Below are 56559 nucleotides of genomic sequence, written 5' to 3'. Positions count from 1 at the left end.
TAGAGGCCCTCGCCCTGGGCGACCGTTCCGCCGCGCACGACCTGGGTGCCGCCGGGCGCGGCGGCGGCCGAGGTCAGGTGGTCGAGGAGCTTGCGGGTGGTCCCGTCCGTCAGGTTGCGGGCGGTCAGCGCGTACAGGCTGTTGGTGTCCCCGCTGGTGAGGCCGCCGGGCATGCCGTAGGTCACCCAGTCGCCGACCAGGCCGATCTCCATCGTCGGCGCGTACTCGCTGCCGAGCGGAATGCGCTGCTCGGTGCCGTTCGCACGGTTGACAACGACGATCGTCGCCTGGAAGCCGGTGGTGTGCTCGACCCGGGCGAAATGGGTCGCGGACACGGCCGCGTCCCCGCTGATGATGTTCCTGGGGATCTCGTACGTCTCGGTCACCGCACCGGTGGCGAGGTCGACGAGCCCCCGGAACCTCCTGGCTTCCGTCACCGACCCCTGCGTGTAGGTCAGCAGTCCGTGCTCGGGGGTGCCCGCCCCGACGGACACGCTCGTGACATCCGCGGGGAGCCCGGTCACCGGCCGCTCCCCGCCGGCCTTGGTGTGCATACGGAGGTCGAGGCCCCCGGTCTCGTTGGAGGCGCTGGTGAAGAGGGCGTTGCCGGCCGCTCCCACGTACCGGAAGAGGGACTCCCGCGTGCCGAGGAAGACGCTCAGCCTGTTCTGCCCGGTGGCCATGTCCACGAGACGGGCCTCGGAGCCCACCAGCATGCCCACGAGGTCCCCGATGCCGGTGGGGTTCATCCGGACGCTCCACAGCAGGTCCGTCGGAGCGGATCCGTCCGCCGGTATCCAGCGCCGCTCGATGGTGCCGCCCTCGCCGGGGGTGGCGTTGTACGTCAGGTAGCCCGACGCGGTGGCCCCGGTGAGCCGGTCGCCCATCGGGAACGGGATGACGCCCTGCGCGGTCGTCGTCGCCGTCGCCGTGCCCTCGGCGGCCGGGGCGGCGATCGCCGGGGCAGTCAGGGCGGTCGCGCCGAGGGTCACGGCGAGAACGGTGGTGGCGGCCGCGACGAGCCGCCGGCCGGCCGGGCGTGTGTGGATCACGGTGTGTTCCTCCCCGAGGAGACATGCAGAACAGGCGCACTGCGCTGCGCCATGCGTCACACCTGACACACGACCGGCCGCATTGGTTGTACGCGGATCCAGCGGCGCTTCGTCAGCCCGCCAGCCGCACGTTCGACCCCTTCACCGTGATCTCCACGCCCTCCTTGCCGGCCTTCACCTGGTCGAGCTTGATGCCGCCCGGCAGGCCGTCGATGCGCTGTTCGAAGTCGGTGATGGAGCGCACCTCGTTCTCGGCGGCCTGGATGCCGCCGAAGCTGGGCAGCGTGTCGGCGTGGACGCGGACGGTGTCGCCGTCGACGGTGACCGTGCTCAGGACGTAGACCGTCTGCGGCAGGACCGACATCTTCACGCCGACCTTGATCTTGCCGTTGCCGCCGTCCTCGAGGCTCACGACATTGGCGGTGACGCCGAAGCCGATGTCGGTGGGCTCGGACTTCGCGGCCTTCAGGAGCTCGGGGTAGGTGATGTGCGCGGTGCCGGTGGCGGAGCTGGCGGTGGCGGAGCTGTAGTCGCCGGAGAACTCGACGCCCTTCATGTTCGCCTTGAGGTCGTCGATACGGATCTTCCCACCGTCGCCGGTGTCCGCGTCGTAGTCCTTGATGCCGACCTCGACGTCGTCCAGCGAGCCGCTCACGACCTGCGTCAGGAACGGGAAGCCCTTGATCGACACGTCCGGGGTCGCCGCGAGGTTCTCGGTGGTCCTCAGCTTGTCGGCGGCCTCGCCCTCGGCGAAGTTCACGGCGAGCCGGTCCGCCAGCACGAAGAGGCCGCCGAGGATCACGGCGACGATCAGCAGTATTCGAAGCGCACGCATTGCGGTGGTTTCCCCCATGCGGTAGGTCGGCCACCCACGGTAACCCTCTGCGGAAGGGGCCCCGTGGGTTTGTCGATCAGCTGTGACAGAGCCTTTGACCAACGCAAAGGGCTACGCGAACGCCCGCCCCAGCACGTACACCGCCGGAGCCGCCGCCGCGAGCGGCAGTGCCACGCCCGCCGTGAAGTGCACGAACCGGGACGGGTAGTCGTAGCTGGCCACCCGGTGCCCGATCAGCGCGCACACCGCCGCGCCCGCGCCGAGCGCCGCGCCCTTCGCGCCCAGGTCGGTCATTCCGCCCACCGCGACACCCGCACCGGCGGCCGCCAGCAGCGCCACCACCACACTGACCGGCCCCGGCAGCGGCAGCGCCCGCGCGACGACCGCCACACCCACCGCCGCCGCGCCGACCGACACGGCGTCCGCCTCGGCGCCGAGGTAACCGGTCGCCACGATCGCCAGCGCCGCCGAGGCGACCGTCGCCATCAGGCCGTACATCCGCTCGTCCGGGTCCGCGTGCGAGCGCAGCTGCAGCACCAGGCAGAGCAGCACCCACACCCCGAGGGTGCCGAGGATCGCGGCCGGCGCGTGCTCACGCCCGGCCACCAGCAGCGCCGCGTCCGAGACGAGCGCGCCGAGGAACGCCAGCGCGATGCCCTGCCGGGCCGGCCACATCCCGTTCAGCCGGAACCATCCGGCCGCGGTGACGGCCTGCAGCACGACGAGGGGCACGAGCAGCGCGTACGACCCGACGGCCGCCGCGCCGGCCAGCAGCAGCCCCAGCAGCAGGGTGAGCCCGGCGGGCTGGATGCCGGGTTCGATGATCGGGGAGCGCCCTTCGAGGCGGGCGCGCTGCGCGTCGGTGACACGGGCGTTCCCGGCGAGGGTGGCGGGACCGTAGGCGGGCCCGCCTCCCTCCTCAGGGCTCTGCTGCGGCACATACGCGGTCTCCGCGGCGTCCGCCACGGTCACCGGCGCCTGCACGCCGGTCTCCCAGGTCTGCCCCTGCCACTGCTGCGTGTACTGCTGGGACTCGTCGTACGACTGCTGGTACGGCGCGTACGACTGCTGGTACTGCTGCTCTTGGTACTGGGGGTGCTGGGGGGGCTGGTGATACTGCTGCTGCCCGTACGGGTCGTACGGGTACTGCTGCTGATCGGACATCGGTGGGGTCACCCTCCTGCGAACGGCGGGAGCACCTCGACCGTGCCGCCCTCGGCCAGCCGTACCGTGTCATGGTCGCGCATCCCCACAGGGTCGCCGTCCACCAGGAACGAGCAGCGCAGCAGCACGCGCGTGAGTTCCCCGGGGTGCCGCTCGCGCACCGCCGCGAGGGCGTCGGCGAGGGTGACCGCGTCGTACGGCTCCTCGGCGACCCCGGCGGCGGCCTTCGCGGCGGCCCAGTAGCGCACCGTGACCTTGGCCATCTCGTCCCTCTGGATCAGTCATGTCGGTCGGGCTGTAACAGCCTCAGGCTACTGGGCCACGAAGACCTACCCTTGACCTATGTACGCACGGCGGCGTCACATCTACTTCGCCATGATGGGGACGTGCCTGGTCCTCTTCGTCCTGGCCTGGGGCGTCGTACGCATCTGGTCCGTCCCGGTGGCCGTCGGAATGTGCCTGGTCGCGATGGTCATCCCGCCGATCGCCGCGATGATCGCCAATCGGCGCGGCCCGGAGGACCGCTGGTGGGACGACCCCTCCGGTGACCCGCAGTCCGACGAGTGGTGGGACGAGCTGGACGGCAAGAAGCGCCCGCGCCAGCGGTGAGCGGCCTCAGTAGACCAGCGCCTGCGTCTCGTCGCCGAGTGCCTCCTGGACGAAGACCTGCGCACCGGCGATCCGTACGCCCTCGATGACGTCCTTCTCCGTGATCTCCCGGCGGGCCGCGCACTGTGTGCACAGGGTGATGCGCCCGCCCGCCAGGATCGACTCGATCAGGTCGGGCAGCGGGGCCGCGTGGGGCAGCTCGAACTCGGCGGCCCGCCCCGGCAGGGCGAACCACGAGGACTCCCCCGTCAGCCACAGCGACACCTCGACGCCGCTGGCGACGGCGACCGCCGCCACCGTGAACGCCTGGGAGCACCGCTCGGGCGCGTCGGCCCCCGCCGTCACCTTGATCACGAGCCTCTTCTCCATGGGCGGAAGCGTAGCCGCCGCCCTCAGCCCCACACGCGGAAGACGGCCGCGGCGACCGTCGGCAGCATCTCCTCGCCTGGTCACTGCTGGTTGATCGAACTCGTGCACCACCCTGAGGGGACGCGGATCTGCGCGCGCTGGTGCTGCCCGTGCCCGAGGGGGCGACGGAGGACAAGGCGCTGCGGGGCACGGACGGCTGGCTGGCCCGGCAGGACTTCCTGAAGGTGTTCGCGGAGAAGGACGACCAGGACACGGTCGGGCAGCTGCTCACCGACGCCGGCCTGCGGCACATCGCCGCCCGTGGCTGGACCACGGCGGACGGCACCCGCACCGGCATCTACCTGCTGCAGTTCGACACGGGAGTGGTCGCCGAGCACGTCAACGGGAAGCTCACCGAATACGCCTCACCCGTGCACGCGTTGCGCGGCGCCGACGAGACGACGTACGACGACGGGTTCCCGACCACCGCCGACGTCTACAGCGTCACGCGTCGCGCGTACGACGAGGTCAAGCCGTACGGCGCCGAGCACGTCCGGCAGGCGTATCTCCTGGTGGGTGACGTGGTCGCGCTGATCGTGCAGTCCCGCGAGGGTGCCGCCGAGGCCGTTCCCTTCCAGCAGACCGTCGTCCTGCAGAGCCAGCTGCTCAGCTGAGCGTCGGGCGGAGCGGCGAGGGTGTACCTCACAAGGAGGACCCGGTCCCGGCCGCGTAAGCTGGGGCCCGGTCCTGTACGTACGTACCCCACTCCGCTCATCCGAGGAGCACCCCGTGGAGATCTTCTTCGAAGTCCTGCTGGTCCTGGTCGCCGTCGGCGTTCTCGCCTTCGCCGGTCTGACCGTGAAGAAGCTGTACCAGGGCCAGCGCTGACCCGTGGCTGACCATAGCTAGGAATCCTCTGATGATCGAGATCCCGTCCGACCTCCACAAGGACCTGGTCCCTCTCGCCTTCCTGCTCGGCACCTGGGCCGGCGCGGGTGTGCACGACTTCCCCGGTGACGAGAAGTGCAACTTCGGCCAGGAGGTCACCTTCACGCACGACGGCCGGGACTTCCTGGAGTACCACTCCGCCAGCTGGGTGCTGGACAAGGACGGCAACAAGATCCGCCCGCTGGAGTCGGAGCACGGCTTCTGGCGGATCGACGCCGAGCGCAAGGTCGAGGTGACGATGACCCGCGACGACGGCGTCATCGAGATCTGGTACGGCGAGATGGCCCAGCAGAAGCCGCAGATCGACCTGGTCACCGACGCGGTGGCGCGGACGGCCGCCTCCCGGCCGTACAGCGGTGGCAAGCGGCTCTACGGCTACGTCAAGAGCGACCTGATGTGGGTCGGTGAGAAGCAGACGCCCGAGGTCGGGCTGCGGCCGTACATGTCGGCCCAACTGAAGAAGGTCGTCACCCCTGAGGACGTCGAGCGCTGGGCGAAGGCCCTGCCGGACGACATGCCGGATGACGGGATCGCCTTCTTCAAGTAGTCCTAGACTTTCCGGTGTGGTGAGCACCGACTGGAAGAGCGATCTGCGGCAGCGCGGTTACCGGCTGACGCCGCAGCGGCAACTCGTGCTCGAAGCCGTGGACACCCTGGAGCACGCGACCCCCGACGACATCCTCGGTGAAGTGAGGAAGACGGCGTCGGGGGTCAACATTTCCACGGTGTACCGGACGCTGGAGCTGCTGGAGGAGCTGGGGCTGGTCTCGCACGCCCACCTGGGGCACGGGGCGCCGACCTATCACCTCGCCGACCGGCACCACCACATCCACCTCGTCTGCCGCGACTGCGAGAACGTGATCGAGGCGGATCTGAAGGTCGCCGCCGAGTTCACCGCCAAGCTGCGGGAGGAGTTCGGCTTCGAGACCGACATGAAGCACTTCGCCATCTTCGGTCGGTGCAGGAGCTGTTCCCTGAAGGGTTCAACTACCGAGTCGTAGGCTAGGCAGTATGAAAAGCCCCCTGTTGTCCCTGCCCGGCGCCGTCCCCGCCGAGGGTGTGGACGAAGGTGTCGCCGCCCACTACGGCGACCTGTTCCGTGAGCAGCGTGCCCTCGCCGACGGCACCGGCTTCGTAGACCTCTCGCACCGCGGTGTCGTCACCGTCTCCGGCGAGGACCGGCTGAGCTGGCTGCATCTGCTGCTCACCCAGCATGTCAGCGAGCTGCCGGTCGGCCAGGCAACCGAGGCGCTGATCCTCTCCGCGAACGGTCATATCGAGCACGCGCTGTATCTGGTCGACGACGGTTCGACGGTCTGGGCGCATGTCGAGCCCGGGACGCGGGACGCGCTGATCGCGTACCTGGAGTCGATGAAGTTCTTCTACCGGGTCGAGGTCGCCGACCGGACGGACGACATCGCGGTCGTGCATCTGCCGGCGGGGTCGATAGCGCCGGTCCCGTCGGGTGTGGTCGTACGTGAGACGCCGTACGGCCGTGATCTCTTCCTTCCCCGGCCCGAGCTGGAGTCCTTCGCCGAGCAGGTCGGCTCACCGGCCGGGATCCTCGCGTACGAGGCCCTGCGGGTCGAGCACCACCGGCCCCGCCTCGGCTTCGAGACCGACCACCGCACCATCCCGCACGAGCTGGGCTGGATCGGCAGCGCGGTCCACCTCCAGAAGGGCTGCTACCGGGGCCAGGAGACCGTCGCCCGCGTCCAGAACCTCGGCAAGCCACCGCGCCGGCTGGTCTTCCTCCACCTCGACGGCAGCGAGGTCCATCTGCCGGTCCCGGGTACGGAGATCCGCCTCGCGGAGGAGAGCCCCGACGGCCGCAAGATCGGCTTCGTCACCACGTCCGCACGCCACCACGAGCTGGGCCCGGTCGCACTGGCACTGGTCAAGCGGAACGTCCCCCTCGACGCCCGCCTCATCGCCGGCGAGACAGCCGCCGCCCAGGAAGTCGTCGTAGAGCCGTAGCCCACGAGGAGGCCGGGACACGGACCGGCCGGCCTCGCGAGCCGTGTCGGCTCACGGGCCATGTCGGCTCGCGAGGCGGGCGATCGCCCGGACCGGGTGGACCGGTGGACCGGGTGGACCGGGCGGTCTCACCGCTGGGCGATCGCAGGGCCCGGAGACACGGAGCCGGGCGGTCCCACCTCCAACGCCCACTCACCGTGAGAACACGGCGCCGAGGCGGAGCACCGGCGCCGTGGTGCGGGAGAACCGGGGCCCGAGAGCCGCGCGGGAGAGCCTGGGGCGCCGCCCGATCGACCGCCCCCTGCCCACCCGAGCTCGGCGACCGCCCGTTCCCCCGAGTCACAGACGACCGTTCGCCGGGGGCGGCTTCGTCGGGTGGGGGAAATTGACGGGGCAACTTTTGTTCTTTCTTCAAAAGGCGCTCGCCAACTGGCTGCTCGTCATACTCCAATGTCGACTTGCCGCTTCGCGCCGCGTGACCATCATGGATATGAGGGGACAAAACTGCCGTTCGCGAGTTCTCCGACTCCGGGAAGGCAGGCGTCGGGAATGACTGGCGTCGGATTCACAGAAAGCTTCAAGTAGTACAGGCGCTGCAGGAGTTCGGTAATTCACTCCCCGTCGGAGACACGGAAACCGCCATCGGAAACGGGGACGCGAGTGTTCTCCAAGTGAGCGTCGCCCCAATGCGCCGGGGGCCGGCCAGGCCCCGGCGCCCCTCCCGTGTCGTCCTGCCGACGAAGGGACGCATTCCGTCATGGCCACCAGAACCACGAAGAACACCGCCGCGAAGAACACCGCCGCGAAGAAGACCACCGCCAAGAACGCCTCCGCGAAGAGGACCGCCGCGAAGGCACCCGAAAAAACCGCCTCGAAACGCGCCCCGGCGAAGAAGAATCCGTCCTCCGACGACGAACTCCTCGCGTCCCTGCGGCAGTACATCCGCAGCAAGGGCCCCCACCTCCTCGACGACCCGAACATCACCTCGGTCGGCGTCGGCCGCAAGGTCACCGGCGATCAGCCGGGCGGGGAGATCGCGTTGCAGTTCACCGTGGCGACCAAGGCGGAGCCGGACGTGCTCGAATCCCTCGGCACGACCCTGATCCCGGACACGATCACCGTGGACGGCGTCGAGGTGCCCACCGATGTCATCGAGCGCACGTACGAGCCGAGCTTCCACACCGTGCCCGAGGTCCAGAGCCCGCTGCGCAAGAGCAGGCTGGATCCCATCCGGCCCGGGGCCAGCGTCGGCGCGGTGACGGTCTCGGCGGGCACCATCGGCTGCATCGTGTTCGACAAGGCCGACGGCACACCGTACGTGCTCAGCAACTGGCATGTGCTGCAAGGCTCGTTCGGTGAGCTGGGCGTCGAGGTCGTGCAGCCCGGCACGCGGGACGACAACCGCGTCGACCGCAACCGCCTGGGCACGCTCCTGCGCTCGCACCTGGGCGTGGCCGGCGACTGCGCGGTGGCGACGATCGAGGACCGCGAGTTCCTCCCGGAGATACTCGAACTGGACGTCGCCCCCAGGACCCTGGGAGAGCCCGAGCTCGACGACAGGGTGATCAAGAGCGGGCGGTCCACCGGGGTCACCCATGGCATCGTCCGCCGCGTCGACACCGTCGCGAAGATCAACTACGGCGGGACGACGGGCACCAGGACCATCGGCTGCTTCGAGATCGGCCCCGACCCCGATCATCCGCCGACGGACGGCGAGGTCAGCAGCGGCGGCGACTCCGGGGCGGTGTGGCTGTTCAAGGAGGGCGGCCGCGTCGGCACGGTGATGGCCGGACTGCACTTCGCCGGCGAGGGCACCGGCGACCCGGACGAGCACGCTCTCGCCTGCCTGTCGACCTCGGTGTTCGAGAAACTCGACATCACCCTCACCCAGCCGGCGCCGGAGGAACTGGAGATCATCACCGGCTACGACGCCGACTTCCTCGGCGAACGCGTCGACGTCCCGGACCTGGACGCCGACCTCGTGGCGGACGCCGTACTCCTGGACGACTCGCCGGTCATCCCGTACACGCATTTCTCCCTCGCCCTGAGCGAGGAGCGGCACTTCCCCTTCTGGGTGGGCTGGAACGTCGACGGCGGTTCGGTGAAGAAGCTCAGCCGCAACGGCATCCCCTTCGTCAAGGACCCGCGGCTGCCCGGCTCGGCGCAGGTCGGCAATGAGCTGTACGCGGGCAACCGGCTCGACCGGGGGCACATCGCCCGCCGCGCCGACCTGCTGTGGGGCAGCCTGCCGGAGGCGCGGAAGGCGAACACCGACTCGTTCTTCTACACCAACATCACCCCGCAGATGGACGACTTCAACCAGAGCTCCCAGAACGGACTGTGGGGCAGGCTGGAGGACGCCGTCTTCGCCGACGTCGACGTCGACGACCTGCGGATCAGCGTCTTCGGCGGGCCGGTCTTCCAGGACGACGACCGCGTCTTCCGGGGCGAGCGCATACCTCGGGAGTTCTTCAAGGTCATCGTCTTCACCGAGAACGGCGAGCTGAAGGCCAGGGCGTTCCTGCTCACCCAGAACCTGGACCAGCTCGAAGCCCTGGAGCTGGACGAGTTCCGCGTCTTCCAGGTCACCGTCGGCGAGGTCGAGGACCGCACCCGGGTGCGCTTCCCCGCCTCTCTCCACAAGGCGGACACCCTGCGCGTGCCCGAGGCGGTGGCCGACCGCCTGCCCCTGGAGAACCTGGCCGACATCCAGTGGGCCTGACCGCCCGTTCAGTCGGCCCCGACCCAAGAAGGACTGGCGCATCACCATGACCCAACCGGTTTACGAGAGCGCACCCGAGTTCCTGGAGAACACGGCGGAACCCGTACGTGAGCACATGCTCGAAGCGGCTCCTCTGCCCACCTTCGTCCACGGCGCCGGCCAGCTGTCCCTGGAGGACCGCCGGCTCCTGGTCGACCAGGCCCTCGTCCTGCTGGAGCAGAACTACGTGCATCTGCCGCTGAAGACCGCGATGCACGCCGTCAACCCGGTCCAGCGACTACGGCTGCTGCGCCGACGCCTGGATCGGCAGACGGCGCAGACCATGCCGCGGGAGTGGCTCTTCCACGCCGAGATGTCGGAGATCTTCCACTCGGTGCGTGACCTGCACACCAACTACCTGCTGCCCAAGCCCTTCAACGGCAAGATCGCCTTCCTGCCGTTCCTGGTCGAGTCGTGCACGGACGACGGCCGGACCCGTTTCCTGGTCACCCGTGTCGCCCAGGGCTTCTCGGCGCCCGGGTTCGAGCCCGGTGTGGAGATCACCCACTGGAGCGGCATCCCCATCCAGGACGCCGTCGACCTCAACGCGGCCCGGTTCGCCGGCAGCAACACGGCGGCCCGGCGCAGCCGCGGTGTGCAGTCGCTGACCGTGCGGCCGCTGGTCATGCATCTCCCGCCGTTCGAGGAGTGGGTGACGGTCAGTTACATCGACCGCGCCGGGACGGCCCGTGAGCTGCGGGAGACCTGGCGGATCGTGGAGAATCTCCCGCCGCTGGTCGCCGACGAGCCGGAGACGGCCGCGTTCCAGGGCCTGGACCTCGACGGGGACGAGGCCCAGCGGGCCAGGGTGCTGCTCTTCGCGCCGCAGGTGGTCGCCCAGGAGCGGGCCGCCGAGGCGGACGAGCCGCTGCCGGATCTGGGGGCGGGCGAGGTCGCCAGCACCATGCCCGGGGTGTTCCGGGCCCGTACCGTCCGGACGGCGTCCGGAACCTTCGGTCACATCCGCATCTTCACGTTCAACGTCGACAACCCCGGCAGGTTCGTCGCCGAGTTCGTCCGGCTGATCCGCCAGCTGCCGCAGGGCGGCCTCGTCGTGGACGTCCGGGACAACGGCGGCGGGCACATCCACGCCGCCGAGTTCACCCTGCAGACGCTGACGCCGCGCCGGATCACCCCGGAGCCGGTGCAGTTCGTCAACACCCCGCTCAATCTGCGGATCTGCCAGCGGTTCCAGGGCGGTCGGGGACTGGATCTGGGCCCCTGGGTCCGGTCCATGGAGCAGGCCGTGGAGACCGGCTCGGTGTTCTCCGCCGCCTTCCCGATCACGCCGGAGAGCGGCGCCAACGCCATCGGGCAGCAGTACTTCGGGCCGGTCGTCCTGATCACCAACGCCCGCTGCTACTCGGCCACGGACATCTTCGCGGCGGGCTTCCAGGACCACGGCATCGGCCCCGTGCTCGGCACCGACGAGAACACCGGCGCCGGCGGCGCCAACGTCTGGACGCACACCCTCCTGTCCGACCTCATGGCGGGCGACCGGACCACGCCCTACGCGCCCCTGCCGAAGGGCGCCGGGATGCGGGTGTCGATCCGCCGCACCCTGCGGGTCGGCCCGAACTCCGGCACGCCGGTGGAGGACCTCGGAGTCGTCCCCGACGAGCTGCACAAGATGACCCGCCGCGACCTGCTGGAGGACAACACCGACCTCCTCGACCACGCGGGCCGGCTCCTGCAGGCCATGGCTCCGCACGCCGTGACCATCACGGAGGCCGCCCCCGCCGACGGCGCCCTCCATCTGAAGCTCACGGCCGAGAACGTGGACCGCGTCGACGTCTACCTCGACCAGCGCCCGCGCGCCTCCGTCGACCTCACCGGCGGCAAGGCCGACGTCCTGGTCCCCGGCGCGGCCGCCGCCCACACCGCCCGCCTGGAGGGCTACGAGATCGGCCGCCTGGTCGCCAGCACGAGCAGGGACCTGCCCTAGCCCCCTCTCTCAGCCGGGCCCGGCCGGCCCTGCCGGCCGGGCCCAGTCGCCGATCCTCGCCAGCAGTTCGTCCGTCGCCGCGTGCTCCGCGTGGCCCATGCCGGGCTCCAGCCACAGCTCGGCGTGGCCGCCGGAGGCGGTGGCGAGCATGCGGGGGTGGTCGAGGGGGAAGTAGCCGTCGCGGTCGCCGTGGACGATGAGCAGGGGGGTCGGGGCGATACGGGGGACCGCCTCCACGGGGGAGAGCGGGACCGGATCCCACTCGCGGTGGTGGATGCGGGTGCGGAAGCCGTAGCGGCCGACCAGGCGGCCCTCGGGGCGGGTCACCAGCCAGTGCAGGCGCCGCATCGGGGCCGTGCCCCGGTAGTACCAGCGGGCGGGGGCGCTGACCGACACCACCGCGTCCGTGCTGCCGGGGTGCAGGGCCGCGTGGCGCAGGACCACCGAGCCGCCCATGGAGAAGCCGACGGTCACCACGCGCGCGTGGCCGAGCTCTCCCCGGGCCCACTCCACCGCCGCCGCCAGGTCGAGGACCTCGCGGTCGCCGACGGTGGAGCGGCCGCCGGAGGCTCCGTGGCCCCGGAAGGAGAAGGTGACGACGGCGCCGTGAAGGCGGAGGGCCGCCACCACCCTTCGCACATGTGGTCGGTCCACATCGCCGGTGAAGCCGTGCGCGACGACGAACACGGGGTCAAGGGAGGGTGACCGGGAGGCGTCGTATACAACGGCCGGCGGATCGTATACGGAATCGATCGACACGCCGTCGGCCGTGTGCAGAAACGTCCGCAATGGTGCGTGTCTGCTCGTCTCGGCATTCGGACGTACGGTGGAACGTGCCACATGACCTGCCGGACCGTTGCTCATGTCGGCTATTCTGCTGGGCAGAGGACTCGGGCAGCGTAGCCCCCGGGTCCTTTTGTGCTTTCGGAAGCGTTGTATACGAAGCGGGAAACCTGAGGTGAACGCAGGTGACCGCGGGTGTACGGGGCCCCGGGATCGCAGAGCAGTTCCGTACCGCACACGTCCTCGCAGGGACCGAGGAGGAACCAGACGTATGAGTTCTCTGCTGCTCCTGACCAACGCCCTCCAGCCGTCGACGGAGGTGCTCCCCGCCCTCGGCCTGCTCCTGCACAACGTGCGGGTCGCCCCGGCCGAGGGGCCCGCGCTCGTCGACACCCCGGGTGCCGACGTCATCCTCATCGACGGACGCCGCGACCTGCCCCAGGTCCGCAGCCTCTGCCAGCTGCTGCGCTCCACCGGGCCCGGCTGCCCGCTCGTCCTCGTCGTCACCGAGGGCGGCCTCGCCGCCGTCACCGCCGACTGGGGCATCGACGACGTACTCCTCGACACCGCCGGACCCGCCGAGGTCGAGGCACGGCTGCGGCTGGCCATGGGCCGGCAGCAGATCGTCAACGACGACTCCCCGATGGAGATCCGCAACGGCGACCTGTCGGTCGACGAGGCCACGTACTCCGCCAAGCTCAAGGGCCGGGTCCTCGACCTGACCTTCAAGGAGTTCGAGCTGCTGAAGTACCTCGCCCAGCACCCGGGCCGCGTCTTCACGCGCGCCCAGCTGCTGCAGGAGGTCTGGGGCTATGACTACTTCGGCGGCACCCGCACGGTCGACGTCCATGTACGACGGCTGCGCGCCAAGCTCGGACCGGAGCACGAGTCGCTGATCGGAACCGTCCGGAACGTCGGTTATCGATTCGTTACCCCGGAGAAGGTCGAGCGCGCCGCCGAGGAGGCGAAGGCCAAGGCGGACCGGACAAAGACGGACGAGAAGGACACGGGTGCCGTCGTAGGCGCCGAGGAAGTCCCCGCGGACGCGTAGCGGGCGGCGGGCAGGGCGCCGCCACCCGCGCGGACGCCCCCGGCGAAGCACCTTCACGCCCTGCCCAGAGCCGGTCTCTCCGCGTAGACTCCGCGCGTGGCCAAGGTGACTCGGGACGATGTGGCACGGCTGGCGGGAACCTCCACCGCCGTCGTCAGCTACGTCATCAACAACGGACCCCGGCCGGTCGCCCCGGCCACGCGCGAGCGTGTCCTCGCCGCCATCAAGGAACTGGGGTACCGGCCGGACCGGGTCGCCCAGGCGATGGCCTCCCGGCGGACGGACCTCATAGGTCTGATCGTGCCGGACGCGCGCCAGCCGTTCTTCGCGGAGATGGCGCACGCCGTCGAACAGGCCGCGTCCGAGCGCGGGAAAATGGTCCTCGTCGGCAACTCCGACTACATCGGCGAACGCGAGGTCCACTATCTGCGCGCCTTCCTGGGGATGCGGGTCTCCGGGCTCATCCTCGTCTCGCACCAGCTGAACGACCTCGCGGCGGCCGAGATCGACGCGTGGGACGCGCGCGTGGTGCTGCTGCACGAGCGGCCCGAGGCCATGGACGACGTGGCCGTCGTCCTCGACGACCTCAACGGCGCGCAGCTCGCCGTACGCCATCTGCTGGAGCACGGGTACGAGTACGTCGCCTGTATGGGCGGCATGGCGGAGACGCCGGCCGTCGGCGACCCCGTCTCCGACCACGTCGAGGGCTGGAAGCGGGCCATGGAGGAGGCGGGGCTCTCCACCGAGGGGCGGCTGTTCGAGGCGCCGTACAACAGGTACGACGCCTACGAGGTCGCGCTGGAGATCCTCTCCGGGCCCCGGCGCCCGCCCGCGGTCTTCTGCTCCACCGACGACCAGGCGATCGGGCTGCTGCGGGCCGCGCGGGAGCTGCGCATCGATGTGCCCGGGGAGCTCGCCGTCGCCGGGTTCGACGACATCAAGGAGGCGGCGCTGGCGGATCCGCCGCTGACGACCATCGCGTCGGACCGGTCGGCGATGGCCCGGGCCGCGGTGGATCTGGTGCTGGACGACGGGGTGCGGGTGGCGGGGTCCCGGCGGGAGCGGTTGAAGGTGTTCCCGTCGCGGTTGGTGGCGCGGCGGTCGTGCGGGTGTACGTGAGAGATCTCTGAGAGAGGGCCCTCAGAACCCAGAAGCGGCCTTATATCGGGCGAACGAGCTTCTGCCGGGCTTCTCAGGCAGCGCTCAGGAAGCTCTCATGGTCGGGCACGAAGCTCACTTCCATGACCGAGAGCTTCCGCCGCGACGGCGAGTACCAGAGCGCGTACCAGGACCCTCACCAGGGCGCCCAGCAGCAGTGGCCGGCGCCTCCGGCGCATGAACCGGCACCGGTGAAGCAGAAGCGGGCCCGAGGGCCGGTCGCCCTGCTCGCCGCCGTGGCGATCGTGGCCGCGGCGATCGGCGGCGGCACCGCCTACGGCATCCAGGAGCTCACCGGCGGCAACGACACCGTGGCCGCCTCGACCACCACCAGCGTGGTGCCGTCGAGCAAGAAGGGCGACATAGCGGCGATCGCCTCCGCCGTCAGCCCCAGCATCGTCGAGATCAACGCGACGCTCCCGGGCGGCTCCTCGACCGGCTCCGGCGTGATCATCACCGGTGACGGCGAGATCATCACCAACAACCACGTCATCGCCGGCGCGTCCTCGGTCAAGGTGAGGACGAGCGACGGCAAGGAGTACACCGCCGACGTCGTCGGCACCGACCCGAAGAAGGACCTGGCGCTGATCAAGCTGGAGAACGCCTCCGGCCTGACAGCCGCGAGCCTCGGCGACTCCGACGCCCTCCAGGTCGGTGACACCGTCGTCGCGATCGGCTCCCCCGAGGGCCTCACCGGCACCGTGACCAGCGGCATCGTCTCCGCCCTCGACCGGGACGTCACCGTCTCCACCGACGAGGGGCAGCAGCAACAGCAGCCGGGCGGCGGATGGCCCTTCGAGTTCGGCGGCCGGCAGTTCAACGGGGACACCGGGTCGTCCACGACGACGTACAAGGCGATCCAGACGGACGCCTCGCTGAACCCGGGCAACTCCGGCGGCGCGCTCATCGACATGAACGGCAACATCATCGGCATCAACTCGGCCATGTACTCGGCCGCCGGCTCCGGCTCGTCCGACGCGGGCAGCGTCGGCCTCGGCTTCGCCATCCCGGTCAACACCGTCAAGTCCGACCTCGCCTCGCTGCGCGCGGGCGGCTCCGACAACTGACCCGGAGGTCATCGTGATCAAGCAGATCCCGCACACGGCGAGCGGTTTCGGCGCGGCCGACCTGGGTCTGGCCCTCGACGTGGCGTACGCGCTGCATCCGCCGGTGGCGGGGACGCGGGCGCCGGAGGTGGCGGCCACCGGCGCCGCCGCCCGCACTGCGGCCCGGGCCCGTCGCCGCAAGGCGAACGTGCGACGCTGAGAGCGACGCCGTACGTCCCCCGTCCCCCACCGCATCAGAGGAAACCGACGCCCATGAGCCCCGCCGAAGGCGACCGTGACCCCCAGCGCATCCTGATCGTCGACGACGAGCCGGCGGTGCGCGAAGCACTCCAGCGCAGCCTCGCCTTCGAGGGCTACGACACGCGGGTCGCCGTCGACGGCGCCGACGCGCTGGAGAAGGCCACCGCCTACCGGCCCGACCTGGTCGTCCTCGACATCCAGATGCCGCGGATGGACGGACTGACCGCCGCCCGGCGCATCCGGGGCGCCGGTGACACGACCCCCATCCTGATGCTGACGGCCCGCGACACGGTCGGTGACCGGGTGACGGGGCTGGACGCCGGGGCCGACGACTACCTGGTCAAGCCGTTCGAACTGGACGAGCTGTTCGCCCGGGTCCGCGCGCTGCTGCGGCGCAGCTCCTACGCGGCCGCGGCCGGTGCCGGAGCCGAGGCGGACGACGAGGCGCTCACCTTCGCCGACCTGCGGATGGACCTCGCCACCCGCGAGGTGACGCGGGGTGGGCGGGCCGTCGAGCTGACCCGCACCGAGTTCAGCCTCCTGGAGATGTTCATGGCGCACCCGCGCCAGGTCCTCACCCGGGAGCAGATCCTGAAGGCCGTCTGGGGCTTCGACTTCGAGCCGTCCTCGAACTCGCTGGATGTGTATGTGATGTACCTGCGCCGCAAGACCGAGGCCGGGGGCGAGCCTCGCCTCGTGCACACCGTGCGCGGCGTGGGCTATGTACTGCGACAGGGCGGGGCCGAGTGAACAAGCTCGTACGCCGTTTCCGCTCCCTGCCCATCCGGGCGCGGCTGTCGCTGCTGGTGGCGGCGGCGGTGGCGTTCGCGGTGGCGGCGGTGTCGGTGACGTGCTGGTTCATTGTGCAGGGGAAGCTGTACGAGCAGCTCGACAACGACCTTGAGAAGTCCGCCAAGCGTCCGGTGGCCGTCGGACAGGCGGAGGCCCTGCTCGCCACGTGCCCGCAGGAGCCGTCCGAGTCGGTCTTCGGCGCACTCAAGGGCAGGGACCGGTTCTACTCGCAGCTCGTCAAGGCGGACGGCACGGCCTGCGTCTCCTCCGACTCCGCCGGCACGGTGAGGACCACGTCGGCCGACCGTACGGTCATCCGGGACGCGGCGAACGGCGGCGACGGCATCTTCCGCAACGGCACCGACTCCGACGGCAACGACGTCCGGGTGCTCACCGTGCCCCTCGTCGTCAGCCAGGGCCTGGGCAGCGGACCGGCGCTCTACGCCGACACGGCTCTCCTCATCGCCGTGCCCCTCAAAGGCACCCAGGACACCCTCAACGAACTCGCCCTCATCCTTCTCCTCGTCTCCGGGGTCGGAGTGGTGGGCGCGGGGGCTGCGGGACTCGCGGTGGCCCGGGCCGGACTCCGCCCCGTCGACAAGCTGACCGAGGCCGTCGAGCATGTCGCCCGGACCGAGGACCTCGGCATCCGCATCCCCGTGGAGGACGAGTCCGACGACGAGGTGGCCCGGCTCTCCCGGTCCTTCAACTCCATGACGTCCGCGCTGGCCAGCTCCCGGGAGTTGCAGCAGCAGCTGATCGCGGACGCGGGCCACGAACTGCGCACCCCTCTCACCTCCCTCCGCACCAACATCGAACTCCTCACCCGGAGTGAGGAGACCGGCCGGCCCCTCCCCGCCGCCGACCGCAAGGCTCTGCTCGCGTCGGTGAAGGCGCAGATGACCGAGCTGGCCTCCCTGATAGGCGACTTGCAGGAGCTGTCGAGGTCGGAGGGGCAGCGGGGCGAGCGGGTCCAGGTCGTCTCGCTGGAGGACACGGTGGAAGCCGCCCTGCGCCGGGCGCGGCTGCGCGGCCCCGAGCTGACGATCAGCGCTTCCCTGGAGCCCTGGTACACACGGGCCGAACCCGCCGCGCTGGAGCGGGCGGTGGTGAACATCCTCGACAACGCGGTGAAGTTCAGCCCGGAGGGCGGCACGATCGAGGTCACCCTGACGGGCGGCGTCCTGACCGTCCGGGACCACGGCCCCGGCATCCCCGAGGACGAACTCCCCCACGTCTTCGACCGCTTCTGGCGCTCCCCGAGCGCACGGGCCCTGCCGGGCTCCGGTCTCGGCCTGTCCATCGTCGCCCGTACGGTCCAGCAGTCCGGCGGCGAGGTCACCCTGGCCCGCGCGGAGGGCGGGGGCACGGTGGCGACGGTACGACTGCCGGGGGCGGCTGTGCCTCCGCCGGAGGGATCGCCTAGCCCTTGACTCGTGCCACGAACGCCGCCCAGGACACGGCCGAGAACACCAGCGGGCGGGCCGTTGGGGTCTTGCTGTCGCGGACGGGGACTATGCCGGGGTGGCCGTCGGCGACCTCGACGCAATCGTTGTCTCCCCCTTCGCTGTAGCTCGACTTGCGCCACACGGCGGCGGTGAGATCGTGGCTGCGCGTCATGATCTGTGCTCCTCCAGTACGTCCCTGATGAGCGCGAGCGAGTCCGACGGGGACAGCGCCAGATCGCGGAGCCGATCGTAGGACAACCGCTGCCGAAGAACTTCGTCCGGATCCTCGATCAAGCGACTGCAACCGTTGCCCTCTTTGTAGGCAACAGCACTTCCGTCCCTCTGCCAGAGCAGCGTCAACGACCCGTTCATATGGTGGTGCGCTCCGGCCGAGAACGGCAGTACTTGGAGCGCCATGTTGGGCCACAGCGCGGCGGCCTCAAGATGGAGTAGCTGATCGCGCCACGCCTCGGCCCAGGCAGCGGGGCGTCGGAGCGCGAACTCGTCCACCACGATCCGAACCTCGGGCTCCGGCTTCTGCCTCAGCAGGTACTGCCGCCCGAGCCGTGCCGCCACCTGCTCCTCGACGGCCTCGTCGCCGTCGGCCGTTGTCTGAGCGCCAGACAACACCCCCCGAGCGAAGTCCTCGGTCTGCAGAAGCCCGGGAATGCCCATCGAGAACTTCCACATGATCCGCGCCGTCGCCTCCAGCGCCATGAACTCCTTGTACCGGTCCTTGAACGCGTCCAGTCGAGCCGCCTTCCAGTGGCTGACCAACAGGTCACCAGTGCCGTAGTACGCGTCCAGGTCCTCCATGACCGTCACCTTGGACAGCCGTTCCCCCGACTCAAGTCGGCTCAGGTAGCTCTTCTCGTACCCGGTCCCCTCGGCCAACTGCGACAGCGACTTCCCGGCCTTCTCCCGCAGGACCCTCAGTGTCTGCCCGAGCATCGCCCGCCCGGAAACCGGCGCTGCGTCAACCTCTTCGCTCACGTCACCCCTCCCCGTTGCCTGCGCGCCAGACAACTCCGAACCTCTTCCACACCGTACGCCGAACCTGTGACGATCGAGCCACGAACGGTAATCACCGCTCGTCAAAGACCCTGCCACGACAAACCCCCGCAGCCGATGCAGCTCGGCCCGGGGGCGTGGCCGACGCGCGACAACGAAGGAGCGCCGACATGCGCGAACGTACCGCCGGATGCATCGAATGGCTACTGCTGCTGCTCGTGTGGGCCCTGCTGCCCGCCCGAGGACGCCACCGCGCGCTCCCGACCCCGGAGCGACTGCCCGACGCCGTACGGCCGTTGGACTCACGCCCCGACTTTCCACAGGCTGTGGATCCGATCCACTACGACACTCCCCTCGTCCGCCCGTACCTGCGCACCCTGGACCTCCACCGAGCCGAGGTGTCCGCGTGAACGCCGGTGAAGAGCGCGGGCTGCGGCTTCTGCCCTGGACCGGCCCCGAGGGCAAGCCCTGTTACCTCAGCACCGACAACGACAACAGCCGGCTCTCGCGGCTCGCCGACGACGTGGAGGAGGCGCAACTGGAGTCGGGGGAGCGGGTGCTGGCCGGGGCCAGGGCCGTGCTCGCCGACCCCCGGGCCGGGGAATGGGCGGTGCGGTTCGCGCTCGGCAGGGCGGTGGAATGCCTGGGGGACGCCCTGCGCGTGGCGGCCAGCCGGGGCGCACGAATCCCGATCCCGGCGGTCACCGACGACAGATAGGCCCCCCGGCTAGGAGTCGAGAAGGGTGCCCGGCAGGGCGAAGCGGGTTGTGGCGCCCGTGGTGAGGTTCACGCGGGTCACTGTTTTCTCGGTGTAGAGGAGCGCGGGGAGGTCGGCTCGGTGGAGTTCCTTGCCCGTGGTGGCGTTCAGTTCGAGGAGGGTCGTGGTGGTGCCGGAGGCCGCCGCCAGGACGATCGTGCCCTGCGGAGTGGTCGCGGCCGCATCGACCCGGGCGCCGTTCATGATCAACGGTGACGTGTCCGCCGGCTCCTTCCACCTGGGCCGCCCTCAGCGCCGCGATCAAGTCCACGCCCTGGACCGACATGAGTGGCTTCTCCTGGAAGGACGACCGTTTCACCGAGTACCGGAACACCGGACCGGGCGCGGGCGCCGCGAGCAGCGAGCGCCCGCATCTGACGGACGCCCAGGCGGCGGACCAGGAGGTCGCGGGCTGGCTGCAGGGCTGGACGCCCACGGCTTCCTGACACCGGGGCCGGGTCGGTCCGGGTCAAGGGAGGCGCACGGGAACGCCAAGAGCGGACCAATGATCGATCATCGAATTCCCGCGCACTCCCAACTTTCGGCAACGGCAAACGTCCACCACGGCGTTCGGGCATACGTTCGTGCGCGTGAACGCTGACAGATCCGCCGGCCCCACGCCGGCCTCCTCCCCCACGCCCGCCCGGCGCGCCCTGCTGCGCGCCGGGCTCACCGGCGCCGCGGCCCTGGGCACCGGAGTCGCCCTCGCCGCCGCCCCCGCCTCGGCCGCCCCCGTCTCCCCCCGACCCGCCGCGGCCGGCACCGCCTACGGCCGCCGACGACCCAGCACCCCCGCCGAGGCCCTGCGGGAGCTCGCGGCGGGCAACCGGCGCTGGCGCACCTTCCGTGAGCAGCACCCCGACGAGGCGCCCGCCGTGCGCCAGAGCCTGACCTCCGGTCAGCACCCGTTCGCCGTGGTCCTCGGCTGCATCGACTCCCGTGTCCCGCCGGAGCTGGTCTTCGACCAGGGCCTCGGTGACCTGTTCACCGTGCGCTCGGCCGGCGAGGTCCTGGACGAGGCGGTCCTCGGCAGCATCGCCTACGGGCCGCTCGAACTGGACACGCCGCTGATCGTCGTCCTCGGACACCAGTCGTGCGGTGCCGTCACCGCCGCCGTCGAGGCCGACGAGACCGGCAAGCGGCTCCCGGCCCACATCCAGTACCTGGCCGACCAGATAGCCCCCAACATCGACCACACCAAGGAGGGTGCGGCCCGCGTCGACGCGACCATCGACGCCAACGTCCGCGCCGTCCGCGCGCGGCTCGCCGCGGAACCCGATCTGGCGGCCCGGGTGGCCGACGGGCGGCTGGCGATCGTCGGGGCACGGTACGAGCTGACGACCCAGGTCGTGCATCGCATCGCCTGACCGCCTGGCGTACCGGTCACGACAGGTTCCGGCCATATGATCTCCCCGCCCATGCGCGCGCGTGCGTGGGCGGGGAGGGGGATCGCAGATGAGCGAGGAGTTTGCGGGACTCGACCGGGAGTACCGGAAGAGCGGCCGGGGCATGCCGGTGGAATTCATCGCCGTGGTGTTCATGGCCATGCTCATCATGGCCACTTTCACGCACGGCGTCATCATCGACGCCACGCCCGTGGAGGCGGTCCTGTGGGCCCTGCCGGTCATGGCGATCTGGGGAGCGGTCGTCGGCCGTATGGCACTGGAGCTGTGGCGGGCGCGCACCCGGGTCACGGCCGACGGGATCACCGTACGAGGCGTGCTGCGCACCCGGCACTTCCCCTGGTCCGGCGTCTACGACCTCCGGGTCGAGCCCCGCCGACGCGTCCGGAGGTCCACCCTGGCCCGCTGGCCCGCGTACCTCTACACCGTCGACGGCCGCCGCGTCCTGCTGCCCCACCTCGACGAACTCCAGCACGGCGACCCGCTCGCCGAGGTCGCCGACCTGCGCGCCACCGCCGTCCGCCTCGGGCTCACGACCTGCGGGGAACGGCCCGAGATGGAGGCGCGGCTGCTGCGCGGGGCGCGGCGGCGAGCGGCGTGGGAGCGGGCGGCCATGGGTGGGTGGCTGGTGTTCACCGGCATGTGCGTCCGCCAGCTTTGGCTGCTCTTCAGCGACCGGCCGATCGACCCTTATCCGCTGATCCTGGCCGTGCCGCTGGTTTCCCTCGCCGTCCTCTTCCTCGCCTTCGACCGGCTCGGTGAACTCCTCGCCGCCCGGCGTTCGCCGGGGACCGCCTGAGGGTGTCGTAGGGGGTCCGTAGGGTAGGGCGCATGTCCGAAGACTCGCCGCTGATCAAGAGCCTCCGTACGGCCGTCGCCGCGGCCCCCGCCGACGTACCCCTGCGGCTGCACCTCGCGGAACTGCTGCTGGACGCCGGGCAGGGCGATGCCGCCGTCTCCGAGGTCGCCGTCGCCCTGCAGCACGCGCCGGGGGACGCGCAGGCGCGGGAGTTGATGGCGCGGGCGATGGGGGTGCCGTCGCAGGCGCCCGCGCAGTCCGCGGAGGTGTCCGAACCGCCCGCCGATCCCTCCGGGTTCGACTGGAAGGCCGCCGAGCAACAGGTCGGGGACGTCGTACCGCCCCGGTTCGTCGAGACGCCGGACGCCGGGACGCCGCTCGCCGCAGAGGGACGGGATCAGCCGGGCGGCGGCGCGGATGCCTGGGACGTGGAGGCGCCGGGCGGCGTGCGGCTGGCCGATGTGGGGGGCATGCGGGAGGTGAAGGACCGTCTGGAGGCGGCCTTCCTCGCGCCGTTGCGCAATCCGGAGCTGCGGCGGCTGTACGGCAAGAGCCTGCGCGGCGGTCTGCTGCTGTACGGGCCGCCCGGCTGCGGCAAGACGTTCATCGCGCGGGCGGTCGCCGGTGAACTCGGCGCGTCCTTCCTGTCCGTGTCGGTCAACGACGTCCTCGACATGTGGATGGGCAACTCCGAGCGGAACATGCACGAGGTCTTCGAGGCCGCCCGCCGCCAGGCGCCCTGTGTGGTCTTCCTCGACGAGCTGGACGCGCTCGGCGCCAAGCGCAGCCGTACGGCGCACAGCGGCATGCGCAACACCGTCAACCAGCTGCTCACCGAGCTGGACGGCATCGACGCCGGCGCGAACGAGGGCGTGTTCGTGCTGGCCGCCACCAACGTGCCCTGGGACGTGGACGTCGCCCTGCGCCGTCCGGGCCGCCTGGACCGTACGCTGCTCGTCCTGCCGCCCGACGCGCCCGCGCGTGAGGCGATCCTCCGCTACCACCTGCGCGACCGGCCCATCGAGAACATCGACCTGGGCAAGCTGGCCAAGGCCACCGACGGCCTCTCCGGCGCCGACCTCGCCCATGTCTGCGAGGCGGCGTCCGAACGGGCCCTGCTGGACTCGGCCCGCACCGGCGCCGTCCGCATGATCGGCATGAAGGACCTGCTGTCCGCCGCGAAGGACGTCGTACCGTCGACCGAACCCTGGTTCGCCTCCGCCCGCAATGTGGCGATGTACGCCAATGAGGGCGGGATGTACGACGACCTCGTCGCGTATCTGAAGAAGCGGCGCAAGCTGTGACGTCCGTGCACCCCGCCGTGGAGCGGGCCGACGCGCTGATCGATCTGGAGCGGTACGACGAGGTGAAGGCGCTGCTGGTGAAGCGGCTCGCCGAGGATCCGGAGGACATCCGTGCCCTGATCGGGCTCGCCCTGTGCCTTCGGAAGGGAGACGAGGACAAGGACGGGGCGCTGGAGGCGGCGGAACGGGCGATCTCCCTCGACCCGGAGCACATCGGCGCCCGTATCGAGCACGCCTGCGCTCTGCAGTTCGGCGGCCGCATCGTCGACGCCGAGGACGACCTGCGCGAGGTCATCCGCCTGGCACCCGACTACTGGTACGGCTACGCGTTGCTCGGCCACTGGCTGTGGCGCATCAGGGGCATCCGGTACGGGCGGGAGCACGGGCTCGTCGACCGGGAGGCCATGCGGGCCCACCTGCAGGAGTCGGCCGAGCTGGTCCGGGAGGCCATGCGGCTGGCACCGGAGAAGGCGTTCCCCTACGAGGCGATGCGGTCGATCGCGGACATGCAGGGCGACAAGTCCCTCACCGACGACATGGACCGCGCGATCCTCAGGCTCGACCCGAGCAACCAGCAGGCCCTGACCCGGCAGACGCAGAAGGCGGCCGACGCCCCCGGCGTCAGGGCCCGCGAGGCCGCCACCCTCTACGCCGACGCCCTCGCCGTCGCCCCGGACTCGGCGGCGATGCAGCGCGGGCTCGACGACGCCTCGTACCGGCTCCTGCGCGGCCTGCGCTGGCCTGCCCTGTTCTGCCTGCTCTTCGCGGCCGTCGGCATCGATCTCTTCCCCGTGGAGGGAGAAGCCCAGCGGGCGCTGCCCCTTCCCCTCGGCCAACGTCTGTGGGACCTCGTCCCGATGACCGCGATCTGGGTGGTGAGCGCGTTGCTCGTCTACCGGCGTCTGCGCACCGGCATCCAGCTGAACCTGCGCTCGGTGGTCCGCCGCCGCGTCTGGCCGCGCATCGTCCTGGTCCAGGCGGCGTGGACGATGCTGTGCGCGCTGCTTGTCGTCGAGGTGCCGTGGACGGATCGGACGGTGCCCCAGGTGCTGTTCTGGGTGGGCCTGCTGTCGTCCCTCGCGACGATGCGGTTCGACCGGGACCGGACGGACTGAACGGTGAAGGGCCCGGTGCCTGAGCGCACCGGGCCCTTCAACTGTGCTGCCTGCCGCTTACCGCACGATCGTGATCCGGTTCGTCACCGGCGGCGCGATCGGGTTGGCGGCCGAGGAGTTGGCCGTCAGGTACTGCTCCAGGGCGGCCAGGTCGTCGGCGCCGACCAGGTCGTTGGTGCCCTGGCCCAGCGTCGGGAAGTTGTCGCCGCCGCCCGCGAGGAAGCTGTTCGTCGCGACGCGGTAGGTGGCCGACGGGTCGATCGCCACGCCATTGAGCTGGATGGAGTCCGTGACGACACGGTCGGCGCCGGTCTTCGTCAGGTCCAGCGTGTACGTCAGACCCGAGGACGGCAACAGGACCTTCGGCGCGGCCGCGTTACCGCCGCTCACCTGCTCCTTCAGCACCTGGATCAGCTGAGCGCCGGTGAAGTCCTGGAGGTTCACGGTGTTGGCGAACGGCTGCACGGTGAAGCCCTCGGCGTACGTCACCACACCGTCGCCCTCGCTGCCGCCGGCGTAGGTGAGGCCGGCCCGCACACCGCCCGGGTTCATCAGCGCCAGGTCGGTCTCCGGGTCGAGCTGCTTGGCGTACCACAGCTGCGCGTCCGCGATCAGGTCACCCATCGGGGACTCGGTGCCCGTGTTGGGGATGTCGGCGGAGATGTGGCCGATCGGGCGGTTGCCGATCGGGGCGGCCAGCGCGTTCCACTTGCTGATCAGCTCGGTCATGTCGGGCGCCTTGGGGACGTCCCGGGTGACCACGCGGTTCGCCGACTTCACCGACGTACGGGCGATGTCACCCGTGAAGCGGTCGTACGTCAACGTGGTGTCGGTGTAGAGGCGGCCGAAGGACGCGGCCGAGGTGACCATGCGGGGGTTGCCCGCCGGGTCGTTGACGGTGCACACGTACGGCGCGTGGGTGTGGCCGGTGACCAGCGCGTCGACCGCCGGGGTGATGTTCTTGGCGATGTCGACGATCGGGCCGGAGATGCCGTCGCCGGCGCCCGGCGAGTCACAGTCGTAGTTGTACGCGGTGCCGGCCGGGAAGCCGCCCTCGTGGATGAGCGCGACGATCGACTTCACGCCCTGTGCCTGGAGCACCTTGGCGTACTTGTTGATGGTCTCCACCTCGTCCTTGAAGACGAGGCCCTTGACGCCCTCGGCGGAGACGATGCCCGGAGTGTTCTCCAGGGTCACGCCGATGAAGCCGATCTTGACGTCCTTCTTCTTCCAGACCCAGTACGGCTTGAGGATCGGCTTGCCGGTCTTCTCGTCCAGCACGTTCGCGGCCAGGTACGGGAAGTCGGCGCCGGCGAAGCCCTCGTCGGTGTAGCAGCCGTCCGTCGGGTGGCAGCCGCCGTTCTGCAGGCGGGCCAGTTCCCGGGCGCCCTCGTCGAACTCGTGGTTGCCGACGCTGGTGACGTCCAGTTCGAGCTTGTTCAGCGCCTCGATGGTGGGCTCGTCGTGGAACAGGCCCGAGATCAGCGGGGAGGCGCCGACCATGTCACCGCCGGCCGCGGTGATCGTGTACGTCTGGCCCTCGCGGGCCTGGCGCAGGTGCGTCGCGAGGTACTCGATGCCGCCCGCGTTGACGGTCTCCGTGTGGCCGTCCTCGTGGAGTTCGGTGACCCGGCCGGAGGAGCCGGACGGCGGCTCCAGGTTGCCGTGCAGGTCGTTGAACGACAGCAGTTGCACGTCCTGGTAGCGGTTGGGCTTCGTCGGGTGGTAGCTGGGCTTCTTGCTGTCGCTGGCGCCCGCCGGGAGGGCGGCGGCCAGGGCGCCGGCGGTGGCGAGGACCGCGGCCCCCGCGACGATGCGGTAAGTGCGCCGTCTGCGGCTCGAGTAGGGCTGGGAAGTGGCTGGCATGCGCCCCCCTGTGCTGTGTTGCGTCCTGTGGGCCTGGGTCGGCCCAGTGAGGCGGTTGAGGATGTACGACCCCGTCCGGCGCAGCCTAGAGTCAACGCGCGTAGCGCGACAGGGGGTTCATGGTTACATCCTGGTTTCCCTTTTCCGAAGCCCTTGCTTTCGGCGCCCGGAACCCCCGCCCCCTTACCCTCGTACACATGACCAGCGACGACCCCGCACGGCTCCCGCTCCCCGTCTCCCGATCCATCGAGACCTACTCAGCGCTCGGCCCGGCCCAGATCGAGGCGGTCCTCGACCTGCTGGCGGAGGCCGCCCACACCGACGGCCAGCAGGCGGTGTCCGAGCAGGGCCGGCTGCAGCTGCGCGGCGGCGCACGCGAGGGCGTGTCCCATTTCCTGCTGACCATCACCGACCGACTTGTCGGATACGCGCAGTTGGAGGACACCGACCCCGTCGAGGCGCCGGCCGCCGAACTCGTCGTCCACCCCGCGCACCGCGGCCACGGCCACGGCCGCGCGCTCGGCTCCGCCCTGCTCGCCGCCTCCGGCAAGCGGCTGCGGGTCTGGGCCCACGGCGGCCACGCCGCCGCCCGGCATCTGGCCCAGGTCCTCGGCCTCACCCTGTTCCGTGAACTCCGCCAGATGCGCCGCCCCCTGACCGGCCTCGAACTGCCCGAGCCGGTCCTCCCGGACGGGGTGACGGTACGCACCTTCGTCCCCGGCGCCGACGACGCGGCCTGGCTCGCCGTCAACGCCGCCGCCTTCGCCCACCATCCCGAACAGGGCTCCCTCACCCAGCGCGACCTCGACGCCCGCAAGGCCGAACCCTGGTTCGACCCCGCCGGTTTCTTCCTCGCCTTCCGCGACGACCAGCTCATCGGCTTCCACTGGACCAAGGTCCACGCGGAGGAACAGCTCGGCGAGGTCTACGTCCTGGGAGTCGCCCCCGACGCCCAGGGCAGCGGCCTCGGCAAGTCCCTCACCACCATCGGGCTGCGCCACCTCGAACGGCAGGGGCTGCCGACCGCGATGCTCTACGTCGACGCGGACAACAAGGCGGCGGTGTCGGTGTACGAGCGGCTGGGGTTCGTGACCCACGAGGCGGATCTCATGTACCGCACGGAGACGTGACCGGCCGTATCCGCGCCCGGTGTCTTCCCGGCGGCTCCGGTGTCCACGCCGTGGCCGCGCCCGGTGTGATGGCCGTCGTGAAGCGGAGTGCGGTCGTACCGCCTCGTCCCCGGCGGTCAGGCCCTTGAGCCCGGTACGGATCGCGACTCCCGAGGGGCCGGGCACCACGAACGGCGCCGCCGACCCGTTCTCGCAGGCCACTGGCTGCTGGGCCTGCCCCGCCCCGCCCTGACGGTGCCGTCTACGCGCATAGATAACGAGGACGACGACCCCTTGTTGGGCCGCTTCGCAACGCCGCCGCGACGGCGGCCTGGGGACCCACGTCGTCGTGCACGCCCCTCCACGGGGGAGGAACGTGCGCGGACCGGACCTGCGCCTGACGACCGCGGGCCGCCGCGCGCTATCCCGCACGTCATGTCTCCGTAACCATTGATTCAGACGGACTTGCGACGCTCAGCCAATGAACGCCGCCGTGCCCGAGCCTTCGCCGCCTCCCGGCGAGCCGTCCTCGAACGGGACGCCTCCGGAGAAGACCGTCGCCGCGCTCCCGCCCGCACGTTCCGACGCGCCGGTGACGCTCGTGGCGCGGAACAATGGATCCATGAGCCAGCCGAACACCCAGGCCCAGGTCCAGGTCCAGCACGCGCAGCCCTCCGTGGGCTCCATAGCCGCGCACCGCCCGCACACCGTCGCCGCCGTGGTCTCCGATCTCGAACCCGACCTCGACGCCGACCTCGACGCCTACGAGGAGTCGCAGCAGGACGGCGTCCAGCTGCCGCAGGGTCGCTTCCTCGACCGGGAGCGCAGCTGGCTCGCGTTCAACGAGCGCGTCCTCGAACTCGCCGAGGACCCGAACACCCCGCTGCTCGAACGCGCGAACTTCCTCGCGATCTTCGCCAGCAACCTCGACGAGTTCTTCATGGTCCGCGTGGCCGGTCTGAAGCGCCGTATCGCCACCGGGGTCGCCACCCGCTCCGCGTCCGGCCTGCAGCCGCGTGAGGTCCTGGAGATGATCTGGGCCCGCTCCCGAGAGCTCATGGCCCGGCACGCCGCCTGCTACCACGAGGACGTCGCCCCCGCGCTCGCCGAGGAGGGCATCCACCTGGTCCGCTGGCAGGAGCTGACCGAGAAGGAGCAGGCCCGCCTCTTCACCCTGTTCCGGCACCAGATCTTCCCGGTGCTCACCCCGCTCGCCGTCGACCCCGCGCACCCCTTCCCGTACATCTCGGGCCTCTCCCTGAACCTGGCCGTGCGCGTACGGAACCCCGTCACCGGCACGCCCCACTTCGCGCGCGTGAAGGTGCCGCCGCTGCTCTCCCGCTTCCTGGAGTGCTCCCCGGGCCGGTACGTCCCCCTGGAGGACGTCATCGCCGCCCACCTGGAGGAGCTGTTCCCGGGCATGGAGGTGCTGGAGCACCACACCTTCCGGGTCACCCGCAACGAGGACCTGGAGGTCGAGGAGGACGACGCCGAGAACCTGCTCCAGGCCCTGGAGAAGGAGCTCATGCGGCGCCGCTTCGGGCCGCCGGTGCGCCTGGAGGTCGAGGAGAACATCGACCGGGAGATCCTCGACCTGCTGGTGCGCGAGCTGAAGATCACCGAGGCCGAGGTGTACCCGCTGCCGGGCCCGCTGGACCTGACCGGCCTGTTCCGCATCCACGGTCTGGACCGGCCGGAGCTGAAGTACCAGAAGTTCGTCGCCGGCACCCACCGCGACCTCGCCGAGGTGGAGTCGGCGTCCGCGCCCGACATCTTCGCGGCCCTGCGCAAGCGCGACGTACTGCTGCACCACCCGTACGACAGCTTCTCCACGTCCGTCCAGGCGTTCCTGGAGCAGGCCGCGGGCGACCCGGACGTCCTCGCGATCAAGCAGACCCTGTACCGGACGTCCGGCGACTCCCCGATAGTCGACGCGCTCATCGACGCCGCCGAGTCCGGCAAGCAGGTCCTCGTGCTGGTCGAGATCAAGGCCCGCTTCGACGAGCACGCCAACATCAAGTGGGCGCGCAAGCTGGAGGAGGCCGGCTGCCATGTCGTCTACGGCCTGGTCGGCCTGAAGACCCACTGCAAGCTGTCACTCGTGGTCCGCCAGGAGGGCGACACGCTACGGCGCTACAGCCACGTCGGCACGGGCAACTACCACCCGAAGACGGCCCGCCTCTACGAGGACCTCGGCCTGCTCACCGCCGACCCGCAGGTCGGAGCGGACCTGTCCGACCTGTTCAACCGGCTCTCCGGCTACTCCCGCCGGGAGACCTACCGCCGGCTCCTCGTCGCCCCCAAGTCCCTGCGCGACGGCCTGGTCTCGCGGATCAACAAGGAGGTCCAGCACCACCGTGCGGGCCGCCCCGCCTTCGTCCGCATCAAGGTCAACTCGATGGTCGACGAGGCCGTCATCGACGCCTGCTACCGGGCGTCCCAGGCGGGTGTGCCGGTCGACATCTGGGTCCGCGGCATCTGCGCGATCCGCCCGGGCGTGACGGGCCTGTCGGAGAACGTCCGGGTCCGCTCGATCCTCGGCCGCTTCCTCGAACACTCCCGGATCTTCGCCTTCGGCAACGGCGGCGAGCCCGAGGTGTGGCTCGGCAGCGCCGACATGATGCACCGCAACCTCGACCGCCGGATAGAGGCCCTGGTCAGGGTCGTCGACCCGGCCCACCGCGCCGCGCTCAACCGGCTGCTGGAGACCGGCATGGCGGACACCACCGCCTCCTGGCACCTCGGCCCGGACGGCGAGTGGACCCGGCACGCGGCCGACGGGGACGGCCAACCCCTGCGCAACGTTCAGGAGATGCTCATAGACGCCCGGAGGCGCCGGCGTGGCACAGCGACACCATGACCTGACGGACTCCGCGACCGGCCGCGCACCCACCGGAGACGCCCTCGCCGGCTACCTCCGGGCGCAGGCCACGGAGTTCCTCCGCGCGCTGCGCCTGCACCGGGAGACCGGGGGCGGCGCGGCGGGCGGTACGGGTACGGAGGCCGCCGCCGACGCGACCCGCGCCCTGCGCCGCGCGGCCCGCCGCATCAGCGGTTCGCTCCACACCTTCCGCCCCCTCCTCGACTCGGACTGGTCCGAGGAGATGCGCCCCGAACTCGCCTGGGTCTCCGGCACCCTGGCCCTGGAACACGCCCACGAGTCCCGCCTGCAACGCCTCCTCCTGGCCCTCCACCGCCTGTCGGGCACAACGACACCGACGGTGCCTGCGCAGGGGGGCGCCGCGGCGGATCGCTCCGACCCGGTCGTAGCTGCGGGCAGTCGTGCCGCCGGGGCGGCACGGGTGGGCGAGGGGGGTGCCCCTGGCAGCGCCGGTCACGCCACCCACCCCCCGGCCCCCCTCGACCGCGGCAACCTCACAGTCGGCGCCGCGAAGGCCGGCGCCCTGCTCGACCGCCAGCTCACGCTCGCCCGCACCCGGGCCCACTCCACCTCCCTCCAGGCCCTCGGCTCCTCCCGCTTCCACGCCGTCGCGGACAAGATCGCCCTCCTGGCCAGCGAGGTCCCCCTCACCCCCACCGCGTCCAGCACAGCCCTGCACCCCCTGGCCGCAGCCGCCGAGGAGCGCCTCACGGACGCGATCGCCGCCCTGCCCCTCCTCACCGCCGGCCTCCCCTACAACGCCGAGGCCCTGGTCCACGGCCTGTCCCCGGAACCGGCCCCCCACCCCCAGGACGCCCCCTGGCACCAGGTCCGCCTGCTCCTGCGCCTGCACCGCTACGCGCTCGACGTCCTGCACGGCGAGGCCCACACCCCCGACGTACGGCTGCTCGCGGGCGGCCAGGCCCTCGACCGGCACCGCGACGCCGCGGAGGCGGCCGCCGCGGCGGCCCAGGCCGCCCGCACCCCCCGGATCGCCCCGGCGACGGCGTACGCCCTCGGCGTCCTGCACGCCGACCAGCGCCACGAGGTCGAGGCGGCCCGGTACGCGTTCCAGCGGGCCTGGCAGCGGCAGACGATCAACACCCCGTAGTGACCGACGAGGGAGGCGGTGACCGGTGAGCTCCCCCGAGGACACCACCGTCCAGGCGGCCGGCTGCGTCCTGTGGCGCCGCTCACCCATCGGCGATTCCCTTGAAGTGTGCATCGTCCATCGCCCGAAATACGATGATTGGTCACACCCCAAAGGCAAACTCAAGCGTGATGAGAACCCCCTGCTCGGCGCCCTGCGCGAGGTGCTGGAGGAGACCGGCTGCACCGCCTCGCCCGGCATCGAGCTGCCCACCGTCCGCTACCTGGCGAACGGCCGCCCCAAGCGGGTCCGCTACTGGGCGGCCGAGGCCGGCGGCGGCGGTTTCACGCCGAATGCGGAGGTGGACCGCATCCTGTGGCTGCCGCCCACCGCCGCGAAGGAAGCGCTGAGCCAACCGAGGGACCGCGACCTCGTCGACGCGCTGCTGGAGTCCCTGCGCCTGTCATAGTCGAGCCGCCCCACAGCCGCCCCCGACAGTCGCCCCGCAGCGGAGCCGCTCCGGGATCCCCCCGTGTCCTCGGCGTAAGCCTTCCGTGACCTAACCGCACCGACCACAGGGGTTCACCCCCCGTTCACTTACGCCAACAGGCGCCTTCACCTGTTCTGCCTAATTTCGGCCTTACCCGGTGCGGAACACGACCTACGGGACGTGTCCACGCCACGCAGACCTCGTAAGAAACGCAGATCTCGCACGCCGCCGAATTCAGGACGGCGGCTCCTGGAAGGATCTCCCTCAAGTGAAGCTTCAGCGCAAGAACCGGCGGGCTCTCGCTCTCGGCGCGATCGCCGTCTCCGGCGCCCTGGCCCTCACGGCGTGCGGCTCCGACGACACCGGCTCCAACGGCGGCGACGCCACCAACACCGCGACCGCCGCGGCCGGCAACGTCGACTGCGCCGGCGCCAAGGGCCAGCTGCAGGCGTCCGGCTCCTCCGCGCAGAAGAACGCGATCGACGCCTGGGTCAAGGCGTACACGGCCGCGTGCAAGGACGTGCAGGTCAACTACAACCCGACCGGCTCGGGCGCGGGCATCACCGCGTTCCTGCAGGGTCAGACCTCGTTCGCCGGCTCGGACTCCGCGCTGAAGCCCGAGGAGGTCGAGGAGTCCAAGAAGGTCTGCACCGGCGGTCAGGCCATCGACCTGCCGATGGTCGGCGGTCCGGTCGCCATCGGCTTCAACGTCCCGGGCGTCGACAAGCTCGTCCTGGACGCCGCCACCGTGGCCAAGATCTTCGACAGCCAGATCACCAACTGGAACGACGAGGCCATCGCGAAGCTGAACCCCGACGCGAAGCTTCCCGACCTCAAGATCCAGGCGTTCCACCGCTCGGACGAGTCCGGCACCACGGACAACTTCACCAAGTACCTGGCCGCCGCCGCCCCGAACGACTGGAAGTACGAGTCCGGCAAGGCGTGGAAGGCCAAGGGCGGCCAGGCCGCGCAGGGCTCCTCCGGCGTGGCGCAGCAGGTGAAGCAGACCGCCGGTGCGATCTCGTACTTCGAGCTCTCCTACGCCAAGGACGGCATCAAGACGGTCTCCCTGAACACCGGCGCCGCCGCTCCGGTCGACGCCACCCTGGAGAACGCCACCAAGGCCATCGCCGCCGCCAAGACCGTCGGCACCGGCTCCGACCTGGCCCTGAAGCTGGACTACGCCACCAAGGCGGAGGGTGCCTACCCGATCACCCTGGTGACGTACGAGATCGTCTGCGACAAGGGCAACAAGTCCGACACGCTGGCCACCACGAAGTCCTTCCTGAACTTCATGGCCTCGAAGGACGGCCAGGCGCTGCTGACGGGCGCGGACTACGCCCCGATGCCCGACGAGATCATCACCAAGGTCCGCGAGACCATCTCGGGCCTGAGCTAATCCAGAGTGCGGTCCGGCCCCCGACCGGGGTCGGACCGCACCGTCCGGTGCACCGCCGCCAGGAGCCCCCGTCCGGAGGCTCCGCAGACCGGAGAACCCGATGGACATATCCACACAGAACAAGACCGCGCCCCCCGCACCCCGGCCCACCGGGACCGAGCAGAAGCGCGCCGCCCGCGGCGCCACCCGCCCCGGAGACCGCATCTTCCTCGGTCTCTCCCGCGGGTCCGGCATCTTCGTCCTGGTGATCATGGCCGCCATCGCGGCCTTCCTCACCTACCGGGCCATCCTCGCCATCAACAAGGACGAGGCCAACTTCTTCACCAGCTTCGAGTGGAACCCCAGCGGCAACCCGCCGGAGTTCGGCATCGCCGTCCTGGCCTTCGGCACCGTCGTGTCGTCGATCATCGCCATGGCCATCGCGGTCCCGGTCGCGGTGGGCATCGCCCTGTTCATCACGCATTACGCCCCGCGCAAGCTGGGCGGCCCCATCGCCTACGTGATCGACCTGCTCGCCGCCGTGCCGTCCATCGTCTACGGCCTCTGGGGCGCCCTCGTGCTCGTACCGCACCTGGAGGGCCTCTACAGCTGGCTGGACGAGTACCTCGGCTGGACCGGCATCTTCGAGTGGAACGGCGGCGCCCCGCGCTCGATGCTCACCGTGGGCATCGTGCTCGCGATCATGATCCTGCCGATCATCACCAACGTGAGCCGTGAGGTCTTCCGCCAGGTCCCGCAGATGCACGAGGAGGCGGCCCTGGCGCTCGGCGCCACCCGCTGGGAGGTCATCCGCATGTCGGTCCTCCCCTTCGGCCGCTCCGGCGTGATCTCCGCCTCGATGCTCGGCCTCGGCCGCGCGCTCGGCGAGACGATGGCCGTCGCCATGGTGCTCTCCCCGAGCTTCGACATCAGCGCCAGCCTGCTGGACCCGGGCGGCGGCACGTTCGCGCAGAACATCGCCAGCAAGTTCAACGAGGCCAGCGAGATCGGCCGGGACGCGCTGATCGCCTCCGGTCTGGTGCTCTTCGTCATCACCCTGCTGGTCAACGGCGCGGCCCGCATGATCATCGCCCGCCGCAAGGAGTACTCGGGGGCCAACGCATGAGCAACGCAACCCTCTCCCCCAAGCGCCCGAGCACCCTGCGCGGCGCGCACCTGCCCAAGTGGTTCTCCTGGGCGGTCGCCGCGGGCTCGATCGCCCTGGGCCTCGGCATCAGCGCCGCGGCCGGCCTGGACAGCAACGTCCAGTGGGGCCTGATCGCCGCGCTCCTGTTCGTCCTGGGCACCTACGGCATCTCCGCCCGCGTCGAGGGCAAGCGCCAGGCCAAGGACCGGGTGGCGACCAGCCTGGTGTGGGTCGCGTTCATCCTGGCCGTCATCCCGCTCGCCTCCCTCGTCTGGGAGACCGTCAAGCGCGGCACGAAGGTCTTCGACGTCTACTTCCTGACCCACTCGATGGGCGTGGTCGCCGACACCGAGCCCGGCGGCGGCATCTACCACGCCATCCTCGGCACCCTGGAGCAGGTCGGCCTCGCCGCCCTGATCTCCGTGCCGGTCGGTGTGCTCACCGCGATCTACCTGGTCGAGTACGGCCGTGGCAAGCTCGCCAAGGCCGTCACCTTCTTCGTCGACGTCATGACGGGCATCCCGTCGATCGTCGCGGGTCTGTTCGTCCTCAGTCTCTGGATCCTGATGCTCGACATGGGGCCGTCCGGTTTCGCCGGCTCGCTGGCCCTGTGCATCCTGATGATTCCGGTCGTCGTCCGCTCCACCGAGGAGATGCTCAAGCTCGTCCCGAACGAGCTGCGGGAGGCGTCGCTGGCCCTGGGCGTGCCCAAGTGGCGCACCATCCTGAAGGTGGTCCTGCCGACGTCCCTCGGCGGTATCACCACCGGCGTGATGCTCGCGATCGCCCGTATCACCGGTGAGACGGCCCCCGTGCTGCTGCTCGTCTGGGGCACCAACTTCATCAACGCCAACCCGTTCGCCGACCCGCAGGCATCGCTGCCGATGTACATCTACCTGCAGTACGCGAACAGCGGCGGCTCCGGCGCGGCGTACGACCGCGCGTGGGCGGCGGCCCTGGCCCTCATCGCCTTCATCATGATCCTCAATCTGGTGGCCCGCGGCATCGCCCGCTGGAAGGCCCCGAAGACCGGTCGCTGACGCGGCCATACAGCGACCGAACTGATCCGGAAGAGAAGTAGTAATCATGGCCAAGCGAATCGACGTAAGCGGACTCACCGCGTACTACGGCTCCCACAAGGCGATCGAGGACATCTCGATGACCGTCGAGCCCCGCTCGGTGACGGCGTTCATCGGCCCGTCCGGCTGCGGCAAGTCGACGTTCCTGCGCACGCTCAACCGTATGCACGAGGTGACGCCGGGCGGCCGGGTCGAGGGCAAGGTGCTCCTGGACGACGAGGACCTGTACGGCGCCGGCATCGACCCGGTGTCCGTGCGCCGCGAGGTCGGCATGGTCTTCCAGCGCCCGAACCCGTTCCCCACGATGTCGATCTTCGACAACGTGGCGGCGGGCCTGCGCCTGAACGGCAACTACAAGAAGAGCGAGCTGGCGGACATCGTCGAGCGCTCCCTCAAGGGCGCGAACCTCTGGAACGAGGTCAAGGACCGCCTGAACAAGCCCGGCTCGGGCCTGTCCGGCGGCCAGCAGCAGCGCCTGTGCATCGCCCGCGCGATCGCGGTCGAGCCGAACGTCCTCCTCATGGACGAGCCCTGCTCGGCCCTGGACCCCATCTCCACCCTCGCCATCGAGGACCTGATCGGCGAGCTGAAGGAACGCTTCACGATCGTCATCGTGACGCACAACATGCAGCAGGCGGCGCGCGTCTCGGACCGCACGGCCTTCTTCAACCTGGCGGCCGTCGGCCAGCCCGGCAAGCTCATCGAGATCGACGACACGGAGCGCATCTTCTCCAACCCGTCGGTCCAGGCCACGGAGGACTACATCTCCGGCCGCTTCGGCTGAGCCCTCCCCCGATCCCCTCGCGGTGCTGCATGGCGGTGCCACCGCGAGGCCGCAAAAGGGCCCGCCCCCTGGCTCCCGGGGGGCGGGCCCACTTGTTGTTCGTGCCGCACCGGTCCGGGGGCGAAGCCCCTGGCCGGCGCCGCCTACAGAAACGCCAGCTTCACGATCCCGAAGGCCAGCGCGGCGACCGCCGCGGCGGCCGGCATCGTGATGAACCAGCCGAGCACGATGTTCTTGGCGACACCCCACCGCACCGCGTTGATCCGCTTGGTCGCCCCGACTCCCATGATCGCCGACGTGATCACATGCGTCGTGGAGATGGGCGCCTTGAACAGGAACGCCGTGGTGAACATGATCGACGCCCCGGTCGTCTCCGCCGCGAACCCCTGCGGCGGATCGAGCTCGATGATCTTCCGCCCCAGCGTCCGCATGATCCGCCACCCACCGGCATAGGTTCCCAGCGACAGCATCACCGCACAGGCGATCTTCACCCACACCGGAATGGGATCGCCGAAGTCCTCGACATCCGCGATGACCAGCGCCATCACCACGATGCCCATCGTCTTCTGCGCGTCCTGCAGACCATGCCCGAGCGCCATCCCGGCCGCCGACACCGTCTGCGCGATCCGGAATCCCCGCTTCGCCTTGTGCGGATTGGCCCGCCGGAAGATCCACATGATGGCGGTCATCACCAGATAACCCGCCAGCAGCCCCACCACCGGCGACACGAACATCGGAATGACGATCTTCTCGAACACCCCGCCCCAGTAAACGGTCGTACCGCCGGCGAGAGCGGCCCCCACCATGCCCCCGAACAACGCATGAGACGAAGACGAGGGAAGGCCGAAGTACCAGGTGATCAGATTCCAGGCGATCGCCCCGACCAGGGCGGCGAAGAGAATCCCCATCCCCGTCGACCCCTCGGGCGTCTGGATGATCCCCTCACTGACGGTCTTGGCGACCCCCGACCCCAGAAAGGCACCGCCGAGATTCATCACGGCGGCCATCAGCAGCGCGGCCCTCGGCGTCAGCGCCCGGGTCGACACCGATGTGGCGATGGCGTTCGCCGAGTCATGAAAGCCGTTCGTGTACGTGAAGAACAGCGCGACCAGAATGGTCACGACCAACGCGAAGGTGTCCATGGCAGGGTCTCAGGACTCCTTGACGGCGATGGTCTCCACCGTGTTCGCCACATGCTCGAAGGCGTCCGCCGCCTCCTCCAGCACATCCACGATCTGCTTGAGCTTGAGCACCTCGATCGCGTCGTACTTCCCGTTGAACAGATGCGCCAGCAGCTTCCGGTGAATCTGATCGGCCTGGTTCTCCAGCCGGTTGACCTCGATCCAGTACTCCGTCAGATTCGACATCGTCCGCAGGTTCGGCATCGCCTCGGCCGTCAGCTCGGCGGCCCGCGCCAGCACCTCGATCTGCTGCTCCACCCCGCGGGGCAGTTCCTCGATGCTGTAGAGGACGACCAGGTCGACGGCCTCCTCCATGAAGTCCATGATGTCGTCGAGGGAAGAGGCGAGGGAGTAGATGTCCTCGCGGTCGAACGGCGTGATGAACGAGGAGTTCAGCTGGTGGAAGATCGCATGCGTGGCGTCGTCACCCGCGTGCTCCGCTGCCCGCATCCGCTCCGCGATCTCGGCCCGGGCGGACGCGTCCGCCCCGAGCAGTTCCATCAGGAGCTTGGAGCCCGTGACGATGTTGTCCGCGGATGCGGCGAACATGTCGTAGAAGCTCGTCTCCCTGGGGGTCAGACGAAAGCGCACGTGGGGTCCTCGGGATGCATCGGTTTCGGTCAGGCTGATGCTAAGCGCATCATCCGGCCACGGCTAAGGGGCCGTCCCCCCAGTGTCGCCCATCAGGCACAGCGGTCAGCACAGGGGCGGACCAAGGGGCCTATACCCAGCAAAGTTGGTTACGATATACCCGCCAGGGGTATATGTCCGTCATTCCAGGAGGACGCTATGACGACCACCGAGGCCGGCGCGACCACGGCGCCCTCCGAGGACACGGAGCGCAGGGAAGCGGCCACCGGCCACGACCACGGTGTGCACGGCTACCACAAGCAGAAGGACGAACACCTCAAGCGCCTGCGCCGCATCGAAGGCCAGATCCGCGGCCTGCAGCGCATGGTCGACGAGGACGTCTACTGCATCGACATACTCACTCAGGTGTCCGCCTCCACCAAGGCCCTGCAGTCCTTCGCCCTGCAACTGCTGGAGGAGCACCTGCGCCACTGCGTCGCCAGCGCTGCCATCAAGGGCGGCGACGAGATCGACGCGAAGGTGGAGGAAGCGACGAAGGCGATCGGCCGCCTCCTGCGCACCTGAGCACCCGGCGGCACCCGAGGGTCACCCGGCGGAGGAGCGCTCCCGTTCCTCCGCGACCCGCAGCACCTCGTCGATGCTCTCCAGGCTGAGCCGCTCCTCGGCCGCCGAGGCCGCGATGATCAGCTCCCCGCACAGCTCGATCTCGGCGAGGGCCACGTGGTCCTGAACTGCCGTACCGCCGACCGGAGCCACGCGCATCACCTCGTCTCTGCCGTCACGGACTTGCTGGAGCGTTCCTAGAGTAGGGAGCGGCACACACCACGCGCATGGCACGGAAGGGCTAGTTCACGGGACTATTCACGCCCGGTGACCGCCGCTACTCCTCGACGATCCGCCCCGCGTAGATGTCCCCGGCCGGCGGCAGCCGTACGTCGACGGGGGCGCCGAAGTCGTACAGCAGAGTCGTCGAGGCGACGGCCACCACGCTCTTGTCCTGCCCGTTGACGAAGCTGAACCGGTACCGGACCTTGCGGATGCGCCCCTCGTCGTCGAGGTACACGTCGAACGGCACCTGCGCCGTGGCGAACCCTTTCGCCGCCGCCGCCAGCGCCTCCCGGTTTCCCTCGGTGGCGCCGCGCGCGGCGGCCTCCAGATCGGCGGTCCCGCGATAGTGCCGTACGGGCGTCCCCGCGAACTCGGTGCGCCCCACGTACGTCGCCGTCCGTGTCCCGCGCAGCACCTCGGCGGCGGCCAGCGGATCGGTCGCCCCGCCGGTGACCAGATTGCCGTCGGACAGCGTCGACGTCTCCACCCGCACCCACTTGTCGTCCGGCACCCCCGCACCCCTGTTCTTCATGAACAGCGCGCCGGGTGCGAGGAGTTCGGTGATCGGCCGGTGCTCGCTCTTTCCCGCCGGGTCCTGCGGCAGCACCACCTTCAACCGGCCCAGCTGGCTGCGGTAGTCGTAGACGCCCTCACCGCGGATGGTCACCCGGGTGCCGCCGGTCGCCATCTCCATCGACGTACGCGCCTTCGAACTGCCCGCCAGCCGCAGGGTGTCGGCGGCCCCGTGCAGGGTCCGCACGGGATCGACGGACCGCGCGTCGTCGGCGGCGGCACCGCTGCTCCCGCAGCCGGCCGCGCCCGCGCACGCACCGGCCACCAGCCCCGCGACGACCGCCGCACCCTTGAGTCTGTGCTGCCGCTCCGCCATCGCCACCTACCCCCAGCCGGTATGTCCGTTCACGGGCCCGCCGTCGTTCGGTTAACGACGGGTAAGTGCCCTCGTCACGCACGGCCGACGGCATGCGCCCGGGCATACATCCGCCGCACCGTGCGTGGGTAACGTTGTTCGGGTGACGCAGCACGACGGCCATAGCGCTCCCCGCACGGACGGAGAGCACCTGACCAGCACCGTCGAACAGGGCCGCTTCTGCTTCGCCCGCTGCACCTGCGGCTGGCGCGGCCCGGCCCGCAGGGCGAGAAGCCTGGCCCGGACGGACGCGGAGACCCACCCGGCCCCCGACCGGAACCCGTGACCCCGCGTTCCCGTCTGGCTCCATGACAACCGGCAGAAGGCGCGGGACGGACCACGCGGGACGGACTACTCCATGGAACGACGTACGTTCATCACAGGCGGCGCGGCCGCACTCGCCACGGCCACGACCGCGGGCTGCCAGGGCAGGACCAACGGCACCACCCCCCTGACCCCGACCGCCGCCACACCCACGACGCCCCGCCCCCGCACACCCGCCCCCGCCGACTGGTCCGCCCTGGCCCGCGGCCTGGACGGCCCCCTGATCCGCCCCGGCGACGCCTCCTGGCCGGCAGCCCGCCAGCTGTACAACACCCGCTTCGACTCCCTGAAGCCGGCCGCGGTGGCGTACGTGGCACACACCGACGACATCCGTACGGCCCTGGCGTACGCCCGCGCCCACGGCACCAAGGTCGCGATCCGCAACGGCGGCCACTCGTACGCCGGTTGGTCCTCCGGCGACGGCCGGCTGATTCTCGACGTGTCCAAGCTGAGCCGGATCCGCGTCAGCGGCGAGCAGGCGGTCATCGGCGCCGGCGCCAAGCTGATCGACGTCTACCGCGCGCTCATCGCGAAGGGCGTGACGATCCCGGCGGGCTCCTGCCCGAGCGTCGGCGTCTCCGGCCTGGTCCTCGGCGGCGGCCACGGCGTGGTGTCCCGGGCGTACGGCCTGACCTGCGACAGCCTCACCCAGGCGACGATCGTCACCGCGGACGGCCGGCAACTGACCGCGAACGCCACCGAGCACAAGGACCTCTTCTGGGCACTGCGCGGCGCCGGCAACGGCAACTTCGGCGTCGTCACCGAGCTGCACTTCCGCACCCATCCGGCACCCCAGGCGGTCACCGGCAACCTCACCTGGCCCTGGTCGAGGGCGGCGGCGGTGATACGGGCCTGGCAGGAGTGGGGCCCCGCCCAGCCGGACGAGATCTGGTCCGCCCTGCACCTGTCGAACGTCCCCGGCAGCACCCCCACCGTCTCCGTCTCGGCCTTCTGCATCGGCACCTACGGCCGGCTCCAGAACGCGGTGGACCGCCTCGCCGACCGCGTGGGCGCCCCCGCCTCGCACGTCTCCCTGCGCCGCCGCTCGTACGAGGAGGCCATGGAGATCTACGCCGGCTGCTCCTCCTTCGCCACGGACGCCCAGTGCCACCTCCCCGGCTCCACCCCGGGCCGCTCCCCCCAGGGCGCCCTGCAACGGGAGACCTACGCGGCCCGCTCGGACTTCTTCGACCGCTCACTGTCGACCGCCGGCGTCCAGACCCTCCTCACCCAGATCAAGAACGTCCGCGGCGGCCCCGGCAGCATCGCCCTGACCGCCCTCGGCGGCGCCGTCAACCGCGTCTCCCCCACCGCCACGGCCTTCGTCCACCGCCGCTCCCGCATGCTGGCCCAGTACATCGCCGCCTGGCGCGCGGGAACCCCGGGCACGACGGCCCAGTCCTGGCTGACATCGGCCCACACGGCGATGAGACCCCACGCCTCGGGAGCGGCGTACCAGAACTACACGGACCCGACGCTACGGAACTGGAAGCAGGCGTATTACGGAGAGGCGGCGACCCGCCTGACGAAGCTGAAGACCCAGTACGACCCCGGGCACTTCTTCACGTACCCGCAAGCTCTCTGACCTGGCGGAACCGGGAACTCAAGCCGCCAGATCCCGCTCCGCCGCATCCGCCCGCACCCCCGGGACAACCGCGACCCGAGCGGCCCGGCTCCGCACCACCCACCCCATCCTCCGCGACCGCTCAACGGCCCGCAGCACCGGCGTGAGCAGCGCGGCGGCCGCCGGCGACAGCAGCAAAGCCACAGCAGTCCCGAGCGCGAATCCGCCGACGATGTCCGTCGGGTAGTGCACCCCCATGTACACCCGGCAGAACCCGTTGACGATCGCCAGCCCGATCGCGACGAGCCCGAACTTCCGGTTGGCGACGAAGAGAGCGACCCCCATCGCCATGGTGAGCGTCGCGTGATCGCTCACAAACGAATAGTCGGTCTTGCCGGAGACAAGAACCTCAAGCCCCTGATGGTCGAGGAACGGCCGAGGCCGCTCGACGAACCCCCGTATGGGCACATTGACGAGCACGGCGATCGCGGCAGCGAGCGGCACCCACACCAGCGCGGCGACGGACGACGCGGCCTCCTCGGCGCCAGTGACCCGCTTGCGCACGCCCCACCAGCACCACACCACCAGCAGCACGATGGCGAGCAGCAGCCCGTACTCACCCACGAACTCGACGATCCGGTCGAACCAGTGCGGCGCGTCCTTCGCGAGGCCGTTGATGTCGTAGAGCAGGTCGACGTCGGGGTTCGACCCGGATTCGGCGAGTCCAGCCATGGTGCTGCGGCCCCTTCGTCGAGTAGTGCCCGGCGCACTGACACGTGCTCGTGCGTGCGCCGCATCTGCCACCCCCGTGGTCGATGTACGTCAACAGGAACGCACGGCCCCGGTTGATACGTTCCACCCTCCACTGAATGATCACGCAGACGTTATCGAAGAGAGACACGTACTCGCAGCTCAGGGCCGGGCCTCACGGTCGGTTCACACGGTCGTGGGGAGCGCTTTCGCGCCATCTTCCGTCACCCGGGTGGCCCCGAAGTACTTCTTGGTGTCGATCGGGTCGAAGCGGATGACGGCGCCCGTGCGCGGCGCGTCGATCATGTACCCGCCGCCGACGTAGATCCCCACGTGGTCGATGGCCCGGGAGTTGTTCGGGTCCGGTGAGAAGAACACCAGGTCCCCGGGAAGCAGTTGGTCCCGCGACGGGTGCGGCCCGGCGTTGTACTGGTCGTTGGCCACCCGGGGCAGCGTGATCCCCACGCTCTCGTACGCCGCCTTGGTCAGCCCGGAGCAGTCGAACCGCCCCCCGTGCTCGGGCGTGCCATTGCCGCCCCACAGGTAGGGCGTGCCGAGCTTGCTCTGGGCGTAGTGGATGGCCCCGGCGGCCTGCTGGGTGGGGCCGAGGCGGCCGACGGGAGCGGCGAAGCTCTTCTCCAGGCTGCGGATCCGCTTGACGTAGTTCTGCGTCTCGCTGATCGCCGGCACCCCGCCCGCCCTGATGACGCGGTACGGGCCCGCGTTGTAGGCGGCGAGCATGTTGTTCGTGACGTCCCCCGGCACGTCCTTGACGTCCTTCGCGAGCGCGCAGTCGTACGACGCGGCCGACGGAATCGCGTCATTGGGGTCCCAGATGTCGCGGTCCCCGTCCCCGTCGCCGTCGACGCCGTGCGTGGCCCAGGTGCTGGGGATGAACTGCGCGATACCGCGCGCGTCGGCGTGGCTGACGACCTTCGGGTTCCAGCCGCTCTCCTGGTACAGCTGCGCGGCCAGCAGGGCCGGGTTGAGGGCCGGGCACAGATTGCCCCATCGCTGCACGAGCGCCCGGTACGCGGCCGGCACGGATCCCTGGGCCAGGCCGACGCCGCCCTGCCGGGCCCCGTTGACCAGGTTCCCGGAGATGACGTACACGCCGACGACGAGCAGCATCACGAAGCTCAGGCCGAGCCCGACCGCGGCGCCACCGATCACCCAGACTTTTCGCACACCTCAACCCTCCCCCGCCGAATCCCTGTTTACTACTTCGAGACGAACCCGAGGCACTGGATGGTCGCGTACTGCTTCACTCCCTCGACGTGGAGGAAGAGCACGGTCCAGTCACCGGGGTCGTTCCCGACGGGGATGGCGTCGCCGACTTTCTTGCCGTTCACGAACTTCCGGAAGTCGTCGGGGTATGTCAAGTACGCCCAGTCGGTGCTGACTTCGACGGGCGCGCTGGTGTAGCCGAGGTCGGTGTTCTGGATGGGGAGGCCCTCGATGGGCTTGCCGGTACGCGAGTCGATCTCGTGCGGCGGCTTGACGGCCACGGAGACGTAGTACGGCTCCACGGGCGGCGGGACGAAGCCCTTGACCCGGACGCCGATCCGCAGCTTGCCGTCGGAGTCCGGTGCGGAGACCGAGCCCTGGAAGTCCGTGTACCGCTCTTCGACGGGCAGATCGCACTTCCCCCGGCCGTCCTCCGCGGCCGGGTCGGCCGTCCAGTAGTCACGCGAGGGGTTTGTCGCCTCCACGTACGCCGGCGGCTGGATGCCTGATTCCTTGTCACCCACCGCCGTCGGTCCGGCCGATGTGCCCGCCGCCCCCGTGCGCTCCCCGCCATCATCATCGGGCAGGAACGGCAGCACAGCGACCGCACCGGCAACCACGACCACCGCCGCGACCAGCCACGGCGTACGACGCCGCCGCGCGGCCGGAGCGGGCTGGGCGGCCTGCGTGGGCGTGTATCCGGGACCGTACGGGGCCGCCGCCGTCGGCAGACTGTGCGGGTCACCCGGCGGAGGGCCCGGCACCCGCGAGCTCTGCGGAACCTGCGGCACCGCCTCCCCCAACCCGACCAGCCCGCCGTAGAACCCGTCCTCGACCAGCGCCGACCGCACCCCGCACCGCGCGATGACCTCGGCCAACCCGGGCCGCGCCGCCGCCTCCTTGGCCACGCACGCCTCGATGAGCGCCGCCAGCCCCGGTTCCACGCCGGCCAGGTCTATGGACTCGTGCACGGCGCGATAACTGACGCCGGCCGGCTCCCCCTGGCCGAAGGGAGGGCGTCCCGTGGCCGCGTACGCCAGCGTCGCCCCGAGTGCGAAGACATCGGCGGCCGGGCCGACCTCATTGCGCATCAGCACCTCGGGCGCGGTGAAGCCCGGTGTCCCCGAGGCGAACCCGGCCTCGGTGAACGCCGTCTGACCCACACTCCGCGCGATCCCGAAGTCGATGAGCTGCGGCCCCTGCGCGGCGAGGATCACGTTCTGCGGCTTGAGATCCCGATGGGTGACCCCCTGGGCGTGGACGGCCGCGAGCCCTTCGGCGAGCGCGGCGAACAGCCCCGGCACGTCTCGGCGGGCAGCGGCCCCCGCTCGGCCACCGCCTTGCCGAGGGTGGGCCCGGCGACGTACTCGGTGGCCAGCCAGTAGGGCGCCGCGTCCAGCGAGGCGTCGATCAGGTTCGCCGTGTAAGCGCTGCGCACCGCCCACGCGGTCTCCACCTCACGCCGGAACCGCGCCAGCGCCTCGGGGTGGTCGACGATCTCGTCCCGGATCACCTTGATGGCCACGAGCCGGCCACCGGGTGATCGTCCGAGATAGACCTGCCCCATCCCACCGGCGCCCAGTCTGGCGAGCAGTGTGTGCCCGCCTATGTGCGCCGGGTCCCGATCCTTCAGAGCGTCCACCGCACCGACCTTGCCACAGAGATCAAGCCACCGTGACATGAGAACATCGAAACGGCCCGTCACCCGACCGGCCGTCAGAAACCCTGTGTAGCCGTGAAGGAGGTCAACGACGGAACCACACCCCAGGTTCCGCCCAGACTTCATTGCCCGGCGTGACCTGCCGTGATACACAGAGTAACCGTACGTTTGGTATTCGTACGAATCCCGCCCATCATTGACGTCAAGTCGACATACGACGGCGTCATTGTCGGCGAGAATGAGGCGTGACCTCTGCACCGACGCAGGGGATGGCGAACTACCCACCAGGGGCGGTGACTTACATGCTCTTTGCGGCCGACAAGGGAGACATCAACACCATCATCGGCGGGATCGCTCCGGACTGGGGCCCCTTCGGCAGCCTGGGCAACGAGGCCAAGGTGATGATCGAGGTGGTGATGGCGGTGGCCATCCTGCTCTGCCTCGGCATCGCGATCTGGGGCGCGGCGAAGCAACGTATCGGCGCCACGGCCCTGCGTGACACCTTCAGCGCCGAACAGGGCAAGGGCCTCATCATCGCCGGTCTCACGGGCGTCTTCATCATCGGATCACTCGGCACACTCTTCACGATCGTGTACGGCATGGCCATCTAGCCCAGGCCCCCCTCTCCGTCCGCTCCGGGCACGCCCGGTCCCTCCACCCCACCCGCCCGTCGTGCCCACCGGCTGAGGTTGCGTTTCCCTGATGTCGAGTCACCACACCGCGCCCGCGCGGGAACCAGCACGGCTACCGTCGTACTACGGCAGCGAGGGGGCGTACACGGCATGAGCGACGAACAGGACTACGGCGGCGACGGAGGGTACGTCTACGGCGGCGGCGGTCAGACCAGACTGCGGCTGCCCGACAACGACCCCTACGGCGGCGCCCGACGCCGCGGCCGCTCGTCCTCACGCAGCCTGGTCACGGTGGTCGGCGTCGTCGTCCTCCTCATCGCGGCAATCGCCTTCGCGAACCGTGGAGGAGACGATTCCGCAGCCTCGGCCCAGGGCGGCGGCGGACGCACCGGCGCCGGCGAGCCGAAGACATCGTCGACGGCGGCGACCGGCACCGAGCCCGTGACGACGAAGAGCGCCGCCGGCATCCCGTCCGGCTTCGCGCACACCGAGCAGGGCGCCCAGTCGGCCGCCGCCAACTACGCGGTGGTGCTCGGCTCCACCGGCATGTTCCACAGGGACAGCCGACACACCATCGTCGACACCGTCTACACCGCCGACAAGGCCACCGCGCTCCAGAGCGCCCTGGACCAGGCGTACTCCGCCGACTTCCTCGCCAAGATGGGCCTGGACGCGGACGGCAACGCCCCCGAGGGCAGCACCTTCGTCTCCCGCGTGGTCCCGGTGGGCACGACCGTGCAGCAGTACGCCGACACCACCGCCAAGATCGCCGTCTGGTACGTCGGCTTGATCGGCATGTCCGGCGAGACCTCCACCGACCCCGTCACCACGTCCTGGAAGACCTGGACCTTCGAGCTGCGGTGGGTGGACGGGGACTGGAAGGTCGCGGACGGCAAGCAGACGGAAGGCCCCGCGCCGGTCCCCGGCGACGACAAGGCGTCCACCTCCGACGAGATCAGCAAGGCCATCGAGGAGTACGGAGGGTTCACGTATGCCCGGTAACGCCCGCCGCGTGCTCACACTCACCGGCATCGTGACGGCCGTTCAGACGACGGCCGTACTGCTGGCCTCCCGTGCCTTCGCGGCCCCCACCCCCACGCCCACCCCGAGTGACGGGGCATCGCCCTCACCGAGTCAGAGCGTCGACTGCTCCGCCCTCCCCGCCGAGGCGCAGACCTATTGCGAGCTGGACAACAACCCGTCCGGCTCCACCACCGCCCCCGGAGTCTCCGACACCGTAGACCCCCTCTCCTCCCTCGCCAAAGGCTGCGCCGACGCCGCTTCCTGGACCGTCGACAAGCTCAGCGAGGCCGTGAAGGAGACCGCGAACGTCGACTTCACCAACCCCAAGTTCCTCCAGCAGTACGCCGTCGTCTTCGCCGCGTCGACCGTCCTCACCCTCCTCCTCTGGCTCCTCGCGGTGGCCAAGCGCGCGGTCCGGGGCGTCCCCCTCACCACTGCCCTCTCCGAGGCCATCGGCTTCCTCTGGCTCACCGTCCTCGCCTCCGCCTTCACCCCGCTGATCCTCTACACCGTCGTCTCCGCCACCGACGGCATCTCCGACGTCCTCGCCAAGACCACCGGCGACCAGACCGACACCTTCTTCGGCAACTTCTCCTCCGCCCTCGCCAAGGGCGAGGACATCGGCGGCGGCCCGATCATGCTGATCGTCGTCTCGCTGGTCAGCGTCCTCGCCGCCGGCGTCCTCTGGCTGGAGCTGGTCATCCGCGCCGCCCTGCTCTACGTCGGCGCCCTGCTCGGCACCGTCGTCTACGCCGGCCTGGTCGACAAGAACCTGTGGGGCCACGTCCGGCGCTGGGCGGGCATCATGATCGCCGTCATCCTGGTCAAGCCGGTCATCGTGATCGTCCTGGGCCTGGCCGGCGCGCTCTCCGCCGACGACGGCCCCGGCGCCTTCTCCGCCGTGGTCTCCGGCCTCGCCATCATCCTGCTGGCCATCTTCGCCAGCGCGATGATCTACCGCTTCGTCCCCGGCTTCGGCGACGAGATCGCCAGCTCCCGCAACAACCGCATCATGCAGGGCGCCGAAGGCAAGGCCGCCGCCGTGATCTCCTCCCCGGCGACCCTGGTCGCCCAGGGCATCAAGACCCACAGCACCCGGGCCGACAACAACGGCGGCGGCCAGCAGAACGCGAGCGCCCCCCGCCCCGCCGGCTCCACCTCCGGCGGCATCGCCGCCCACAGCTCACGCCCCGCGGCCGGCGGTGGCGGCGGATCTGTCCCCTCCGCCGCACCCGCACCCCGCACCGGCAGCCCGGTCAACACACCACATGCCAGCAACACCCGCAACAGCAGTACCAACCGCACGGGAGGTGAAGGGCGTTGACGACTGATTCCCACGCGGCCCATGTGTCCCATCCGGTCACGCCCCGCCGTACATATCTGATCGGCCGCGCCCGGCCGAACGCGATCGTCGGCCGCAACCGCGAGTCCGGCGAGATCGCGCTGATCGTCCTGGGCGCGTTCCTCGGCATGATGTGCGGTCTCCTCGTCCCCCTCCTCGCCCTGCGCATCGTGCTGCTGGCCGGCTTCCCGATGCTCGCCCTCGCCGCGGTCTACATGCCGTACAAGCACCGCACGTTCTACAAGTGGTTCGAGATCAACCGCAGCTACAAGCGCACCCTGCGCCGCGGCACGGTCTACCGCTCCGGCGCCATGGAGGCCGGCACCCGCATCAACGGCCAGGAGATCGACGTCGCCCCGCCCCCCGGCATCGGCCGCATCACCTGGCTCGCCGCCCCGTTCGGCCCCGACGAGATCGCCGTACTCCTGCACGCCGACCGCCGCACCGTCACCGCCGCGATCGAGATCGAGGGCCCCGGCGTCGGCCTGCGCGACAGCGAGGACCAGGAGGCCCTCGTCGACCGCTTCGGCACCCTCCTCAAGCACGTGGCCAACGGCGACGGTTTCGTCACCCGCCTCCAGATGCTCGCCCGCACCCTCCCCGCCGACCCCGACGCCCACGCCAAGGACGTCGCCCAGCGCGGCGACGACAGGGCCCCCACCTGGCTGCGGCAGTCCTACGACCAGCTCCAGTCCATGGTGTCCACCAGCAGCGAGCAGCACCGCGCCTACCTCGTCGCCTGCATGCACTACACCCGCGAGCTGGCCGCCGAGGCCCACGCCATGGCCCGCGCCTCCCGCCACCAGGGCGGTGGCCGCAAGCTCGACAAGGACGCCGGTCTCGCCGTCGTCATGGCCCGCGAGCTCACCGACATCTGCTCCCGCCTCCAGGAGGCCGACATCCGCGTCCGGCAGCCCCTCGGCCAGGGGCGCCTCGCCTCCCTCGTCCACTCCATGTACGACCCGGACCACCCCATCGACCACATCCAGGCGATGACCCAGCGCAACGCCTGGCCGGCCGAACTGGACGCCATGGAGCCCACCTTCCTCCAGGCCAAGACCCGCGAGTCCGCCACCCGCGCCCCCTGGTGCCACGCCACCGCCTGGATCAAGGAGTGGCCGATGACCCCGGTCGGCGTCAACTTCCTCGCCCCCCTCCTCGTCCACACCCCCGACGTCATCCGCACGGTCGCCGTCACCATGGACCTGGAACCCACCGAGGTCGCCATCGAGCGCATGCTCACGGAGAAGACCAACGACGAGGCGGAGGCCAGCCGCGCCGCCAAGATGAACCGCACTGTCGACCCCCGCGACATCGCCGCCCACTCCCGCCTCGACCAGCGCGGCGAGGACCTCGCGAGCGGCGCCGCCGGCGTCAACCTCGTCGGCTACATCACCGTCTCCTCCCGCTCCCCCGAGGCACTCGCCCGCGACAAGCGGACGATAAGGGCGTCAGCGGGCAAGTCGTATCTCAAACTGGAGTGGTGCGACCGCGAGCACCACCGCGCGTTCGTCAACACGCTCCCGTTCGCCACCGGAATCCGAAGGTAGGGGCTGATGCGCTGATGCGGGACCCGCTGTCCGTCCTCACCGACGCCTTCACCTCCTTCCTCTTCGGCAAGGTCGAGACGACCCGCCTCCCGGTCCGCACCTCCACGGGCCAGGCCCAGGCCGTCTACCTGCCCACGGCCGCCCCCGGCCTCGGCGACTCCGGCGTCATCATCGGCCGCGAGGTCTACTCCGGAAAGGGCTACATCTACGACCCCTTCCAGCTCTACGGCCAACAGCTCCCCGCCCCGCACTGGCTGGTCCTCGGCGAGTCCGGCAACGGCAAGTCGGCCCTGGAGAAGACCTACGTCCTGCGCCAGCTCCGCTTCCGCGACCGCCAGGTCGTGGTCCTGGACGCCCAGGGCGAGGACGGCGTCGGCGAATGGAACCTCATCGCGCAGGAGCTGGGGATAACTCCCATCCGCCTGGACCCGATGGCCGCCCTGGACCACGGCATCCGCCTCAACCCCCTCGACCCGGCGATCACCACGACGGGCCAGCTGGCCCTGCTCCGGACGATCATCGAGGTCGCCATGGGCCACGGCCTCGACGAACGCTCCGGCTTCGCCCTGAAGGTCGCGCACGCCTACGTCAACGAGTCGATCGTCGAACGCCAGCCGGTCCTCTCCGACATCGTCGAGCAGCTACGGCACCCCGAGCCCGAGTCCGCCGAGGCGATGAACGTCGCCATAGACGACGTACGGGCATGGGGCCTGGACGTCGCGCTGGTCCTCGACCGCCTGGTCGACGGCGACCTGCGCGGCATGTTCGACGGCCCGACCACGGTCGGCATCGACCTGGACGCCCCCCTCATCGTCTTCGACCTCTCCCACATCGACCGCAACTCCATCGCCATGCCCATCCTCATGGCGATCGTCGGCGTCTGGCTGGAGCACACCTGGATCCGCCCCGACCGGAAGAAGCGCATCTTCCTCGTCGAGGAAGCCTGGCACATCATCAACAGCCCCTTCGTGGCCCAGCTGTTCCAGCGCCTGCTCAAGTTCGGCCGACGCCTCGGCCTGTCCTTCGTGGCCGTCGTCCACCACCTCTCGGACGTCGTCGACGGAGCGGCCGCGAAGGAGGCGGCCGCCATCCTCAAAATGGCGTCGACACGGACGATCTACGCCCAGAAGGCCGACGAGGCCAGGGCCACCGGCCGCGTCCTTGGCCTGCCCCGCTGGGCCGTGGAGATCATCCCCACCCTCACCCCCGGCATCGGCGTCTGGGACGTCAACGGCAACGTCCAGGTGGTCAAACACCTCGTCACCGAGACGGAACGCCCCCTGGTCTTCACGGACCGTGCGATGACCGAGTCCTCCCGCGACCTCGACCCGGCCCACGACGACGACGCGCTGCGCGCCGCGGAACTGGAGGCGGAGCAGCGGGCGGCGGCCTTCGTGGAACACCACCTGGGCGACTCCGAGTCGACGGTGGCATAGGGGCGGGCCGTGAGACCGAACGACCACCGAGGCCAGGACCGGGACGCCCAGGGCGGCGTCCCGGACGGCCTGCTCATCGGCATCCTCGCCTTCCTGCTCGGCATGACCCTGCTGGTCTGGACGGCCACCGGCCTGGCGGGCCTCTTCGCCCACGGCGCCTGGCCGAAGAACGTCACCTTCACCCGCACCCCCCTGGCCATGCGCCGGCTCATCGGCCAGCCCCACGACATCACCGGCGCCTGGCCCGACACCCCCGCCTCCGCCCTCTCCGGCTACGGCCTCTTCTGGGGCCTGTTCATCGGCCAGCTGATGATCCTGCTCGTCCTGACCGTGTTCGTCATGGGCACGGTGGCGCGCTGGAGGGCGGTACGGGCGAGCAGCAGGACAGCGGCACACCCCGAGCCGGAACCCCACGAGGTACCCCCACAGAGGGCTCCCGCCGAGGAACCGGCACCACAGGAAGCCCCCCACACCTCTGTGTCCAAGGCCGAACCGGCGAGTGAGCCAGAACCACCCCGCGCCGAAGGCCCCCTGCTGTACGCCCCTAGGGAATCCCGCCAGGCCACCGCCGTCAACGCCGTCCACGACGCGGCAGGCCCCGCCCTCGTCCTCACCTCCAACCCCGCCCTCTGGCAGTCGACCAAGGACGCCCGAGCCAAACTCGGCCCGGTCCTCCTCTACGACCCCACCCACCTCTGCGACACCCCCGCCCGCCTCCACTGGTCCCCCATCACCCACTGCGAGGACAGACAGACCGCGGCCCGGACAGCCACCGCCCTCCTCACCCCCACCCGCCCCACCTCACGCCTGGACGAAGCGGTCGGCGACACCGCCGAAACCCTCCTGCGCAGCTACCTCCACGCCGCCGCCGTCGACGGCCGCACCATCCGCCACGTCCACCGTTGGTCCCAGGGCACCCAGATCCAGGAAGCGGTCCGCATCCTCCGTACGAACCCCAAGGCCGCCTCCGGCACGGCCGGCGAACTGGAAGCCGCCCTCACCGCCCACCCGCAGCGCCGCGACATGGCCCAGGAACTGACCACCCGCGCCCTGTCCGCGCTCACCATGGTCAACATCCGCGAGGCATGCACTCCGAACCGATCCGACGCCCTCGCCTTGGATTCCTTCATCCATGAAGGGGGCACGCTTTACGTAGTGGGCGAGTCCATCGAGGACCCCCGTACGACTCCGGGCGCGATGCCGCTGCTGACGGCTCTCGTCGCAAGCGTGGTCGAGCGCGGCCGGCGCATGGCCGAACGGTCACCCGCCGGTCGCCTCGACCCACCACTCACCCTGGTCCTCGACGACGTCGCAGCCGTGGCCCCCCTCCCCCAGCTCCCCTACCTCCTGGCCTCCGGCCCGGACCACGGTCTCCCCACCCTCGCCCTCCTCCGCTCCCGCGAACAGGCCAGAGCCCGCTGGCCCCACCACGAACTGTCAACTTAGGTCACAAAAGATCAGATCTGGTCCGGACTCTCCAATCAGAGGGCAACCCGGGGCGTCGGGTGCAACAATCCCACCCCGGTCATCACTCTGGAGCCGAAGTGACCTTAGGTAATCCACCGTCAAACCCTCCTCCCCCGTCCAACCCGCCACTGTCGTCGAACCAGCAACCGTCGTCGAATCCCCCACCGCCGTCCTCCCCGTCCGGATTCCACAACTCCGGTACGCAGGTCACGGTGAACACCACCGCCAGCAACCGCTCCGACCCTCCCGGGCCGGACTGGGCGGCGATCCTCAAGGCACTGGCCCTCTTCGTCGCGGCCCTCGTCGGGCTCTTCGGCGGAGCGAAGCTACAGGCGTCCCAGGACCTGCCGTTCACCAACGAGTCCGGTGCCGCGCCCACCGTCACCGCGACGGTCACCGCCACACAGACGGTCACCGCGCCTCCCGGAACCTCCACGGAGACGCGCGACGACCCCCAGATCGGCACCGAGGGCAACAGCGGCGGCATCTCGACCGCGGAGTCCCCGGCCCCCGTGCCGAGCGGCTGGATCACCTACTACGCCCAGTCCGTGACCGTCGGATACGGGGGAATGGACTTCGGAGTCAAGCCGCCCAAGAACCACGGAGGCGGAGACGAGTTCCGCATCGAGGGCACGGAAGGCGGAGGTCCCTACATCAGGCCGGTGTACGCGACCCCGGTCAAACTGGCGGACGATTCCACTCCCGACGCGAATTCCTGCAAGGAGCAGGCAACCGGCGACGGCACCAAGCCGGAGTTCATCAATCTCCGCGAGGGCGACCGTTTCTGCATGTACCTGGAGACCTCCAGCAACGGCAAGCTCGCCGTCTACCTGAGGACGAGGGAGGTGAAGAACGGCGGCCTGGAAGGCACCACAGCCAAGTTCGACGTGACGGCCTGGGCCGAGGCAAGCGACTGAGTCACCGGCCTCGCACACTCCCGAGCAGTCCCGAGCCGTGTCCCGCTGCCCCGGCGATCAGCCGGGCAGCCCACTTCCGCGGACACAGGACGGGACACGTCAGACGCCCCGCTCCCGAGCCAGCTCCACCTCGACATCCTCCTCACCGTCCAAGGCCATGGTCACCCCGGTGGCCAGGAAGCCGAGCCTGCCGTACGCGGCCAGCGCCCGCGCGTTGTCCCGGTGCACCAGCAGCCGCACCCGCTCGAGCCCCACCCCCCAACTCCACTCCAGAGCGGCCCCGAACAGCGCCTCCACCGCCCCGCTCCCCCGGCACTCCGGCCGCACATACACGCCCAACGCGTGCCCCTGCCGCCTCTCGACCCGCAGCCCGGCCCAGTCCGTCGACCCGGCCTCCTCGACCAGCACGGTCACCGACCCCACCCAGCGCCCGTCACGCGTCTCCGCCACGAACTGGCGCGCCCCGGCGGCCCCTTCCGCCGCCCGCTCCGCCCGGCCCTGCCAGTACGACTCGGGCCGCCCCACGGCCTCCTCGTACTTCTCCAGGAACGCGAGGTGCGCGACCGGATCCCGCAGCGCCGCCAGCCGCAACTCCCGTACGGCCTCCCACTCATCGGCACGCACCGCGCGGACGACACCGTCTCCCCAGCTCAAGGCGCTCATGCCGGCCACCCTAGTACCGGGGTACCACCCCCCTCACCCGAAATACCCCCGCCGACCGACGCCCACGACCCGCCCACCCGCCACCATGGAGACCGTGCCAGACAAGCAGCCAGCCGACCCCCTCCCCCAGCACATCCAACGCGTCGTCAACCGCATCCGCGCCTTCGACCGCCGCCACCCCCTCGTCTGGGACCTGCACCTCACCGGCTTCTGGGTGACGGCCGCCCTGGTCGACTACGCCGGCGGCGGCTGGCTCACCGTCGCCCGCGACACCGACGTCCCCTCCTGGCTCGTCCTCACGCTCTCCCTCGCCCTGTCCCTCCCCCTCGTCCAGCGCCGCAGGCACCCCAGGGCCGTCCTCCTCCTCATGGCCCCGTTCGCCCTCGTCAACGCCTGGACCGGCGCCACTCTCCAGGCGGCCCTGCTCCAGCTGCTCGTCGTGTTCCACATCGCCCTGCGCCTGCCGCTGCGCACCCTGTGGTGGGTGTCGGCGGTCGTCACGGCCCCCGCGTTCGTCACCCACTTCCGCCACCCCACCCAGGACCTCAACGAGGACGTGGTCCCCCACCTGATGTCCATCCTCATGGCCGCGGTCATCGGCATCGCCGTCCGCACCCGCCGCGACTACACCGAGGCCCTGGAGGACCGAGCCCGCCGCCTGGAGATCGAACGCGACCAGCAGACCCGCCTGGCCGCCGCCGCCGAACGCACCCGCATCGCCCGCGAGATGCACGACATCATCGGCCACAACCTCTCCGTCATCACGGGCCTCGCCGACGGCGGCAGGTACGCGGCCGCCAAGTCCCCGGACCGCGCCGCCCAGGCCCTGGACGCCATCTCGACCACCAGCCGCCAGGCCCTCACAGAACTCCGCCGCCTCCTGGACGTCCTCCGCGACGAGGACAGAGAACCCCCACTCGATCTCGCCCCACAACCCAGCCTCACCGACCTCGACCAGCTCATCGACGGCGTCCGCGCCGCCGGCCTCCCCGTCCGCACCACCATCCACGGCACCCCGGCCATCCCCCCGGGCCGCCAACTCACCGTCTACCGCGTCATCCAGGAAGCCCTCACCAACACCCTCAAACACGCCGGCCCGGACGCCACCTCCCACATCGTCCTCTCCTACGCCGACACAGGCGCCGTCACAGCCACCATCACGGACACCGGCCATGGCCGCCCACCCACCGCCGACAACGGCCGCGGCCTGCCCGGAATGCGCGAACGCACAGCCCTCTACGGCGGCACACTGGAGGCCGGCCCCCGCCCGCACCCCGCCCGGGGCTGGCGCGTCCACCTGCACCTACCGGAGGAACCCCCGCAGTGACCACCGTCCTCATAGCCGACGACCAGCCCCTCCAGCGCCTCGGCTTCCGCATGCTGCTGGAGAGCCAGGACGACATGACGGTCCTCGGCGAGGCGTCCAACGGCAGCGAGGCGATCCGTATGACGGCGGAACTCCACCCCGACGTCGTCCTGATGGACGTCCGCATGCCCGGCCTGGACGGCATAGAGGCCACCCGCCGCATCACCGCCGCCGGCGACCGCACCCGAGTCCTGATCCTCACCACCTTCGACCTCGACGAGTACGCCTACGCGGGACTGCGCGCCGGCGCCTCCGGCTTCCTGGTCAAGGACGCCCAGCCCGAGGACCTCCTGTCAGGCATCCGCGCGGTCGCATCCGGCGACGCGGTGGTGGCCCCCAGCCTGACCCGCCGCCTCCTCGACGCCTACGTCCACCACCTCCCCGCCCGTACCGACACCACCACTCCCCAGACCCCACACCCCCGCCTGGCCAAACTCACCGACCGCGAACTCGAAATCCTCACGGCCATCGGAAAGGGCTGGACCAACACGGAGATATCCCAGCGCTTCCACCTGGCCGAATCGACGGTGAAGACCCACGTGGGCCGCATTCTGGCGAAGACGGCCTCACGGGACCGGGTCCAGGCGGTGATCTTCGCGTACGAGACGAAGCTGGTTGACCCATAACGCAGAAAACCCCGCACCGGACCGGTGCGGGGTTCTCTCCAAAAATTGTTCGGCGGCGTCCTACTCTCCCACAGGGTCCCCCCTGCAGTACCA

Annotated in this window: 58 protein-coding genes (1 of these 58 only partly in view); 40 read left to right on the top strand and 18 right to left on the bottom strand. The window is 70.4% G+C overall.

All coding sequences use genetic code 11. From position 1 onward, the window contains the following. From ACH5AC_RS36980 to ACH5AC_RS36965, 4 genes are all read right to left on the bottom strand, one after another. Positions 1-1052: the 5' end (the start) of an FG-GAP repeat domain-containing protein gene (locus tag ACH5AC_RS36980; RefSeq protein WP_398866741.1), read on the bottom strand. It extends 1180 nt beyond the left edge of the window; only the first 1052 of its 2232 coding nucleotides appear in the window; it begins with the start codon at positions 1050-1052; the stop codon falls past the left edge of the window. Between the two features lie 112 nt (positions 1053-1164). Then, positions 1165-1887, bottom strand: coding sequence for a DUF2993 domain-containing protein (locus ACH5AC_RS36975; RefSeq protein ID WP_398866740.1), 723 nt, complete (start codon positions 1885-1887; stop codon positions 1165-1167). 111 nt (positions 1888-1998) lie between these two features. Further along, a complete protein-coding gene (locus ACH5AC_RS36970; protein ID WP_398866738.1) occupies positions 1999-3051 on the bottom strand; it encodes a hypothetical protein in 1053 nt (350 codons plus the stop codon). A gap of 8 nt (positions 3052-3059) precedes the next feature. After that, positions 3060-3314, bottom strand: a complete 255-nt coding sequence (locus ACH5AC_RS36965) for a MoaD/ThiS family protein (protein ID WP_398866737.1) — start codon at positions 3312-3314, stop codon at positions 3060-3062. 79 nt (positions 3315-3393) lie between these two features. On the opposite strand from ACH5AC_RS36965, the gene ACH5AC_RS36960 reads away from it, so the two are divergent. Beyond that, positions 3394-3660, top strand: coding sequence for a DUF3099 domain-containing protein (locus ACH5AC_RS36960; protein ID WP_398866736.1), 267 nt, complete (start codon positions 3394-3396; stop codon positions 3658-3660). A gap of 6 nt (positions 3661-3666) precedes the next feature. Here the strand turns inward: ACH5AC_RS36960 and ACH5AC_RS36955 are convergent, their stop codons facing one another. Next, positions 3667-4029 (bottom strand): DsrE family protein, encoded by a 363-nt coding sequence (locus tag ACH5AC_RS36955; protein WP_398866735.1) that lies wholly within the window; start codon positions 4027-4029, stop codon positions 3667-3669. Positions 4030-4178: 149 nt separating this feature from the next. Between ACH5AC_RS36955 and ACH5AC_RS36950 the strand changes: the two genes are divergently transcribed. The 6 genes from ACH5AC_RS36950 (at position 4179) to ACH5AC_RS36925 (ending at position 11639) form a co-directional block, all read left to right on the top strand. After that, positions 4179-4682, top strand: coding sequence for a hypothetical protein (locus ACH5AC_RS36950; protein WP_398866734.1), 504 nt, complete (start codon positions 4179-4181; stop codon positions 4680-4682). 245 nt (positions 4683-4927) lie between these two features. Then, a complete protein-coding gene (locus ACH5AC_RS36945) occupies positions 4928-5503 on the top strand; it encodes an FABP family protein (RefSeq protein WP_398866733.1) in 576 nt (191 codons plus the stop codon). Positions 5504-5519: 16 nt separating this feature from the next. Further along, positions 5520-5957, top strand: coding sequence for a Fur family transcriptional regulator (locus ACH5AC_RS36940; RefSeq protein WP_398866732.1), 438 nt, complete (start codon positions 5520-5522; stop codon positions 5955-5957). A 10-nt stretch (positions 5958-5967) separates the two neighbouring features. Beyond that, a complete protein-coding gene (locus ACH5AC_RS36935; protein WP_398866731.1) occupies positions 5968-6933 on the top strand; it encodes a YgfZ/GcvT domain-containing protein in 966 nt (321 codons plus the stop codon). A gap of 757 nt (positions 6934-7690) precedes the next feature. Then, complete coding sequence (locus ACH5AC_RS36930) at positions 7691-9655, top strand: DNA/RNA non-specific endonuclease (RefSeq protein WP_398866730.1); 1965 nt, start codon at positions 7691-7693, stop codon at positions 9653-9655. 46 nt (positions 9656-9701) lie between these two features. Then, the gene (locus tag ACH5AC_RS36925; RefSeq protein ID WP_398866729.1) at positions 9702-11639 is read left to right on the top strand and encodes a S41 family peptidase; all 1938 of its coding nucleotides are present in this window, start codon (positions 9702-9704) and stop codon (positions 11637-11639) included. Between the two features lie 9 nt (positions 11640-11648). Here ACH5AC_RS36925 and ACH5AC_RS36920 read toward each other — a convergent pair whose 3' ends face one another. Next, a complete protein-coding gene (locus ACH5AC_RS36920) occupies positions 11649-12503 on the bottom strand; it encodes an alpha/beta hydrolase family protein (protein WP_398866728.1) in 855 nt (284 codons plus the stop codon). Between the two features lie 190 nt (positions 12504-12693). Here ACH5AC_RS36920 and ACH5AC_RS36915 point away from each other — a divergent pair, with 190 nt between their 5' ends. The 6 genes from ACH5AC_RS36915 to ACH5AC_RS36890 all read left to right on the top strand — a co-directional run bounded on the left by ACH5AC_RS36915 (position 12694) and on the right by ACH5AC_RS36890 (position 18163). Beyond that, a complete protein-coding gene (locus ACH5AC_RS36915; RefSeq protein ID WP_398866727.1) occupies positions 12694-13473 on the top strand; it encodes a response regulator transcription factor in 780 nt (259 codons plus the stop codon). Positions 13474-13569: 96 nt separating this feature from the next. Next, positions 13570-14592, top strand: a complete 1023-nt coding sequence (locus tag ACH5AC_RS36910) for a LacI family DNA-binding transcriptional regulator (protein ID WP_398866726.1) — start codon at positions 13570-13572, stop codon at positions 14590-14592. 122 nt (positions 14593-14714) lie between these two features. Further along, positions 14715-15698: a S1C family serine protease gene (locus tag ACH5AC_RS36905; RefSeq protein WP_398866725.1), complete on the top strand. Its 984-nt coding sequence runs from the start codon at positions 14715-14717 to the stop codon at positions 15696-15698. A 13-nt stretch (positions 15699-15711) separates the two neighbouring features. Next, positions 15712-15897 carry a hypothetical protein gene (locus ACH5AC_RS36900; protein ID WP_398866724.1) on the top strand — a complete coding sequence of 62 codons (186 nt, stop codon included), beginning with the start codon at positions 15712-15714 and terminating at the stop codon, positions 15895-15897. 53 nt (positions 15898-15950) lie between these two features. After that, complete coding sequence (locus ACH5AC_RS36895) at positions 15951-16688, top strand: response regulator transcription factor (RefSeq protein WP_398866723.1); 738 nt, start codon at positions 15951-15953, stop codon at positions 16686-16688. Further along, positions 16685-18163, top strand: a complete 1479-nt coding sequence (locus ACH5AC_RS36890) for an ATP-binding protein (protein WP_398866722.1) — start codon at positions 16685-16687, stop codon at positions 18161-18163. The genes ACH5AC_RS36895 and ACH5AC_RS36890 overlap by 4 nt, the downstream gene beginning before the upstream one ends. Here the strand turns inward: ACH5AC_RS36890 and ACH5AC_RS36885 are convergent. Together ACH5AC_RS36885 and ACH5AC_RS36880 are read right to left on the bottom strand one after the other, a co-directional pair. After that, positions 18153-18350 carry a DUF397 domain-containing protein gene (locus ACH5AC_RS36885; RefSeq protein ID WP_398866721.1) on the bottom strand — a complete coding sequence of 66 codons (198 nt, stop codon included), beginning with the start codon at positions 18348-18350 and terminating at the stop codon, positions 18153-18155. The two genes, ACH5AC_RS36890 and ACH5AC_RS36885, sit on opposite strands and share 11 nt — an antisense overlap. Further along, positions 18347-19171 (bottom strand): helix-turn-helix domain-containing protein, encoded by an 825-nt coding sequence (locus ACH5AC_RS36880; protein ID WP_398866720.1) that lies wholly within the window; start codon positions 19169-19171, stop codon positions 18347-18349. The genes ACH5AC_RS36885 and ACH5AC_RS36880 overlap by 4 nt, the downstream gene beginning before the upstream one ends. 188 nt (positions 19172-19359) lie before the next feature. Between ACH5AC_RS36880 and ACH5AC_RS36875 the strand changes: the two genes are divergently transcribed. Then, positions 19360-19599: a hypothetical protein gene (locus ACH5AC_RS36875; RefSeq protein WP_398866719.1), complete on the top strand. Its 240-nt coding sequence runs from the start codon at positions 19360-19362 to the stop codon at positions 19597-19599. After that, entirely contained in the window at positions 19596-19907 is a 312-nt protein-coding gene (locus ACH5AC_RS36870; RefSeq protein ID WP_398866717.1) for a hypothetical protein, read from the top strand. The genes ACH5AC_RS36875 and ACH5AC_RS36870 overlap by 4 nt, the downstream gene beginning before the upstream one ends. Positions 19908-19916: 9 nt before the next feature. On the opposite strand, the gene ACH5AC_RS36865 is transcribed toward ACH5AC_RS36870, so the two are convergent. Beyond that, positions 19917-20150, bottom strand: coding sequence for a hypothetical protein (locus ACH5AC_RS36865; protein ID WP_398866716.1), 234 nt, complete (start codon positions 20148-20150; stop codon positions 19917-19919). An 8-nt stretch (positions 20151-20158) separates the two neighbouring features. Between ACH5AC_RS36865 and ACH5AC_RS36860 the strand changes: the two genes are divergently transcribed. From ACH5AC_RS36860 to ACH5AC_RS36840, 5 genes are all read left to right on the top strand, one after another. Beyond that, positions 20159-20392 carry a hypothetical protein gene (locus ACH5AC_RS36860; RefSeq protein ID WP_398866715.1) on the top strand — a complete coding sequence of 78 codons (234 nt, stop codon included), beginning with the start codon at positions 20159-20161 and terminating at the stop codon, positions 20390-20392. A 144-nt stretch (positions 20393-20536) separates the two neighbouring features. After that, a complete protein-coding gene (locus ACH5AC_RS36855) occupies positions 20537-21313 on the top strand; it encodes a carbonic anhydrase (protein WP_398866714.1) in 777 nt (258 codons plus the stop codon). 88 nt (positions 21314-21401) lie between these two features. Further along, positions 21402-22148 (top strand): PH domain-containing protein, encoded by a 747-nt coding sequence (locus ACH5AC_RS36850; protein ID WP_398866713.1) that lies wholly within the window; start codon positions 21402-21404, stop codon positions 22146-22148. 32 nt (positions 22149-22180) lie between these two features. Continuing rightward, positions 22181-23452, top strand: a complete 1272-nt coding sequence (locus tag ACH5AC_RS36845; RefSeq protein ID WP_398866712.1) for an ATP-binding protein — start codon at positions 22181-22183, stop codon at positions 23450-23452. Beyond that, positions 23449-24567 (top strand): hypothetical protein, encoded by a 1119-nt coding sequence (locus ACH5AC_RS36840; RefSeq protein WP_398866711.1) that lies wholly within the window; start codon positions 23449-23451, stop codon positions 24565-24567. The genes ACH5AC_RS36845 and ACH5AC_RS36840 overlap by 4 nt, the downstream gene beginning before the upstream one ends. Positions 24568-24624: 57 nt before the next feature. Here the strand turns inward: ACH5AC_RS36840 and ACH5AC_RS36835 are convergent, their stop codons facing one another. Further along, positions 24625-26433 (bottom strand): bifunctional metallophosphatase/5'-nucleotidase, encoded by a 1809-nt coding sequence (locus tag ACH5AC_RS36835; protein WP_398866710.1) that lies wholly within the window; start codon positions 26431-26433, stop codon positions 24625-24627. Positions 26434-26630: 197 nt separating this feature from the next. Here ACH5AC_RS36835 and mshD point away from each other — a divergent pair, with 197 nt between their 5' ends. The 8 genes from mshD (at position 26631) to pstB (ending at position 36391) form a co-directional block, all read left to right on the top strand. Beyond that, positions 26631-27563 (top strand): mycothiol synthase, encoded by a 933-nt coding sequence (gene mshD, locus ACH5AC_RS36830; protein ID WP_398866709.1) that lies wholly within the window; start codon positions 26631-26633, stop codon positions 27561-27563. Positions 27564-28164: 601 nt separating this feature from the next. Further along, positions 28165-30402: an RNA degradosome polyphosphate kinase gene (locus ACH5AC_RS36825; RefSeq protein ID WP_398866708.1), complete on the top strand. Its 2238-nt coding sequence runs from the start codon at positions 28165-28167 to the stop codon at positions 30400-30402. After that, entirely contained in the window at positions 30383-31534 is a 1152-nt protein-coding gene (locus ACH5AC_RS36820) for a CHAD domain-containing protein (protein ID WP_398866707.1), read from the top strand. The genes ACH5AC_RS36825 and ACH5AC_RS36820 overlap by 20 nt, the downstream gene beginning before the upstream one ends. Positions 31535-31559: 25 nt before the next feature. After that, positions 31560-31982, top strand: coding sequence for an NUDIX hydrolase (locus ACH5AC_RS36815; RefSeq protein ID WP_398866706.1), 423 nt, complete (start codon positions 31560-31562; stop codon positions 31980-31982). Between the two features lie 289 nt (positions 31983-32271). After that, entirely contained in the window at positions 32272-33402 is a 1131-nt protein-coding gene (gene pstS / locus ACH5AC_RS36810; protein ID WP_398866705.1) for a phosphate ABC transporter substrate-binding protein PstS, read from the top strand. Between the two features lie 100 nt (positions 33403-33502). Further along, on the top strand, positions 33503-34507 hold the full coding sequence (gene pstC, locus ACH5AC_RS36805; RefSeq protein WP_398866704.1) for a phosphate ABC transporter permease subunit PstC: 1005 nt from the start codon (positions 33503-33505) through the stop codon (positions 34505-34507). Further along, positions 34504-35568, top strand: a complete 1065-nt coding sequence (gene pstA / locus ACH5AC_RS36800; RefSeq protein ID WP_398866703.1) for a phosphate ABC transporter permease PstA — start codon at positions 34504-34506, stop codon at positions 35566-35568. The genes pstC and pstA overlap by 4 nt, the downstream gene beginning before the upstream one ends. 46 nt (positions 35569-35614) lie before the next feature. Further along, positions 35615-36391 (top strand): phosphate ABC transporter ATP-binding protein PstB, encoded by a 777-nt coding sequence (gene pstB / locus ACH5AC_RS36795; protein ID WP_398866702.1) that lies wholly within the window; start codon positions 35615-35617, stop codon positions 36389-36391. Positions 36392-36534: 143 nt separating this feature from the next. Here the strand turns inward: pstB and ACH5AC_RS36790 are convergent, their stop codons facing one another. Both ACH5AC_RS36790 and ACH5AC_RS36785 read right to left on the bottom strand, forming a co-directional pair. Continuing rightward, positions 36535-37533, bottom strand: a complete 999-nt coding sequence (locus ACH5AC_RS36790; RefSeq protein ID WP_398866701.1) for an anion permease — start codon at positions 37531-37533, stop codon at positions 36535-36537. Positions 37534-37542: 9 nt separating this feature from the next. Continuing rightward, positions 37543-38163: a DUF47 domain-containing protein gene (locus tag ACH5AC_RS36785; protein ID WP_398866700.1), complete on the bottom strand. Its 621-nt coding sequence runs from the start codon at positions 38161-38163 to the stop codon at positions 37543-37545. A gap of 198 nt (positions 38164-38361) precedes the next feature. On the opposite strand from ACH5AC_RS36785, the gene ACH5AC_RS36780 reads away from it, so the two are divergent. Then, entirely contained in the window at positions 38362-38727 is a 366-nt protein-coding gene (locus ACH5AC_RS36780) for a metal-sensitive transcriptional regulator (protein WP_398866699.1), read from the top strand. A gap of 21 nt (positions 38728-38748) precedes the next feature. Here the strand turns inward: ACH5AC_RS36780 and ACH5AC_RS36775 are convergent, their stop codons facing one another. Further along, on the bottom strand, positions 38749-38919 hold the full coding sequence (locus ACH5AC_RS36775) for a hypothetical protein (RefSeq protein ID WP_398866758.1): 171 nt from the start codon (positions 38917-38919) through the stop codon (positions 38749-38751). Between the two features lie 124 nt (positions 38920-39043). Further along, positions 39044-39880 carry a hypothetical protein gene (locus ACH5AC_RS36770; protein WP_398866698.1) on the bottom strand — a complete coding sequence of 279 codons (837 nt, stop codon included), beginning with the start codon at positions 39878-39880 and terminating at the stop codon, positions 39044-39046. Between the two features lie 142 nt (positions 39881-40022). Here ACH5AC_RS36770 and ACH5AC_RS36765 point away from each other — a divergent pair, with 142 nt between their 5' ends. Further along, positions 40023-40205 carry a hypothetical protein gene (locus ACH5AC_RS36765; RefSeq protein ID WP_398866697.1) on the top strand — a complete coding sequence of 61 codons (183 nt, stop codon included), beginning with the start codon at positions 40023-40025 and terminating at the stop codon, positions 40203-40205. A 72-nt stretch (positions 40206-40277) separates the two neighbouring features. Further along, complete coding sequence (locus ACH5AC_RS36760; protein ID WP_398866696.1) at positions 40278-41828, top strand: FAD-binding oxidoreductase; 1551 nt, start codon at positions 40278-40280, stop codon at positions 41826-41828. Between the two features lie 18 nt (positions 41829-41846). Here ACH5AC_RS36760 and ACH5AC_RS36755 read toward each other — a convergent pair whose 3' ends face one another. The 3 genes from ACH5AC_RS36755 to ACH5AC_RS36745 all read right to left on the bottom strand — a co-directional run bounded on the left by ACH5AC_RS36755 (position 41847) and on the right by ACH5AC_RS36745 (position 45229). Further along, positions 41847-42539 carry a phosphatase PAP2 family protein gene (locus ACH5AC_RS36755; protein WP_398866695.1) on the bottom strand — a complete coding sequence of 231 codons (693 nt, stop codon included), beginning with the start codon at positions 42537-42539 and terminating at the stop codon, positions 41847-41849. 204 nt (positions 42540-42743) lie between these two features. Then, positions 42744-43688, bottom strand: coding sequence for an NlpC/P60 family protein (locus ACH5AC_RS36750; protein WP_398866757.1), 945 nt, complete (start codon positions 43686-43688; stop codon positions 42744-42746). A gap of 89 nt (positions 43689-43777) precedes the next feature. Then, complete coding sequence (locus ACH5AC_RS36745) at positions 43778-45229, bottom strand: protein kinase (RefSeq protein WP_398866694.1); 1452 nt, start codon at positions 45227-45229, stop codon at positions 43778-43780. Positions 45230-45746: 517 nt separating this feature from the next. On the opposite strand from ACH5AC_RS36745, the gene ACH5AC_RS36740 reads away from it, so the two are divergent. From ACH5AC_RS36740 to ACH5AC_RS36710, 7 genes are all read left to right on the top strand, one after another. Beyond that, on the top strand, positions 45747-46055 hold the full coding sequence (locus ACH5AC_RS36740) for a hypothetical protein (protein ID WP_398866756.1): 309 nt from the start codon (positions 45747-45749) through the stop codon (positions 46053-46055). Between the two features lie 171 nt (positions 46056-46226). After that, entirely contained in the window at positions 46227-47078 is an 852-nt protein-coding gene (locus ACH5AC_RS36735; RefSeq protein WP_398866693.1) for a hypothetical protein, read from the top strand. Further along, positions 47068-48423 (top strand): hypothetical protein, encoded by a 1356-nt coding sequence (locus tag ACH5AC_RS36730; RefSeq protein WP_398866692.1) that lies wholly within the window; start codon positions 47068-47070, stop codon positions 48421-48423. Before ACH5AC_RS36735 ends, ACH5AC_RS36730 begins: the two co-directional genes overlap by 11 nt. 23 nt (positions 48424-48446) lie before the next feature. Next, entirely contained in the window at positions 48447-49991 is a 1545-nt protein-coding gene (locus tag ACH5AC_RS36725; protein WP_398866755.1) for an SCO6880 family protein, read from the top strand. A 14-nt stretch (positions 49992-50005) separates the two neighbouring features. After that, complete coding sequence (locus tag ACH5AC_RS36720; protein ID WP_398866691.1) at positions 50006-51427, top strand: ATP-binding protein; 1422 nt, start codon at positions 50006-50008, stop codon at positions 51425-51427. 9 nt (positions 51428-51436) lie between these two features. Beyond that, on the top strand, positions 51437-52873 hold the full coding sequence (locus ACH5AC_RS36715) for a type VI secretion protein (RefSeq protein ID WP_398866690.1): 1437 nt from the start codon (positions 51437-51439) through the stop codon (positions 52871-52873). Positions 52874-53106: 233 nt separating this feature from the next. After that, complete coding sequence (locus tag ACH5AC_RS36710; protein ID WP_398866689.1) at positions 53107-53811, top strand: hypothetical protein; 705 nt, start codon at positions 53107-53109, stop codon at positions 53809-53811. Positions 53812-53910: 99 nt separating this feature from the next. On the opposite strand, the gene ACH5AC_RS36705 is transcribed toward ACH5AC_RS36710, so the two are convergent. Then, positions 53911-54474 carry a GNAT family N-acetyltransferase gene (locus ACH5AC_RS36705; protein ID WP_398866688.1) on the bottom strand — a complete coding sequence of 188 codons (564 nt, stop codon included), beginning with the start codon at positions 54472-54474 and terminating at the stop codon, positions 53911-53913. An 85-nt stretch (positions 54475-54559) separates the two neighbouring features. Here ACH5AC_RS36705 and ACH5AC_RS36700 point away from each other — a divergent pair, with 85 nt between their 5' ends. Beyond that, positions 54560-55801 carry a sensor histidine kinase gene (locus tag ACH5AC_RS36700; protein WP_398866687.1) on the top strand — a complete coding sequence of 414 codons (1242 nt, stop codon included), beginning with the start codon at positions 54560-54562 and terminating at the stop codon, positions 55799-55801. Further along, entirely contained in the window at positions 55798-56466 is a 669-nt protein-coding gene (locus tag ACH5AC_RS36695; RefSeq protein WP_398866686.1) for a response regulator, read from the top strand. The genes ACH5AC_RS36700 and ACH5AC_RS36695 overlap by 4 nt, the downstream gene beginning before the upstream one ends. Positions 56467-56559 lie beyond the last annotated feature (93 nt).

This window comes from Streptomyces sp. NPDC018693 (assembly GCF_044391385.1).
Taxonomy (GTDB): Bacteria; Actinomycetota; Actinomycetes; order Streptomycetales; family Streptomycetaceae; genus Streptomyces.
Note: the sequence above shows the minus strand (reverse complement) of the source record. Positions and strands in the feature narration are given on the sequence as shown.

Bases quoted from the DNA above. Each gene is read 5' to 3' on its own strand.
- pstA (WP_398866703.1), top strand. From the start codon at position 34,504: ATGAGCAACGCAACCCTCTCCCCCAAGCGCCCGAGCACCCTGCGCGGC.
- ACH5AC_RS36790 (WP_398866701.1), bottom strand. From the start codon at position 37,533: ATGGACACCTTCGCGTTGGTCGTGACCATTCTGGTCGCGCTGTTCTTC.
- ACH5AC_RS36875 (WP_398866719.1), top strand. From the start codon at position 19,360: ATGCGCGAACGTACCGCCGGATGCATCGAATGGCTACTGCTGCTGCTC.
- ACH5AC_RS36865 (WP_398866716.1), bottom strand. From the start codon at position 20,150: ATGAACGGCGCCCGGGTCGATGCGGCCGCGACCACTCCGCAGGGCACG.
- ACH5AC_RS36885 (WP_398866721.1), bottom strand. From the start codon at position 18,350: ATGACGCGCAGCCACGATCTCACCGCCGCCGTGTGGCGCAAGTCGAGC.
- pstB (WP_398866702.1), top strand. From the start codon at position 35,615: ATGGCCAAGCGAATCGACGTAAGCGGACTCACCGCGTACTACGGCTCC.
- ACH5AC_RS36945 (WP_398866733.1), top strand. From the start codon at position 4,928: ATGATCGAGATCCCGTCCGACCTCCACAAGGACCTGGTCCCTCTCGCC.
- ACH5AC_RS36835 (WP_398866710.1), bottom strand. From the start codon at position 26,433: ATGCCAGCCACTTCCCAGCCCTACTCGAGCCGCAGACGGCGCACTTAC.
- ACH5AC_RS36895 (WP_398866723.1), top strand. From the start codon at position 15,951: ATGAGCCCCGCCGAAGGCGACCGTGACCCCCAGCGCATCCTGATCGTC.
- ACH5AC_RS36975 (WP_398866740.1), bottom strand. From the start codon at position 1,887: ATGCGTGCGCTTCGAATACTGCTGATCGTCGCCGTGATCCTCGGCGGC.
- ACH5AC_RS36920 (WP_398866728.1), bottom strand. From the start codon at position 12,503: ATGAGCAACGGTCCGGCAGGTCATGTGGCACGTTCCACCGTACGTCCG.
- ACH5AC_RS36735 (WP_398866693.1), top strand. From the start codon at position 46,227: ATGAGCGACGAACAGGACTACGGCGGCGACGGAGGGTACGTCTACGGC.
- ACH5AC_RS36825 (WP_398866708.1), top strand. From the start codon at position 28,165: ATGAGCCAGCCGAACACCCAGGCCCAGGTCCAGGTCCAGCACGCGCAG.
- ACH5AC_RS36925 (WP_398866729.1), top strand. From the start codon at position 9,702: ATGACCCAACCGGTTTACGAGAGCGCACCCGAGTTCCTGGAGAACACG.
- ACH5AC_RS36730 (WP_398866692.1), top strand. From the start codon at position 47,068: ATGCCCGGTAACGCCCGCCGCGTGCTCACACTCACCGGCATCGTGACG.
- ACH5AC_RS36965 (WP_398866737.1), bottom strand. From the start codon at position 3,314: ATGGCCAAGGTCACGGTGCGCTACTGGGCCGCCGCGAAGGCCGCCGCC.
- pstC (WP_398866704.1), top strand. From the start codon at position 33,503: ATGGACATATCCACACAGAACAAGACCGCGCCCCCCGCACCCCGGCCC.
- ACH5AC_RS36955 (WP_398866735.1), bottom strand. From the start codon at position 4,029: ATGGAGAAGAGGCTCGTGATCAAGGTGACGGCGGGGGCCGACGCGCCC.
- ACH5AC_RS36755 (WP_398866695.1), bottom strand. From the start codon at position 42,539: ATGGCTGGACTCGCCGAATCCGGGTCGAACCCCGACGTCGACCTGCTC.
- ACH5AC_RS36705 (WP_398866688.1), bottom strand. From the start codon at position 54,474: ATGAGCGCCTTGAGCTGGGGAGACGGTGTCGTCCGCGCGGTGCGTGCC.
- ACH5AC_RS36915 (WP_398866727.1), top strand. From the start codon at position 12,694: ATGAGTTCTCTGCTGCTCCTGACCAACGCCCTCCAGCCGTCGACGGAG.
- mshD (WP_398866709.1), top strand. From the start codon at position 26,631: ATGACCAGCGACGACCCCGCACGGCTCCCGCTCCCCGTCTCCCGATCC.
- ACH5AC_RS36760 (WP_398866696.1), top strand. From the start codon at position 40,278: ATGGAACGACGTACGTTCATCACAGGCGGCGCGGCCGCACTCGCCACG.
- ACH5AC_RS36850 (WP_398866713.1), top strand. From the start codon at position 21,402: ATGAGCGAGGAGTTTGCGGGACTCGACCGGGAGTACCGGAAGAGCGGC.
- ACH5AC_RS36770 (WP_398866698.1), bottom strand. From the start codon at position 39,880: ATGGCGGAGCGGCAGCACAGACTCAAGGGTGCGGCGGTCGTCGCGGGG.
- ACH5AC_RS36740 (WP_398866756.1), top strand. From the start codon at position 45,747: ATGCTCTTTGCGGCCGACAAGGGAGACATCAACACCATCATCGGCGGG.
- ACH5AC_RS36905 (WP_398866725.1), top strand. From the start codon at position 14,715: ATGACCGAGAGCTTCCGCCGCGACGGCGAGTACCAGAGCGCGTACCAG.
- ACH5AC_RS36700 (WP_398866687.1), top strand. From the start codon at position 54,560: ATGGAGACCGTGCCAGACAAGCAGCCAGCCGACCCCCTCCCCCAGCAC.
- ACH5AC_RS36780 (WP_398866699.1), top strand. From the start codon at position 38,362: ATGACGACCACCGAGGCCGGCGCGACCACGGCGCCCTCCGAGGACACG.
- ACH5AC_RS36845 (WP_398866712.1), top strand. From the start codon at position 22,181: ATGTCCGAAGACTCGCCGCTGATCAAGAGCCTCCGTACGGCCGTCGCC.
- ACH5AC_RS36970 (WP_398866738.1), bottom strand. From the start codon at position 3,051: ATGTCCGATCAGCAGCAGTACCCGTACGACCCGTACGGGCAGCAGCAG.
- ACH5AC_RS36960 (WP_398866736.1), top strand. From the start codon at position 3,394: ATGTACGCACGGCGGCGTCACATCTACTTCGCCATGATGGGGACGTGC.
- ACH5AC_RS36930 (WP_398866730.1), top strand. From the start codon at position 7,691: ATGGCCACCAGAACCACGAAGAACACCGCCGCGAAGAACACCGCCGCG.
- ACH5AC_RS36750 (WP_398866757.1), bottom strand. From the start codon at position 43,688: ATGCTGCTCGTCGTCGGCGTGTACGTCATCTCCGGGAACCTGGTCAAC.
- ACH5AC_RS36935 (WP_398866731.1), top strand. From the start codon at position 5,968: ATGAAAAGCCCCCTGTTGTCCCTGCCCGGCGCCGTCCCCGCCGAGGGT.
- ACH5AC_RS36720 (WP_398866691.1), top strand. From the start codon at position 50,006: ATGCGGGACCCGCTGTCCGTCCTCACCGACGCCTTCACCTCCTTCCTC.